At 37.0% G+C, this 49,822-nt stretch carries 60 protein-coding genes, 1 rRNA gene and 2 other annotated features; all 61 genes read left to right on the top strand.

Annotation, left to right across the window (positions count from 1 at the left end):
* Positions 1 to 91, top strand: a 5S ribosomal RNA gene (rrf, locus tag J2S19_RS20350); the annotation flags it as partial.
* A gap of 341 nt (positions 92 to 432) precedes the next feature.
* Positions 433 to 1,113 (top strand): MgtC/SapB family protein, encoded by a 681-nt coding sequence (locus J2S19_RS20345; protein WP_307345751.1) that lies wholly within the window; start codon positions 433 to 435, stop codon positions 1,111 to 1,113.
* 124 nt (positions 1,114 to 1,237) lie between these two features.
* On the top strand, positions 1,238 to 1,699 hold the full coding sequence (locus J2S19_RS20340) for a CtsR family transcriptional regulator (RefSeq protein WP_307345746.1): 462 nt from the start codon (positions 1,238 to 1,240) through the stop codon (positions 1,697 to 1,699).
* A gap of 15 nt (positions 1,700 to 1,714) precedes the next feature.
* Positions 1,715 to 2,263, top strand: coding sequence for a protein-arginine kinase activator protein McsA (mcsA, locus tag J2S19_RS20335; RefSeq protein ID WP_307345743.1), 549 nt, complete (start codon positions 1,715 to 1,717; stop codon positions 2,261 to 2,263).
* A gap of 1 nt (position 2,264) precedes the next feature.
* Entirely contained in the window at positions 2,265 to 3,359 is a 1,095-nt protein-coding gene (gene mcsB, locus J2S19_RS20330) for a protein-arginine kinase McsB (RefSeq protein ID WP_307345740.1), read from the top strand.
* Entirely contained in the window at positions 3,356 to 5,797 is a 2,442-nt protein-coding gene (gene clpC / locus J2S19_RS20325) for an ATP-dependent protease ATP-binding subunit ClpC (RefSeq protein ID WP_307345737.1), read from the top strand. Before mcsB ends, clpC begins: the two co-directional genes overlap by 4 nt.
* A gap of 192 nt (positions 5,798 to 5,989) precedes the next feature.
* A complete protein-coding gene (radA, locus tag J2S19_RS20320; RefSeq protein ID WP_307345734.1) occupies positions 5,990 to 7,363 on the top strand; it encodes a DNA repair protein RadA in 1,374 nt (457 codons plus the stop codon).
* Positions 7,364 to 7,366: 3 nt separating this feature from the next.
* The gene (disA, locus tag J2S19_RS20315; protein WP_307345731.1) at positions 7,367 to 8,443 is read left to right on the top strand and encodes a DNA integrity scanning diadenylate cyclase DisA; all 1,077 of its coding nucleotides are present in this window, start codon (positions 7,367 to 7,369) and stop codon (positions 8,441 to 8,443) included.
* Between the two features lie 569 nt (positions 8,444 to 9,012).
* Positions 9,013 to 10,110 carry a PIN/TRAM domain-containing protein gene (locus J2S19_RS20310; RefSeq protein ID WP_307345728.1) on the top strand — a complete coding sequence of 366 codons (1,098 nt, stop codon included), beginning with the start codon at positions 9,013 to 9,015 and terminating at the stop codon, positions 10,108 to 10,110.
* 130 nt (positions 10,111 to 10,240) lie between these two features.
* Positions 10,241 to 10,933 carry a 2-C-methyl-D-erythritol 4-phosphate cytidylyltransferase gene (ispD, locus tag J2S19_RS20305; RefSeq protein WP_307345725.1) on the top strand — a complete coding sequence of 231 codons (693 nt, stop codon included), beginning with the start codon at positions 10,241 to 10,243 and terminating at the stop codon, positions 10,931 to 10,933.
* A gap of 95 nt (positions 10,934 to 11,028) precedes the next feature.
* Positions 11,029 to 11,508: a 2-C-methyl-D-erythritol 2,4-cyclodiphosphate synthase gene (gene ispF / locus J2S19_RS20300; RefSeq protein WP_307345722.1), complete on the top strand. Its 480-nt coding sequence runs from the start codon at positions 11,029 to 11,031 to the stop codon at positions 11,506 to 11,508.
* A 150-nt stretch (positions 11,509 to 11,658) separates the two neighbouring features.
* Entirely contained in the window at positions 11,659 to 13,116 is a 1,458-nt protein-coding gene (gene gltX / locus J2S19_RS20295) for a glutamate--tRNA ligase (protein WP_307345718.1), read from the top strand.
* Between the two features lie 40 nt (positions 13,117 to 13,156).
* Positions 13,157 to 13,407, top strand: a binding site (T-box leader).
* Between the two features lie 379 nt (positions 13,408 to 13,786).
* Entirely contained in the window at positions 13,787 to 14,470 is a 684-nt protein-coding gene (cysE, locus tag J2S19_RS20290; protein WP_370875184.1) for a serine O-acetyltransferase, read from the top strand.
* Positions 14,421 to 15,818, top strand: coding sequence for a cysteine--tRNA ligase (gene cysS, locus J2S19_RS20285; RefSeq protein WP_307345713.1), 1,398 nt, complete (start codon positions 14,421 to 14,423; stop codon positions 15,816 to 15,818). The genes cysE and cysS overlap by 50 nt, the downstream gene beginning before the upstream one ends.
* Positions 15,819 to 16,255: 437 nt before the next feature.
* A complete protein-coding gene (locus tag J2S19_RS20280; RefSeq protein ID WP_307345710.1) occupies positions 16,256 to 16,663 on the top strand; it encodes a Mini-ribonuclease 3 in 408 nt (135 codons plus the stop codon).
* Between the two features lie 18 nt (positions 16,664 to 16,681).
* Positions 16,682 to 17,425 (top strand): 23S rRNA (guanosine(2251)-2'-O)-methyltransferase RlmB, encoded by a 744-nt coding sequence (rlmB, locus tag J2S19_RS20275; protein ID WP_307345707.1) that lies wholly within the window; start codon positions 16,682 to 16,684, stop codon positions 17,423 to 17,425.
* A gap of 4 nt (positions 17,426 to 17,429) precedes the next feature.
* A complete protein-coding gene (locus J2S19_RS20270) occupies positions 17,430 to 17,939 on the top strand; it encodes an NYN domain-containing protein (protein ID WP_307345705.1) in 510 nt (169 codons plus the stop codon).
* A 67-nt stretch (positions 17,940 to 18,006) separates the two neighbouring features.
* A complete protein-coding gene (sigH, locus tag J2S19_RS20265) occupies positions 18,007 to 18,663 on the top strand; it encodes an RNA polymerase sporulation sigma factor SigH (RefSeq protein WP_307345703.1) in 657 nt (218 codons plus the stop codon).
* Between the two features lie 132 nt (positions 18,664 to 18,795).
* Positions 18,796 to 18,942 (top strand): 50S ribosomal protein L33, encoded by a 147-nt coding sequence (gene rpmG / locus J2S19_RS20260; protein ID WP_307345701.1) that lies wholly within the window; start codon positions 18,796 to 18,798, stop codon positions 18,940 to 18,942.
* Between the two features lie 145 nt (positions 18,943 to 19,087).
* On the top strand, positions 19,088 to 19,270 hold the full coding sequence (secE, locus tag J2S19_RS20255) for a preprotein translocase subunit SecE (protein WP_307345699.1): 183 nt from the start codon (positions 19,088 to 19,090) through the stop codon (positions 19,268 to 19,270).
* 240 nt (positions 19,271 to 19,510) lie between these two features.
* Complete coding sequence (gene nusG, locus J2S19_RS20250; RefSeq protein ID WP_307345697.1) at positions 19,511 to 20,044, top strand: transcription termination/antitermination protein NusG; 534 nt, start codon at positions 19,511 to 19,513, stop codon at positions 20,042 to 20,044.
* Between the two features lie 235 nt (positions 20,045 to 20,279).
* A complete protein-coding gene (gene rplK / locus J2S19_RS20245) occupies positions 20,280 to 20,705 on the top strand; it encodes a 50S ribosomal protein L11 (protein WP_026561207.1) in 426 nt (141 codons plus the stop codon).
* Positions 20,706 to 20,815: 110 nt separating this feature from the next.
* Positions 20,816 to 21,517: a 50S ribosomal protein L1 gene (gene rplA, locus J2S19_RS20240; RefSeq protein WP_307345695.1), complete on the top strand. Its 702-nt coding sequence runs from the start codon at positions 20,816 to 20,818 to the stop codon at positions 21,515 to 21,517.
* A gap of 50 nt (positions 21,518 to 21,567) precedes the next feature.
* Positions 21,568 to 21,712: a sequence feature (ribosomal protein L10 leader region), on the top strand.
* A gap of 52 nt (positions 21,713 to 21,764) precedes the next feature.
* A complete protein-coding gene (rplJ, locus tag J2S19_RS20235; RefSeq protein ID WP_307345748.1) occupies positions 21,765 to 22,265 on the top strand; it encodes a 50S ribosomal protein L10 in 501 nt (166 codons plus the stop codon).
* Between the two features lie 64 nt (positions 22,266 to 22,329).
* Positions 22,330 to 22,689 carry a 50S ribosomal protein L7/L12 gene (gene rplL, locus J2S19_RS20230; RefSeq protein WP_307345693.1) on the top strand — a complete coding sequence of 120 codons (360 nt, stop codon included), beginning with the start codon at positions 22,330 to 22,332 and terminating at the stop codon, positions 22,687 to 22,689.
* 117 nt (positions 22,690 to 22,806) lie between these two features.
* Positions 22,807 to 23,406: a class I SAM-dependent methyltransferase gene (locus J2S19_RS20225; RefSeq protein WP_307345691.1), complete on the top strand. Its 600-nt coding sequence runs from the start codon at positions 22,807 to 22,809 to the stop codon at positions 23,404 to 23,406.
* A gap of 356 nt (positions 23,407 to 23,762) precedes the next feature.
* Complete coding sequence (gene rpoB / locus J2S19_RS20220) at positions 23,763 to 27,335, top strand: DNA-directed RNA polymerase subunit beta (protein ID WP_307345689.1); 3,573 nt, start codon at positions 23,763 to 23,765, stop codon at positions 27,333 to 27,335.
* Positions 27,336 to 27,460: 125 nt separating this feature from the next.
* A complete protein-coding gene (gene rpoC, locus J2S19_RS20215) occupies positions 27,461 to 31,060 on the top strand; it encodes a DNA-directed RNA polymerase subunit beta' (RefSeq protein WP_307345687.1) in 3,600 nt (1,199 codons plus the stop codon).
* Between the two features lie 126 nt (positions 31,061 to 31,186).
* Positions 31,187 to 31,435, top strand: coding sequence for a 50S ribosomal protein L7ae-like protein (locus J2S19_RS20210; RefSeq protein WP_307345685.1), 249 nt, complete (start codon positions 31,187 to 31,189; stop codon positions 31,433 to 31,435).
* 104 nt (positions 31,436 to 31,539) lie between these two features.
* Positions 31,540 to 31,962 carry a 30S ribosomal protein S12 gene (rpsL, locus tag J2S19_RS20205; protein ID WP_307345683.1) on the top strand — a complete coding sequence of 141 codons (423 nt, stop codon included), beginning with the start codon at positions 31,540 to 31,542 and terminating at the stop codon, positions 31,960 to 31,962.
* Between the two features lie 39 nt (positions 31,963 to 32,001).
* Positions 32,002 to 32,472, top strand: coding sequence for a 30S ribosomal protein S7 (gene rpsG / locus J2S19_RS20200; RefSeq protein WP_307345680.1), 471 nt, complete (start codon positions 32,002 to 32,004; stop codon positions 32,470 to 32,472).
* Between the two features lie 54 nt (positions 32,473 to 32,526).
* Positions 32,527 to 34,605, top strand: coding sequence for an elongation factor G (fusA, locus tag J2S19_RS20195; protein ID WP_307345677.1), 2,079 nt, complete (start codon positions 32,527 to 32,529; stop codon positions 34,603 to 34,605).
* Positions 34,606 to 34,721: 116 nt separating this feature from the next.
* Complete coding sequence (gene tuf / locus J2S19_RS20190; RefSeq protein ID WP_307345673.1) at positions 34,722 to 35,909, top strand: elongation factor Tu; 1,188 nt, start codon at positions 34,722 to 34,724, stop codon at positions 35,907 to 35,909.
* 363 nt (positions 35,910 to 36,272) lie between these two features.
* On the top strand, positions 36,273 to 36,581 hold the full coding sequence (rpsJ, locus tag J2S19_RS20185; protein ID WP_066330427.1) for a 30S ribosomal protein S10: 309 nt from the start codon (positions 36,273 to 36,275) through the stop codon (positions 36,579 to 36,581).
* A 43-nt stretch (positions 36,582 to 36,624) separates the two neighbouring features.
* Positions 36,625 to 37,254 carry a 50S ribosomal protein L3 gene (gene rplC / locus J2S19_RS20180; RefSeq protein ID WP_307345669.1) on the top strand — a complete coding sequence of 210 codons (630 nt, stop codon included), beginning with the start codon at positions 36,625 to 36,627 and terminating at the stop codon, positions 37,252 to 37,254.
* A gap of 27 nt (positions 37,255 to 37,281) precedes the next feature.
* Positions 37,282 to 37,905, top strand: coding sequence for a 50S ribosomal protein L4 (gene rplD / locus J2S19_RS20175; RefSeq protein ID WP_307345666.1), 624 nt, complete (start codon positions 37,282 to 37,284; stop codon positions 37,903 to 37,905).
* Positions 37,905 to 38,192, top strand: a complete 288-nt coding sequence (rplW, locus tag J2S19_RS20170) for a 50S ribosomal protein L23 (protein WP_307345663.1) — start codon at positions 37,905 to 37,907, stop codon at positions 38,190 to 38,192. Before rplD ends, rplW begins: the two co-directional genes overlap by 1 nt.
* Before the next feature lie 27 nt (positions 38,193 to 38,219).
* Entirely contained in the window at positions 38,220 to 39,050 is an 831-nt protein-coding gene (gene rplB, locus J2S19_RS20165; RefSeq protein WP_307345660.1) for a 50S ribosomal protein L2, read from the top strand.
* 57 nt (positions 39,051 to 39,107) lie between these two features.
* Positions 39,108 to 39,386: a 30S ribosomal protein S19 gene (gene rpsS, locus J2S19_RS20160; RefSeq protein WP_307345656.1), complete on the top strand. Its 279-nt coding sequence runs from the start codon at positions 39,108 to 39,110 to the stop codon at positions 39,384 to 39,386.
* Between the two features lie 17 nt (positions 39,387 to 39,403).
* Positions 39,404 to 39,748, top strand: a complete 345-nt coding sequence (gene rplV, locus J2S19_RS20155) for a 50S ribosomal protein L22 (protein ID WP_307345655.1) — start codon at positions 39,404 to 39,406, stop codon at positions 39,746 to 39,748.
* 3 nt (positions 39,749 to 39,751) lie between these two features.
* Complete coding sequence (gene rpsC, locus J2S19_RS20150) at positions 39,752 to 40,408, top strand: 30S ribosomal protein S3 (protein ID WP_095301362.1); 657 nt, start codon at positions 39,752 to 39,754, stop codon at positions 40,406 to 40,408.
* 1 nt (position 40,409) lies between these two features.
* The gene (rplP, locus tag J2S19_RS20145) at positions 40,410 to 40,844 is read left to right on the top strand and encodes a 50S ribosomal protein L16 (RefSeq protein WP_307345652.1); all 435 of its coding nucleotides are present in this window, start codon (positions 40,410 to 40,412) and stop codon (positions 40,842 to 40,844) included.
* Positions 40,834 to 41,037, top strand: coding sequence for a 50S ribosomal protein L29 (gene rpmC / locus J2S19_RS20140; protein ID WP_095301363.1), 204 nt, complete (start codon positions 40,834 to 40,836; stop codon positions 41,035 to 41,037). The genes rplP and rpmC overlap by 11 nt, the downstream gene beginning before the upstream one ends.
* Positions 41,038 to 41,058: 21 nt before the next feature.
* Entirely contained in the window at positions 41,059 to 41,322 is a 264-nt protein-coding gene (rpsQ, locus tag J2S19_RS20135; protein ID WP_307345649.1) for a 30S ribosomal protein S17, read from the top strand.
* 37 nt (positions 41,323 to 41,359) lie between these two features.
* Positions 41,360 to 41,728: a 50S ribosomal protein L14 gene (gene rplN / locus J2S19_RS20130; RefSeq protein ID WP_095301365.1), complete on the top strand. Its 369-nt coding sequence runs from the start codon at positions 41,360 to 41,362 to the stop codon at positions 41,726 to 41,728.
* Positions 41,729 to 41,764: 36 nt separating this feature from the next.
* Positions 41,765 to 42,076 (top strand): 50S ribosomal protein L24, encoded by a 312-nt coding sequence (gene rplX / locus J2S19_RS20125; RefSeq protein ID WP_307345647.1) that lies wholly within the window; start codon positions 41,765 to 41,767, stop codon positions 42,074 to 42,076.
* A gap of 25 nt (positions 42,077 to 42,101) precedes the next feature.
* Positions 42,102 to 42,641: a 50S ribosomal protein L5 gene (gene rplE / locus J2S19_RS20120; RefSeq protein WP_307345644.1), complete on the top strand. Its 540-nt coding sequence runs from the start codon at positions 42,102 to 42,104 to the stop codon at positions 42,639 to 42,641.
* Positions 42,642 to 42,666: 25 nt separating this feature from the next.
* Positions 42,667 to 42,852 carry a type Z 30S ribosomal protein S14 gene (locus J2S19_RS20115; RefSeq protein ID WP_307345641.1) on the top strand — a complete coding sequence of 62 codons (186 nt, stop codon included), beginning with the start codon at positions 42,667 to 42,669 and terminating at the stop codon, positions 42,850 to 42,852.
* A gap of 30 nt (positions 42,853 to 42,882) precedes the next feature.
* Positions 42,883 to 43,281: a 30S ribosomal protein S8 gene (gene rpsH / locus J2S19_RS20110; RefSeq protein ID WP_307345639.1), complete on the top strand. Its 399-nt coding sequence runs from the start codon at positions 42,883 to 42,885 to the stop codon at positions 43,279 to 43,281.
* A 29-nt stretch (positions 43,282 to 43,310) separates the two neighbouring features.
* On the top strand, positions 43,311 to 43,850 hold the full coding sequence (gene rplF, locus J2S19_RS20105; protein WP_307345636.1) for a 50S ribosomal protein L6: 540 nt from the start codon (positions 43,311 to 43,313) through the stop codon (positions 43,848 to 43,850).
* Positions 43,851 to 43,883: 33 nt separating this feature from the next.
* A complete protein-coding gene (rplR, locus tag J2S19_RS20100) occupies positions 43,884 to 44,246 on the top strand; it encodes a 50S ribosomal protein L18 (RefSeq protein WP_307345633.1) in 363 nt (120 codons plus the stop codon).
* A 24-nt stretch (positions 44,247 to 44,270) separates the two neighbouring features.
* A complete protein-coding gene (gene rpsE, locus J2S19_RS20095) occupies positions 44,271 to 44,771 on the top strand; it encodes a 30S ribosomal protein S5 (protein WP_307345629.1) in 501 nt (166 codons plus the stop codon).
* A 13-nt stretch (positions 44,772 to 44,784) separates the two neighbouring features.
* Positions 44,785 to 44,967 carry a 50S ribosomal protein L30 gene (rpmD, locus tag J2S19_RS20090; RefSeq protein WP_307345627.1) on the top strand — a complete coding sequence of 61 codons (183 nt, stop codon included), beginning with the start codon at positions 44,785 to 44,787 and terminating at the stop codon, positions 44,965 to 44,967.
* 31 nt (positions 44,968 to 44,998) lie between these two features.
* Positions 44,999 to 45,439, top strand: a complete 441-nt coding sequence (gene rplO, locus J2S19_RS20085; protein WP_307345625.1) for a 50S ribosomal protein L15 — start codon at positions 44,999 to 45,001, stop codon at positions 45,437 to 45,439.
* Positions 45,439 to 46,728, top strand: coding sequence for a preprotein translocase subunit SecY (gene secY / locus J2S19_RS20080; protein WP_307345623.1), 1,290 nt, complete (start codon positions 45,439 to 45,441; stop codon positions 46,726 to 46,728). The genes rplO and secY overlap by 1 nt, the downstream gene beginning before the upstream one ends.
* Positions 46,729 to 46,787: 59 nt before the next feature.
* Entirely contained in the window at positions 46,788 to 47,450 is a 663-nt protein-coding gene (locus tag J2S19_RS20075; RefSeq protein WP_307345621.1) for an adenylate kinase, read from the top strand.
* A complete protein-coding gene (map, locus tag J2S19_RS20070; RefSeq protein WP_307345619.1) occupies positions 47,437 to 48,183 on the top strand; it encodes a type I methionyl aminopeptidase in 747 nt (248 codons plus the stop codon). Before J2S19_RS20075 ends, map begins: the two co-directional genes overlap by 14 nt.
* 258 nt (positions 48,184 to 48,441) lie before the next feature.
* Positions 48,442 to 48,660: a translation initiation factor IF-1 gene (infA, locus tag J2S19_RS20065; RefSeq protein ID WP_003348578.1), complete on the top strand. Its 219-nt coding sequence runs from the start codon at positions 48,442 to 48,444 to the stop codon at positions 48,658 to 48,660.
* Positions 48,661 to 48,695: 35 nt separating this feature from the next.
* On the top strand, positions 48,696 to 48,809 hold the full coding sequence (gene rpmJ, locus J2S19_RS20060; RefSeq protein ID WP_003156543.1) for a 50S ribosomal protein L36: 114 nt from the start codon (positions 48,696 to 48,698) through the stop codon (positions 48,807 to 48,809).
* A 22-nt stretch (positions 48,810 to 48,831) separates the two neighbouring features.
* Complete coding sequence (rpsM, locus tag J2S19_RS20055; protein WP_026561242.1) at positions 48,832 to 49,197, top strand: 30S ribosomal protein S13; 366 nt, start codon at positions 48,832 to 48,834, stop codon at positions 49,195 to 49,197.
* A 22-nt stretch (positions 49,198 to 49,219) separates the two neighbouring features.
* Entirely contained in the window at positions 49,220 to 49,609 is a 390-nt protein-coding gene (rpsK, locus tag J2S19_RS20050) for a 30S ribosomal protein S11 (protein ID WP_046586377.1), read from the top strand.
* Positions 49,610 to 49,822: the final 213 nt, after the last annotated feature.

The raw sequence follows: 49,822 nt of genomic DNA, 5'->3' as shown, positions 1-49,822 counted from the left end.
CACCCGTTCCCATGCCGAACACGGAAGTTAAGCTCTTCAGCGCCGATGGTAGTTAGGGGCTTCCCCTTGTGAGAGTAGGACGTTGCCAGGTACCTTGAGAAAAAGATCAGTAGAGATACTGGTCTTTTTTGTTTATTCTACTATTTATTGATAACAAGAATTGTTTAGTTTCCACATTCACTGGTCTATTTTTAAATACTTCGCCATAAAAATAATAAAAGAATAAATAATTTTATCCCTTCGTTGAGTGCTGAATTTTAAATGAATCTATAAATTTAATGATAGTGCTCGAGATTTCTGCGAAAAAATGAGAGACAACATAAGAGAAAAACTAAATAATTCTACTTCATAAAATATACAATTTAATCACTTACTCTTTTTAATACTAAATACTTGAATAGGAGACAAATATCGGTGAATATCGTTGAATTTATGCAAGATGATACAATCATGATTTTTTTACGAATATTTGTGGCGACAATCTTATGTGGACTAATTGGATTAGAGCGTGAAATAAATAATCATCCAGCAGGATTCCGAACGCATCTATTAGTCGGAATTGGAGCTTGTTTAATGATGATATTATCTCTTTATGGGTTTAAGGAGTATATTAATGAGAATGGGAATATACGATTTGATCCGGCAAGGATACCTTCTTATGTAATTAGTGGAATTGGTTTCTTAGGAGGAGGGACAATTCTAGTTAAAGGTGCAACAGTAAGGGGATTGACCACTGCGGCGTCAATTTGGATTGTAGCAGGATTGGGACTAGTTATTGGTGCCGGAATGTATATAGTTGCAATATTTACAACGATCCTAGTTTTAATGTGCTTAATATTTTTGAACAGACTAGAGAAAATAATGAATAGAAGGAAATTAGCTAAGAAGGTAAAATTAATTACTCATTCAAATGATTTATCAGTTGAACAGATAATAGATAAATTGCATACATATGATGTGAAAGTAACGAAGTTCTCCTTTATAGAATGTTACAGAAATGAGAGTGCTATTATTTCATATAGGTATTTATTGGATATTAATTTCAAAGCTGACTATAAGAAAAAAATTGAATCTATAATGTGTGAAATCCCCCATATAGAAAAAATTTATTAAGATGTTTTATATCAGTAGATTTTGGCAATATTTAAAATGGAACAGAAAAGTTGAAAATTTTTTCTGATCCATTTATAGTAAAGTTAAAGTCAAATATAGTCAAAGTCAGTAAGGGGGAGGTTAAGTGAGAAATATTTCAGACATTATTGAACAATACTTGAAAAGTGTATTGGACAATAGTGGAAAGGAAATAGTTGAAATCAAACGTAGTGAAATTGCAGATAAGTTTCAATGTGTACCTTCGCAAATTAATTATGTTATAAATACTAGGTTCACAATTGAAAGAGGCTATGTTGTTGAGAGTAAACGTGGTGGTGGCGGTTATATACGGATTATTAAGGTTCGTGCGAATAACCAGGCACATCTCCTTGATCAAATTCTTCACTTGATAAACCATCGCCTATCACAAGCTGCAGCAGAAGATATTATTGGTCGCCTAGTCACGGAAAAAGTGATTTCAGCCCGTGAAGCAAAATTAATGTTAAGTGTAATTGACCGTTCAGTGCTATATATAGACCTCCCACATCGGGATGAATTGAGGGCTAGAATGGTAAAAGCGATGTTAACTTCTTTGAAATATAAGTAAAGGTAGGGGAGACGGATGATTTGCCAGGAATGCAAAGAAAGACCGGCAACGTTTCACTTTACAAAAGTGATAAACGGTGAGAAAACTCAAGTTCATATGTGTGAGCATTGTGCAAAAGGGAATAGTGATCTTTTCATGTTTAGTGGAAATTCAGGATTTTCCTTAAACAATTTACTCACTGGGTTGTTAAATATGGAATCAAACATTGCAAAAACGGAAGGACATAATAAAGTTTTTCAGGCAAATGACACACCTCAGTGCAGCCAATGTCATATGACTCTCCAACAGTTTAAGAAAGTTGGTAGATTTGGTTGTTCAAATTGTTATCATACATTTAAAGAGTATATATCTCCAATATTAAGACGAGTGCATGGCGGTAATACAGTTCATGCTGGGAAAATCCCTAAACGTATTGGGGGAGATATCCACATAAGAAAGCAATTAGAAAATTTAAAAAGTAAAATTAATGAATATATTATCCAAGAGGAATTTGAAAAAGCCGCAGAGATTAGAGATGAAATCAAATCACTTGAGAAGAAGTTAAGTAATAAGGAGGGATCATAAAATGTCACTCCAACGTTTTATAAGTAATGCAATAAGTGCTTGGATGAAGGATGGTCCTGATTCTGATATTGTGTTGAGTAGTCGCATCCGACTTGCAAGGAATATCGACCAATATAAATTCCCGACTATATCTTCAAACGAAGAGTCACAAACGGTTCTTAATTTGTTCGAGTCAGCTTATGCAAGTAGAGAATTTAACAATATTGGTAAATTAGAATTGATTAAAATGAGTGAGATGCAGCCAATTCAAAAGCGAGTACTCGTAGAAAAACATTTAATAAGTCCAAATTTAACCGAGAATGCACCATATGGAGGATGTTTAATTTCTGAAAATGAAGAAGTTAGCATTATGATTAATGAAGAGGATCATGTTCGTATTCAGTGTCTATTTCCTGGATTTCAACTAAAAGAGGCCCTTGAGGTGGCGAATCAATTAGATGATTGGATCGAACAGGATGTTGATTATGCATTTGATGAGCAGCGCGGCTATTTAACAAGCTGCCCAACAAATGTTGGTACAGGTCTTAGGGCTTCCGTTATGATGCATTTACCAGCACTTGTATTAACACAAAAAATCAATCGAATTATCCCAGCAATAAATCAACTTGGTCTAGTTGTGCGTGGTATTTATGGCGAGGGTTCTGAGGCAATTGGTAACCTCTTTCAAATCTCAAATCAGATAACATTAGGTAAATCAGAGAAAGACATCATTGAAGATCTTGTTAGTGTCGTGCAACAATTGATTACACAAGAAAGAAATACAAGAGAAGAATTGTATGAGGTTTCTAAAACTCAACTAGAGGATAGAGTATACCGTTCTTTTGGAACATTAGCCTATAGCAGAATAATTGAGTCAAATGAAACAGCGAAATGCTTATCAGATGTAAGACTCGGAATAGATTTAGGCATTATAACTGATATTTCTCGTAATATACTTAACGAACTGATGATATTAACACAGCCAGGCTTCTTACAACAGTATTATGGAGGGCCGTTACGACCTGAGGAAAGGGACATTCGTAGAGCTGCTTTAATAAGAGAAAGACTTGAACTAGAAATGAGACGAAACAAACCGATGGAGGATGATGAAGCATGATGTTTGGAAGATTTACAGAGCGTGCACAAAAGGTACTTGCATTAGCACAAGAAGAAGCAGTACGTCTGGGTCATAATAACATTGGTACAGAGCATATTTTACTAGGTTTAGTGAGTGAAGGTGAAGGTATTGCTGCAAAAGCATTAATTGCCTTAGGACTTGGACCTGAAAAAATTCAAAAAGAGGTAGAAGGATTAATCGGCAAGGGACAAGATGCTTCACAGACGATTCATTATACACCTAGAGCGAAAAAGGTTATTGAATTATCGATGGATGAGGCAAGAAAATTAGGACATTCATATGTTGGCACTGAACATATCTTATTAGGTTTAATTCGTGAGGGAGAGGGAGTTGCTGCACGAGTTCTAAATAATTTAGGTGTCAGCCTAAACAAGGCAAGACAACAAGTCCTTCAGTTATTGGGTAGTAATGAAACTTCATCTAATCACCAAAGTGGTAGTATGACGAATGCTAACACACCTACTCTTGATAGCTTGGCAAGAGATTTAACTGCTATAGCAAGGGAAGGAAGTTTAGACCCTGTTATTGGACGTAGCAAGGAAATACAGCGTGTTATTGAAGTACTCAGCCGCCGAACAAAAAACAACCCTGTTCTAATTGGTGAACCTGGGGTCGGGAAAACTGCTATTGCTGAAGGATTAGCCCAACAAATCGTTCAAAATGAAGTTCCAGAAATATTAAGGGATAAGCGAGTAATGACGCTTGATATGGGAACGGTTGTTGCTGGAACGAAATACCGTGGTGAATTCGAAGACCGTTTAAAAAAGGTAATGGATGAAATACGTCAAGCAGGTAATATTATCTTATTTATTGATGAATTGCACACATTAATTGGTGCGGGTGGTGCAGAAGGTGCTATCGATGCATCTAACATCTTAAAGCCATCACTAGCAAGAGGTGAACTTCAATGTATAGGTGCAACGACTCTTGATGAATATAGAAAGTATATTGAAAAGGATGCAGCACTTGAACGGAGATTCCAACCGATTCAAGTTGATGAACCAACGATGGAAGAAAGTATCATGATATTAAAAGGTTTGCGTGACCGTTATGAAGCACATCATAGAGTTTCTATTACTGACGAAGCTATTGATGCTGCTGTTAAATTATCTGATAGATACATCTCAGATCGCTTTTTGCCAGATAAAGCAATAGACTTGATTGATGAAGCAGGGTCAAAAGTAAGATTACGTTCGTTTACTACACCACCAAATCTAAAAGAACTTGAACAAAAGCTTGAAGAAATACGTAAAGAAAAGGATGCTTCCGTACAAAGTCAGGAATTTGAGAAAGCTGCTTCATTACGAGATACAGAGCAACGTTTACGTGAGCAATTAGAGGAAACGAAAAAGACATGGAAAGAAAAACAAGGACAAGAGAATACAGAGGTGACTGTTGAAGATATTGCAATGGTTGTTTCAAGTTGGACGGGAGTGCCTGTATCTAGATTAGCACAAACTGAAACAGATAAATTATTGAACATGGAACAATTACTCCATTCAAGAGTAATTGGTCAAGATGAAGCTGTTGTTGCGGTAGCTAAGGCTGTTCGACGTGCAAGAGCGGGATTAAAAGATCCTAAGCGTCCAATCGGTTCATTTATTTTCCTCGGGCCAACTGGAGTAGGTAAAACAGAACTAGCTAGAGCATTGGCAGAGTCAATATTTGGTGATGAAGATGCTATGATCCGTATCGATATGTCAGAGTATATGGAAAAGCATTCAACATCAAGATTAGTTGGGTCACCTCCTGGTTATGTTGGATACGATGAAGGTGGTCAATTAACTGAGAAAGTTAGAAGAAAGCCATACTCGGTTGTATTATTAGATGAGATTGAGAAGGCACACCCTGATGTGTTTAATATTTTACTACAAGTACTAGAGGATGGTAGATTGACTGATTCAAAAGGGCGTACTGTAGATTTTAGAAATACGATATTAATTATGACATCTAATGTTGGAGCCAGTGAATTAAAGCGAAATAAATATGTCGGTTTTAATGTTCAAGATGAGTCACAGAATTATAAAGACATGAAAGGCAAAGTAATGAATGAACTGAAAAGAGCATTCAGACCTGAATTCATTAACCGTATTGATGAAATTATTGTGTTCCACTCCCTTGAGAAGAAGCATCTTAAAGAGATTGTGTTACTCATGTCTAACCAACTAACAAAACGCTTAAAAGAGCAAGATTTATCAATCGAGCTGAGCGATGCAGCAATAGAGAAAATTGCGGATGAGGGTATTGACCTTGAGTATGGTGCAAGACCACTTCGCCGTTCAATACAAAGAAATGTTGAAGATAGACTGTCAGAGGAGTTATTAAAAGGAACAATTAATAAAGGTCAAAAGATTGTACTTGATGTTGATAATGGTGAGTTTATCGTTAAGACTACTGAAAAAGAAGAAGTGAATTAATGAAAAAGGGAAATGAGGCATACTGTAATAGTGTGCCTCATTCCTATATATACAAATTTAACTACGTAGACAAAATGCATAACCACCCTATAAGACTTATTAAGAATTGACATTATTCATTATATAATCATGAAGTAAGTATCATAATTTGCATGTCTACCTGCTAATCTAATAAAGAGAGGTTTTAAAGTAATGGCTAAAACAAAAGTTAAATATATTTGTCAGTCCTGTGGATATGAATCAGCCAAGTGGATGGGAAAGTGCCCAGGTTGTCAAGAATGGAACACTATGACTGAAGAGCTACTAAAACCAGTTTCACCCCGAAAGGCTGTATTTACACACTCGACACAAACCGTTCAAAAACCTTCCCCTATAACGAATATAGAAACAGCACAAGAGCCAAGGATTTTTACAAATCTAAAGGAATTTAATCGTGTCTTAGGAAGCGGGATTGTCAAAGGATCTCTCGTACTTATTGGCGGGGACCCAGGCATTGGGAAATCAACTTTACTTTTGCAAGTCTCTTCACAATTAGCTGAAAATGGGAATGATGTTTTATATATATCCGGCGAGGAGTCTGTAAAGCAGACGAAACTAAGAGCAGATCGCCTTGGAGTAAAGTCTAATAAATTATTTGTTTTATCAGAGACAGATTTAAGCTTTATTTCGAAAGCGATTGAAGATATGAACCCAGCGTTTGTTGTTGTTGATTCTATTCAGACTGTTTTTCATAGTGAAATAAGTTCTGCGCCAGGTAGTGTTTCTCAAGTTAGAGAGTCAACAGCAGAACTAATGAGAATTGCGAAAACTAAAGGAATTGCGATATTTATTGTCGGTCATGTTACGAAAGAGGGTTCAATAGCGGGACCAAGATTGTTGGAACATATGGTAGATACTGTTCTCTATTTTGAAGGCGAAAGACATCATACTTATCGGATACTTCGAGCGGTAAAGAATCGATTTGGGTCTACAAATGAGATGGGCATTTTTGAAATGAAGGAAACTGGTTTAGATGAGGTGCAAAATCCATCAGAAATATTCCTTGAAGAGCGCTCAAAGGGTGCTGCTGGCTCAACAGTTGTAGCATCAATGGAAGGAACTAGACCAGTGTTGGTGGAAATACAAGCGTTAATTTCTCCGACCAGCTTTGGAAACCCTAGGAGGATGGCGACTGGAATCGACCATAATCGAGTTCCGTTGCTAATGGCTGTATTAGAAAAGAGAGTTGGGTTATTACTCCAAAATCAAGATGCTTATTTAAAAGTAGCTGGTGGTGTAAAACTAGATGAACCTGCAATTGATTTAGCAGTAGCTGTCAGTATTGCATCAAGCTTTAAAGATATTCCTCCTAAACCAACAGATGTCATTATTGGTGAGGTTGGACTTACTGGGGAAGTACGTAGAGTATCTAGGATAGAACAACGAGTCATCGAAGCAGCAAAACTAGGTTTCAAGAGAGCGATTATTCCAGTTGCAAATATAGGTGGGTGGACCCCTCCAGAAGATATAGAAATTATTGGTGTACAAAACGTGGCCGATGCTCTCCAAAACACATTAGGGGGATAATGAATGGAAAAAGAGAGTAAATCAGGTGATAAGACGTTAAATGATATTTTACAGTTTGTAGCTCCTGGTACTCCGATAAGAGAAGGAATTGAGAATGTATTAAGGGCGAAAACAGGTGGCCTAATCGTTGTAGGACATAATGACAAGGTAAAGGAAGTAATAGATGGGGGATTTTCAATTCATTGTTCCTTTTCTTCGGCACACCTTTATGAATTAGCTAAGATGGATGGAGCAATTATCTTAAGTGACTCGGGAACCAAAATCGTATATGCCAATGCTCAATTAGTACCGGATCCTAAAATTTATTCCTCAGAAACTGGTATGAGGCATCGGACAGCGGAGCGGGTCGCTAAGCAAACAGGTAATCTCGTTATAGCTATTTCACAAAGACGTAATGTTATAACTCTTTACCATGGAGAGCTACGATATGCGCTTAGGGATATAGGAGTTATATTAACGAAAGCCAATCAGGCTATTCAAACAATGGAAAAGTATAAAAATGTTTTAGATGAGGCAATTACTACGTTAGGAGCCTTAGAATTAGAGGAATTAGTAACATTTAAGGATGTCTTACAAGTATTGCACCGTTTTGAGATGGTCTTACGCATTAAAGATGAGATCAATGACTATATCAATGAACTGGGTGCTGAAGGTCACTTAATCCGGTTGCAAATGGCAGAGCTTGTATCCGGTATTGAAGACGAGGCAGCTTTAATGATACGGGATTACGCAAATGAAAAAATTGTTGAGCCATATAAAGTAATAAAACAAATTCAAAGCTTGTCAAGTTTTGAACTTTTAGAAGATGCAGTGTTATTGAAAATGTTAGGATATTCCTCCTATTCAACTATTGATAGTATCGTTATGCCAAGAGGGTATCGAATATTGAGTAAAATACCTAGACTCCCGACAATAATTATTGAAAATTTAGTGACAACATTTAAAAACTTGAAACTTATTATGCATGCAACCGTAGAACAACTAGATGAGGTAGAAGGCATTGGTGAGGTTCGTGCAAGAAAGATAGTCGAAGGAATAAGAAGATTGCAAGAACAGTTACTAGTTGACCGAAAAATGTAAGAATTTTTCATGAAACATGCAACATTTTTGATTTAAATACGTCAAATTAGGGTATATTAGAATTGTTTTCTAAATGGTTTTATACCCAAGGTTTGCAAGCTTGTTATTGCATGAAGTAAATATAACTAATGAATGTATGGTTTTTTATTAACTTTGAAGATTTTGTATGAGTTATTAGCTCATTAACGGCAGTCTAAAGGGCAAATTCCTTATTTGGGCTACCTCGATGTTTTGCTTTTTTAGGGTTTGCTAAAATCTACATAGTTTTTGAAAATATTTAATCTATTTTTAAATTTAAAAGTTTCACTTATAGAAAGGGAGAGAATTGATAAAAATATGGATGGAGTCTTTAAGGAATTGATTCTAGAGGTAAACGGATATTGTATGAGTTCCTTTTTTAGTTAAAGGAAGCACGAATAAGAACGATTGTTTAGTAGTAAATCACCTAAAAAGGGTCTAAACCCAGTAAGATTACAAGCTTGTATCAATCTATTTACATTTTTGATTTTTTATATCGTAAATATCGTAATTAGGATAAAGTAAATATATCGTAAAAAGGAGGTGAAGGTATGTTAATAAAACGCATAATACAACTATTATTTTTGTGTGTAGGAGGAATGTTAGGGATTCTCTTCATGCCTAAATTACTTGAGCTTCTATCTATGCAAGACATACCTTTTATAGATACGCCATATACCTTAGCAGTATTAGGTGCAATTATCTTTTTTATTGCAACTTTTTGGTTAGTTGATTACGTCGTAAATTGGATTAAGGTTCTAGAAGAGGCTGTAGTAAAAGCTCCTGTTACGGATGTATTATTTGGTAGTTTAGGTTTAATATTTGGTCTTATAATCGCATTTCTTATTGGAATTCCATTAAATGAAATTCAATATCAATTATTTAATACAATTATTCCTATCTTTTTAACACTTTTACTTGGATATTTAGGCTTTCAAATTGGGTTTAAGAAACGGGATGAGCTAATTAGCTTATTTTCAATGCCAAACCGGATGAATAAGAAAAAGGGTGTGGCTGATGATGAAATAGACCCGGAGGAAAAGAAATTAAAAATATTAGATACTAGTGTCATAATTGATGGTAGAATCGCAGATATATGTCAAACAGGCTTTTTAGAGGGGACAATCGTAATACCACAATTTGTATTAGAAGAACTTCAACATATAGCTGATTCATCAGATGTACTGAAACGTAACAGAGGACGCAGAGGGCTTGATATTTTAAATCGGATTCAAAAAGAGCTTTCGATAAACGTTGAGATTTATGAGGGCGATTTTGAAGAGATTCAAGAAGTTGACAGCAAATTAGTGAAATTAGCAAAATTAACTTCAGGTGTAGTGGTGACAAATGATTTTAATTTAAATAAGGTTTGTGAACTTCAGAAAGTTCATGTCCTAAACATTAATGATTTAGCAAATGCAGTCAAACCTGTAGTATTACCAGGGGAAGAAATGAATGTTCAAGTCATAAAAGATGGTAAGGAACATAATCAAGGCATTGCCTATTTAGATGACGGTACGATGATAGTAGTAGAAGATGGCCGCAATTATATTGGTAAACATATCGATGTCCTTGTGACAAGTGTCCTGCAAACGTCGGCAGGGAGAATGATATTTGCTAAGCCAAAAATGTTGGAAAAGGCTTTGTAAATAAAAAATTTAATTAATACAATAAGAATAGCTCATGGGACATAATGCTAAAATGTTTCATGGGCTATTTTACATATAAGTTCGAATATTTTATGATGATGGTATACTGAATAATTGAAGGAGTCATTATATGAATTACCAAGTCATTGTTCCTGCAGCAGGATCGGGTAAAAGAATGGGTGCAGGGATGAACAAACAGTTTATTGAGCTTAATGAAATTCCTGTCATCATTCATACATTAAAAGTATTTGAGTCACATCAATTGTGTACTGGAATTATTTTAGTCATTAATGAACAAGAACGAGAAATATTTAATGGACTCATAACAGCCTATCAGTTATCAAAAGTTGTTGCACTGGTTTCAGGTGGTGTTGAGAGGCAAATGAGTGTTTATAATGGGTTACTAGCTGTAAAAGGAAGTGAATATGTCCTTGTTCATGATGGGGCAAGACCGTTTATTACACATAGTCAAATTAATAACCTGTTAAATGAAGCGATCATATCTGGAGCTGCTACCCTTGCTGTGCCAGTGAAGGATACTATAAAGCGCGTAAAGAATAATCAAGTAGTCGATACAATTGAGCGGGAATCTGTATGGTCAATTCAAACACCTCAGGCATTTTTAATTAGCAACATCATACAGGCACATAAACTTGCAATTGAAGGCAATTATTTAGGTACAGATGATGCAAGCTTACTTGAACGTATTGGTAAACCTGTAAAAATTGTCATGGGTGATTATAGAAATATCAAATTAACAACACCTGAAGATTTATTAGTGGCTAAAGCATTTATAGAAAGTGCGAGCTTTCAAGAAGATTGAGTATTTAATAAATCAACTCGGACAATGAATAATGAGCAAAAACCTTAAAAAGTGATTTAAAATAAAGTGTTGAAATAACAGAGAAGAGGGTAATAATGATTAGAATTGGACAAGGCTTTGATGTACATCAGTTAGTCGAAGGAAGACCTTTAATTATTGGTGGAATCGATATCCCATATGAACAAGGATTATTAGGTCACTCAGATGCTGACGTTTTATTACATACAGTTGCAGATGCTTGCTTAGGTGCAATAGCAGAAGGTGATATCGGTAAACATTTCCCAGATACTGATCCAAATTTTAAAGATGCTGATTCCGCTAAGCTATTGGCACATGTATGGCAGTTAGTGAAGGAGAAGGGTTACGAATTAGGGAATATTGATTGTACCATTATTGCTCAAAAGCCTAAAATGGCACCCCACATTGAAAAAATTCGTGCACGTATTGCTGAGCTGCTTGAAGCGGATATTTCCCAGGTAAATGTGAAAGCAACGACGACAGAGAAACTGGGTTTCACCGGTAGAGGAGAAGGTATAGCCTCCCAAGCTACAGTCCTAATACAAAAACGATCATAAAACTATTTGGTATAAGCAATCGTTTGGTGATAAAATGAATTTTGTTTATTACATATAACCGTAAGTTTAATAATCTAAGATATAAAAGATGAGGTAAAAATAGAAATATCATGATGGTGAACCATCTATAAAATCATATGGAGGTACAAAATGACAAATGAAGTAAGAGTACGGTATGCCCCTAGTCCAACGGGTCATTTACATATTGGAAACGCAAGAACTGCATTATTTAATTATTTGTTTGCGAAAAGTCAAAACGGAAAATTTATCGTTCGGATAGAAGATACTGATAAAAAGCGTAATATCGAAGGTGGCGAACAAAGTCAATTAAAGTATTTAAAATGGCTTGGGATTGAATGGGATGAAAGTGTTGATACTGGTGGGGAATATGGCCCGTATCGCCAATCAGAAAGAAATGATATATATAAGAAATATTATGAGGAATTATTAGCAAAAAACTTAGCCTATAAATGCTATTGTACTGAAGAAGAGCTTGAAAAAGAAAGAGAAGAACAAATGTCCAGAGGTGAAACACCGCAATATTCAGGGAAACATGCTAATTTATCAGAGGAAGAACAGAAAGAGCTTGAAGCAAAGGGATTAACATACAGCATACGTTTCAGAGTGCCTAAGGACAAAGAATATCGCTTCAACGACATGGTAAAAGGTGATATTTCATTTGAAGCTGAGGGAATGGGTGATTTTGTAATAGTTAAAAAGGATGGAACTCCTACATATAACTTTGCAGTTGCAGTGGATGACCATCTTATGAAGATATCCCATGTATTACGTGGTGAAGACCATATCTCTAATACACCAAAGCAAATTATGATTTATGAAGCCTTTGGTTGGGATATACCAGTATTTGGGCATATGACATTAATCGTAAACGAGAACAGGAAGAAGCTTAGTAAGAGAGATGAGTCTATTATTCAATTTATTGAACAATATGAAGAGCTGGGTTATTTGCCTGAAGCACTATTTAACTTCATTGCTTTATTAGGATGGTCACCGGGTGGAGAAGAGGAGTTATTTACACAAGAGGAACTCATTGAACATTTTGATACTGCACGCTTATCTAAATCACCTGCAGTATTTGACAAGCAAAAACTAGCATGGATGAATAATCAATATATTAAAGAATTAGACTTAGACACACTTGTAAAATTAACGTTACCGCATTTAGTTGAAGCGGGTAAGGTATCTGCTGAGCTTCATGAAGAGGAAAAGGAACGGGTAAATCAATTAGTAGCTTTATATCAAGACCAAATGAGCTATGGTGCTGAAATCGTTAGTCTAACTGAGTTATTCTTTAAGGAAGAGGTATCATACAACAGAGAGGCTGAGACTGTTCTGGAAGGAGAAAGTGTACCAGATGTATTGAATGCTTTTCTTAATGAAATAGAGGATCTGGAAATACTTACAGATGAACATGTTAAGGCTGCAATAAAATCTGTACAAAAGTCAACTGGTCAAAAAGGGAAAAATCTATTTATGCCTATACGTGTAGCGATAACAGGGCAAACACATGGCCCGGACTTGCCTAAGTCTATTGCAATCTTAGGAAAAGATACAGTGATATCGAGACTAAAAAACGTTATTAGTTAACTTTTTATAAAAAATGTAATATAGTATTAATAATTAGATAGTTAAAACGTTGATAAGGAGAGTAAAGCTATAGTTCCTTTCTAGAGAGAACCTTCGTTAGGCTGGAAGAGGTTTAAGTGAAGTATTGCTTGAAATGCACCTTTGAGTCTTTTCCTAAACATTTGCTTTTGACAGATAAGTAAGGAAAAGCGTAGCGCTCTACGTTACAGGGCAAGAGTTGGGTTGAGTTTTAGAATGAATCTCTAAAGTTCTTCCTAAACAGAGTGGAACCGCGCCGCAAGCGCCTCTGTATATATTACAGAGGCGCTTTTTGTATTGGCTTAATAATAAAGGTCAAGTTATCAGAAGGTTCTTATCTAAAAAAAATTGTTTTTTTGCACAAGACTTGTTAAGAGTTTGTTGGAGATGATAGCGAGAATCTATGGACTGCGTAAAGAGGGGTAAACTCATATAGGTGTATATGCAGAGACGGTAAAGCGAAGGAGGCTTGCTGGCGTGGCGTACCTATTGACTAATATTTAGAATCTTGATGAGTATTTGTGGGTGAATTCTAAAGCACAATTTTTAAGTATAAGATTGTACAATATGTTTTAATGAAAACTATGAATCATTTTAATTTTTATAAATATGACAACAGATTGGATTGGAGGGATGATTGTTGCTGAAGCTAATGAAGGAAGATGTTGATGTTGTCTTTGACCAGGACCCGGCGGCAAGAAGTTACTTTGAAGTAGTTTTAACTTATTCAGGTTTACATGCCATTTGGGCTCACAGAGTTGCCCATGCACTTTATAAAAGAAAGCTATTTTTTCTCGCAAGACTTATATCGCAAATCAGCCGTTTTTTTACTGGAGTAGAAATACATCCAGCAGCAAAAATAGGTAGGCGGTTTTTTATCGACCATGGTATGGGTGTCGTAATAGGAGAAACATGCGAAATTGGAAATGATGTTATAGTCTTTCAAGGAGTAACACTAGGCGGGACTGGTAAGGAAAAAGGGAAAAGACATCCAACAATAAAGGACCATGCATTAATTGCTACAGGTGCGAAAGTATTAGGGTCGATAACGGTTGGTGAGTATTCAAAAATTGGTGCTGGTTCAGTTGTTTTAAAGGATGTTCCTGACCATTCAACAGTCGTAGGTATACCTGGACGAGTGAAAATCCAGAATGGACGCAAAGTTGACCAAGATTTAAATCATTGTGACTTACCGGATCCGGTGGCGGATCGATTCCGAGATTTAGAAGCTGAAATCTTGAGATTAAAATCCGAAGTACAACAGTTAAAGAAAGGAATGAGTGAAAATGACGATAAAGTTGTACAATACACTAACGAGGCAAAAAGAAACATTTGAACCACTTGAAGAAGGAAAAGTAAAAATGTATGTATGTGGTCCGACTGTTTATAACTATATCCATATAGGAAATGCAAGACCGGCAATCGTATATGATACAGTACGTCGATATTTGGAATATCGGGGATATGAAGTAAATTATGTATCTAATTTCACGGATGTTGATGATAAATTAATTAAAGCTGCCAATCAATTGGGCGAGGATGTCCCAACGATTGCAGAGCGGTTTATAGATGCCTATTTCGAAGACGTGACAGCTTTAGGATGCAAAAAGGCAACAGTTCATCCACGTGTAACTGAAAGTATTGATATTATTATAGATTTTATTCAAGCACTTATTGATAAAGGCTATGCCTACGAAGCTAATGGTGATGTTTATTATAAAACGAGAGAATTTACAGGTTACGGAAAGTTGTCACATCAGTCAATCGATGAGCTAAGATTAGGCAATCGTATAGAAGTTGGAGAAAAGAAACAAGATGCACTAGACTTTGTTCTCTGGAAAGCGGCAAAGGAAGGAGAAATATCTTGGGAAAGTCCTTGGGGGTATGGACGACCTGGTTGGCATATTGAATGCTCAGCTATGGCGAAGAAATATCTAGGTGACACAATAGATATTCATGCAGGCGGTCAGGACTTAACGTTTCCACATCATGAAAACGAGATTGCACAATCAGAAGCATTAAATGAAAAACCATTTGCGAAATACTGGATGCATAACGGTTATATTAATATAAATAATGAAAAAATGTCAAAATCACTAGGTAACTTTGTGCTTGTTCACGATATTATTAAAGAAATTGACCCTCAAGTAGTAAGGTTCTTTATGTTATCGGTTCATTACAGGCACCCAATTAATTTTTCACAAGAATTATTGGAAAGCACGAAAAATGCATTTGACCGCTTGAAGACTTCTTATGCAAATTTACAGCATCGGGTTAACAGTAGTACGAATTTAACTGAAGATGATGATAATTGGTTCCAAACAATCGCAAACTTTAAAAAGCAATTTCAAATTGAGATGGATGATGACTTTAATACTGCAAATGCAATTTCAGTCCTTTTTGACTTAGCCAAACAAGCAAATTATTACTTAGAACAATTAAATACCTCAGAAAAAGTGATCAATGAATTTTTACATGTATTCGATCAATTAAGTGGTGTTCTAGGAGTGAAATTCTCTTCGAGTGAATTATTAGATCAAGAGATTGATGACCTTATTAAGCAACGAAATCAAGCAAGAAAGGATCGGAAATTTGCTCTTGCTGATGAGATTCGTGATAAATTAAAAGACCTTAATATCATTTTAGAGGATACACCACAAGGAACAAGGTGGAAAAGACAGTAAGTAAATTGATTACTTATTGTTTACATTGGGAATAAAAGTAATAGCATTTTAATGAGAAACAACAATTGGTATTACTACTGGATAGTCACTAAACAGCGTTGCCTTTTACTACGTTTTTAGTAAGTTGATTTCCGTGCGTGCAGTACTCGCATATAATGAGATGTAAGTAAAATAGCTTATTACCTTTTGAGTTATTCCACTTGAGCCATTTGCGAAGAGTGTATGTGTACGTAGCGGAAATTAACTATTAATTCTTCTATACATGATGGATGAAATGACCTGAAATCTACACACGTTACTTAATCTGTAAACCTAGATTAAGTGTCATGGTATGGTAAGATAGAAGTGAATAGAATTTATCTAAGCTTGTATTGCATTTTAATCAAAGAATATACAGTGTAACTGTCGTGAAGTGTTAACAAGAAAAGAGGACTTAAATGTTTTTGGAATTAAATCAAATAAAAGATACTAGGTTGTTAAATAGTCTAGCACTAGCCTATATTGGTGATGCTATTTATGAAATATATGTAAGACATCATTTGCTTGCAAGTGGAAATATCCGGCCTAATCAGTTACATAATAAGGCAAAGAGATATGTGTCAGCGAAGGCTCAGGCGAATATCTTACATCATCTATTTTCATTAGAGATTCTTTCAGAGGAAGAGGAAGCTGTAATTAGACGTGGTCGCAATGCGAAGTCTGGAACAATCCCTAAAAATACAGATGTGCAAACATATCGGTATAGTACTGCATTCGAGGCTCTTATTGGTCACCTATACTTAGAAAATAAGCATGACCGATTAGATGAAATAATAAACAAGTCACTTGAGTTTATTAAGTTATAGATGAAAGGAGGAGAGTTAATGGATCAAGATTATATAATTGGACGTAACCCTGTTATTGAAGTATTAAAGTCGTCAAGAGACATTAATAAAATATGGGTTGCCGAAAATTCTTTAAAGGGACAAGCACAACAAATTACAAAACTTGCAAAAGAGCGTGGAGTAACAATTAACTTTGTACCAAAGAAAAAAATCGACCAAATGGTGGAAGGAAACCATCAAGGTGTTATTGCACAAGTTGCTGCTTATGAATATGTGCATGTAGAAGACATTCTAGAAACAGCTGAGAAAAGAAATGAAGCTCCTTTTATCTTGCTACTTGACGAAATCGAGGACCCTCATAATTTAGGGTCAATTATGAGAACAGCAGATGCGGTAGGTGCACATGGAATTGTTATACCGAAGCGGAGAGCGGTGGGATTAACAGCAACAGTTGCAAAATCATCAACAGGTGCAATTGAACATATCCCAGTTGCAAGAGTAACAAATATGGCTAGAACGATTGAAGACCTAAAAGAAAAGGGCGTATGGATAGTTGGTACAGACGCAAAAGGTGCAGATGATTATCGTCATCTTGATGGGAAAATGCCGTTAGCACTCGTCATTGGTAGTGAAGGGAAGGGGATTGGCAGATTAATAAAAGAAAAATGCGATTTTTTAATTAAAATGCCGATGGTCGGTCATGTAACCTCTCTTAATGCATCAGTAGCTGCTAGTTTATTAATGTATGAGGTATACCGAAAGAGATACCCACTAGGGGAGTAGAGAAATGGATATCCTACTAGTAGATGGATATAACATTATTGGAGCGTGGCCTGAGTTACAAAAGCTAAAGAAAGCGAACTTGTCTGAGGCAAGAGAACGTTTAGTTGAAAAAATGGCAGAGTACCAGGCCTATACGGGATACCGTGTTATTGTAGTTTTCGACGCACATCTAGTTAAAGGGATTGAAAAAAAGCTAAAGAACTACCGAGTTGAAGTAATCTATACACGTGAAAATGAAACCGCTGATGAGAGAATTGAAAAATTGGCGATATCTTTGAATAATATTAGAACACAAGTACATGTCGCAACATCGGATTTTACTGAACAATGGGCAATATTTGGCCAAGGAGCATTACGAAAGTCAGCTCGTGAGCTTTTAAATGAGATGGAAACAATAGAGGGGAGAATAAAGCATAAAGTCAACAAAATTGAACAAAAAAGGCCTTCATCTAAAATCTTATTACCAGACGATGTAGTTGAAAAGCTTGAGAAATGGCGTAGAGGTAATTTATAGTTAGTTGACGCTTACAAAATGTATACTGTATAATATTGTTATCTTGTGTGCGCTCGGGGGGATCGGCTTGGAATCACCATTCAACAAGGGCAAGGTCAGCAAGGAAGAGTTTATATTATTGGAAGACGAACAAGTAGTAGAACTCGTTCATAGTGGACAAAGTGAAGCTCTTGATTATCTTATTACAAAGTATCGTAATTTTGTTCGTGCTAAAGCTAGGTCATATTTTTTAATCGGTGCTGATCGAGAAGATATTATTCAAGAAGGTATGATTGGTTTATATAAGGCTATACGTGATTTTAGAGAGGACAAGCTTACGTCTTTTAAAGCGTTTGCAGAGTTGTGTATTACAAGGCAAATTATTACGGCAATTAAAACTGCAACGCGGCAAAAGCATATACCACTTAATTCATATGTTTCTCTTGATAAGCCTATTTATGATGAAGAATCTGATCGAACATTAATGGATGTAATCTCTGGTGCGAAAGTGATGGACCCTGAGGAATTAATCATTAATCAAGAGGAATTTGATGATATAGAAGTGAAAATGGGCGAATTGTTAAGTGATTTAGAACGAAAGGTATTAGTGCTTTACCTGGATGGTCGCTCATATCATGAGATATCTGAAGAACTTAATAGACATGTTAAGTCAATTGATAATGCGCTACAGCGTGTGAAAAGGAAGCTTGAAAGATATTTAGAATTAAGAGAAATAAGTTTATAAATAGATTCTGTAAAAAGGTGATTTATTAATGGTAATGTAAATCCTACGTAAATGATTTATCTTGCATTGACGAGGGATAAGACACTATGTTACATTTTTAGAAGAATCTATGTGTAATTAGTAGGTGAAAAAATGCGTAAGAAAGTCATATTGGCTTGTACTACTTGTGGAAGTCGAAATTATAGTACGATGAAAAGTAATTCTAGTGCAGATAGGCTTGATGTAAATAAATTTTGTAAGCTCTGTAACGCGCATACAAATCACCGTGAAACAAAGTAGTCTTTATATTTTATTATTATTTTCTTATTAACAGATTTTCCGTTGAAGTACATTCATATTTATATATGTTTGATAGTCATCAATTATCACTATAATTATGAATTGGAATTGCAAAGTTTCCCTATTATTCCTGGAGGTAACATTCATGCAACGTTTAGTGAATTTCTTTCGAGATGTATCTCGTGAAATGAAAAAAGTTAGTTGGCCTAAAGGTAAAGAACTAACGAAATATACAATTACAGTTATTTCGACTGTAGCATTTGTCACTGTTTTTTTTGCGGTAATTGATTTAGGAATTTCCTCTTTAATTCGTTTAATTCTTGAATAAATAATGGTAAAACATGCTATAATAGAGATAATAATATTTTTCTGTAAAACCCGTTAAACGGGTTTTTTCATTGTTTTTAAAACTTCTATATAGATAGTTGCTTGCATGAATAATAGGATTAACATTTGCTTCAACTAAGAAGAAAATGTTAACTAAACGAAAATAAATTGGGTTTGTTGCTGTTATAGAGAACTTTTAACAATTTAATATGGGGAGGGAAGGACAAGTTGTCCTAATGATATGGAAAAGAATTGGTATGTAGTGCACACATATTCTGGTTATGAGAATAAAGTGAAGGCGAATCTTGAAAAAAGAGTAGAGTCTATGGGAATGGAAGATAAAATATTCCGAGTTGTAGTTCCCGAAGAAGAGGAAACCGATTATAAAGATGGTAAGAAGAAAGTAGTCAAAAAGAAAGTTTTTCCTGGATATGTGTTAGTTGAAATTGTCATGACGGATGACTCTTGGTATGTAGTTCGTAATACTCCTGGTGTAACAGGGTTTGTTGGTTCAGCGGGACATGGCTCTAAGCCTACACCATTGTTACCAGATGAAGTGAGCTTTATTTTAAAACGTATGGGAATGGATGAACGACGTGTTGAGGTTGATTTTGAATTGAACGAAACTGTAAAAGTAATAGAAGGTCCATTCGCTAACTTTACAGGGTCAATCGAAGAGATTGATGAAGATAAGAGTAAATTAAAAGTATTGGTTAATATGTTTGGAAGAGAAACACCTGTAGAGCTAGACTTTGACCAAGTTACTAAATTGTAATCAAAAAAACTTGAAATCAATTGTTAAAAGTGGTAATATTTCATAGGTCAGTATGTCTTGAGAAATCGAGATATAAATATATGTTAATACTGATCAGAAATTTAACTATTTCTGTATCGATAAGGATATTCTACTGAATATCTGAATATGACCATTTGTATTACAAATGGCTTAGATGAGTGGGAGGGTTTATAAAACCCAATTACCACATCACGGACTTAAGGAGGTGTGTCTCGTGGCTAAAAAAGTAATTAAAATTGTAAAATTACAAATTCCTGCAGCGAAAGCTAATCCAGCACCACCAGTTGGTCCTGCATTAGGTCAAGCTGGTGTTAATATTATGGGATTCTGTAAAGAGTTTAACGCTCGTACAGCTGATCAAGCTGGCTTAATCATTCCGGTTGAAATCACAGTATTCGAGGATCGTTCATTCACTTTTATTACTAAAACTCCGCCTGCTGCAGTACTTCTTAAAAAAGCAGCTGGGATTGAGTCTGGTTCTGGTGAACCAAACCGTAATAAAGTAGCAACAGTTAAACGTGACAAGGTACGTGAAATCGCTGAAACAAAAATGCCTGATTTAAACGCAGCAAGCGTTGAATCTGCAATGCGCATGGTTGAAGGTACTGCACGTAGTATGGGTATTGTTATTGAAGACTAATGAATTGTTAGTCTAGAATGTTTTGGGGTTGCGAGTTTGCTTAACAACAAGTTCGCAACCTTTATTCGTGGGAGGTTATTCCGCTAAAACCACTAAGGAGGAAAAATAAAATGGCTAAAAAAGGTAAAAAGTTAGTAGAAGCTGCTAAACTTGTAGACCGTTCTAAATTTTATTCTGTACAAGAAGCAATCGAGCTTGTGAAAAAAACTAGCACAGTGAAATTTGATGCAACAGTAGAAGTAGCTTTCCGTTTGGGAGTTGACCCTAAGAAAGCTGACCAACAAATCCGTGGTGCAGTTGTATTACCGAACGGTACTGGTAAAACACAACGTGTATTAGTATTTGCTAAAGGTGATAAAGCTAAAGAAGCTGAAGCTGCAGGTGCTGATTATGTAGGAGATTCTGATTATATCAACAAAATCCAACAAGGTTGGTTCGAATTTGATGTAATCGTAGCTACACCTGATATGATGGGTGAAGTTGGTAAACTTGGACGTGTTTTAGGACCTAAAGGTTTAATGCCAAACCCTAAAACTGGTACTGTTACATTTGATGTAACAAAAGCTGTAAACGAGATCAAAGCTGGTAAAGTTGAGTATCGTTTAGATAAAGCTGGTATTATCCATGTTCCTATTGGAAAGGTATCATTTGATGATAATAAACTAGCTGAAAACTTCACAACAGTTTATGATACGTTATTAAAAGCGAAACCTGCTGCAGCTAAAGGTACTTATATGAAGAGTATTAATGCTACTTCAACAATGGGACCTGGTGTGAAGGTTGACGCTTCAACTTTTGTTGCTGTAAAATAATAACTATTGACTTCGAATAGAAGTTTATATATAATAATCAATGTTGTTTAACAAATTAAATCGCTATACCGTAGACAGTAGGTGCTCTATAAGCTTAATTTCCTACCGAGGTGTATTTACGAATAAAGCATAATGCTTATTGTTGTATATACTAACCTCCATGTCTAACTACCATGGAGGTTTTCTCGTGCAGCTATCGCCGAACGGTATTAGTGTCACACATGAAACTACAGGAGGTGTAACAATAATGAGCGCAATTATCGAACAAAAGAAACAAATCGTTGATGATATTGCAGCGAAATTCCGTGAAAGTAAATCAACGATTGTTGTAGATTATCGTGGATTAACTGTTGGTGAAGTAACTGAACTTCGTAAACAACTACGTGATGCGGGAATCGAATTCAAAGTATATAAAAATACGATGACTCGACGTGCTGTTGAACAAGTTGAATTAACAGGTCTTAATGACGCGTTAACAGGTCCAAATGCAATTGCATTCAGTAATGATGATGTTGTAGCTCCAGCTAAAATTCTAAATGACTTCGCTAAACAACACGAAGCACTTGAAATTAAAGCAGGAGTAATCGAAGGTAATGTTGCTAGTGTTGAAGAAGTTAAGGCTCTTGCTGAACTTCCATCACGCGAAGGTTTACTTTCAATGTTGCTTAGTGTTCTTCAAGCTCCAATTCGCAACCTTGCACTTGCTACTAAAGCAGTTGCAGACCAAAAAGAAGAGCAAGGCGCATAATCTAGTACTGATACTAATCTAATGCACTTCAAATTATAAAAGGAAAAACAAGGAGGAAATAATAATGACTCAAGAACAAATCATTGAAGCAGTTAAAAATATGACTGTTTTAGAATTAAACGACTTAGTTAAAGCAATCGAAGAAGAGTTTGGTGTAACTGCTGCAGCTCCTGTAGCTGTTGCTGCTGCTGGTGGAGAAGCTGCTGCAGAGAAAACTGAATTTGACGTAGTACTTGCAAGTGCTGGCGGACAAAAAATTAAAGTTATCAAAGTTGTACGTGAAGCAACTGGCCTTGGCTTAAAAGAAGCTAAAGAATTAGTAGATAACGCTCCTAAAGCTCTTAAAGAAGGCGTTTCTAAAGAAGAAGCTGAAGAATTAAAAGCTAAACTTGAAGAAGTAGGCGCTTCTGTAGAAGTTAAGTAATATATGTTTTGTAATGAAGCTCGCTTAATAGCGGGCTTTTTACGTATATACATAATTATTGTGAATAAAAAAATCAAAATTGTATATCCTAAACTCCTGAATGAGGAGGAAAGCTAAGTGACAAACCACTATTATTCTAATAAACCGACGGTACAATCTAATAGAAAGAAGTGGGAGTATAAACTGAAGGGGAAAACGTATACGTTCCAGAGCGACAATGGTGTTTTCTCAAAGAATGAAATTGATTTTGGTTCAAGACTATTAATTGAAACATTTGAAATTCCAGAAGTGGAAGGCGATATACTAGATGTTGGCTGCGGTTATGGTCCAATTGGGTTAACGATAGCAGATAACTTTAAAAGACATGTAGATATGATCGATATCAATGAACGAGCTGTAGAGTTAGCGATGGACAATGCAAAATTAAACAAAATAGAAAATGTTAATATTTTTCAAAGTGATCTACTCGATAAGGTTGATAAGAACAAGAAGTATTGTGCGATTGTCACAAATCCCCCTATACGTGCTGGAAAAGACGTAGTATTTCAAATATTCGAAGCTAGCTATAATCAGTTAAAGACTTCTGGTGAGTTATGGATTGTTATCCAAAAAAAACAAGGGGCACCCTCGGCAATAAACAAATTAGAAGAATTATTTACCTCTGTTGAAACAGTTGAAAAAAAGAAGGGCTATTTTATCATTAAATCTATCAAATAAGTCCTTGACCTAGATTAGCTGTTGTGATAACATTATAAAATGCCAATATATAATTTCCATTACTGTCTAAATTTTTAGTAATATTATGAATAAAAATTAGATTAATGGAAATAATTATAAAATCAATAGTACGATTAAAATGTGGTTTTCTAGTAAGAAACCCTTTTTATTTTTTGTTTTTTCCTTGTGGATGTACTCTGTTTACTTTATTTTTTTGCAGGTTTATTAAGTTATTTCAGATATAGATTTTAAGAGAATGATCTTATGTGAGTTCTCTTATTCGTCTGTCTAAAAAATAAGGCATACATAATGGTACATTGCAAGATCTATTACGCTTGATTTGAGGGGTGAATGAGTTGACGCATCAACTAGTTCAGTATGGACGACACCGCCAACGTAGAAGTTACGCGCGCATTAGTGAAGTGTTAGAATTACCAAATCTTATTGAAATTCAAACCTCTTCCTATCAGTGGTTTCTTGATGAGGGCTTGAGAGAAATGTTTCAAGATATTTCTCCAATTGAGGATTTCACTGGTAACCTTTCGCTGGAGTTTATTGATTATAGCTTAGGAGACCCGAAATACTCTGTTGAAGAATCTAAGGAGCGCGATGTTACTTATTCAGCACCTTTGCGTGTAAAGGTGCGTTTAATTAACAAGGAAACCGGTGAAGTGAAGGACCAAGATGTCTTTATGGGTGATTTTCCACTAATGACTGAAACAGGTACATTCGTGATTAATGGGGCAGAACGTGTAATCGTATCCCAGTTAGTCCGTTCGCCGAGTGTTTACTACAGTGCCAAGGTCGATAAAAATGGTAAAAAGGGCTTTACAGCGACTGTTATACCAAACCGCGGAGCTTGGTTAGAATACGAAACAGATGCAAAAGATGTAGTTTATGTTCGTATTGACCGAACACGTAAGTTACCAGTAACGGTACTTTTACGTGCGCTAGGGTTTGGCTCTGATCAAGAAATCATCGACTTATTGGGTGAAAATGAGTACTTACGTAATACTCTGGACAAAGATAATACGGAAAGTACTGAAAAAGCACTATTAGAAATTTATGAACGACTTCGCCCAGGTGAACCACCAACAGTTGATAACGCAAAGAGTCTATTAGATTCTCGATTCTTTGATCCTAAGCGTTATGACTTAGCGAATGTTGGACGTTATAAAATTAATAAAAAACTTCATATTAAAAATCGTCTTTTCAATCAGCGATTAGCAGAGACATTAGTTGACCCTGAAACTGGAGAAATTATCGCTGAAAAGGGTACGATGATTGATAGAAGAACGCTTGATAAAATTCTGCCAAACTTAGAAAGTGGTATTGGCTTTAAAGTAGAACAGCCATCAGGCGGAGTAATTGAAGATGAAGTAACTATTCAATCAATTAAAATCTTTGCACCTAACGATCCGGATGGTGAAAAGGTAATAAATGTACTAGGAAATGCTTATGTTGAAGAAGCGATAAAAAATATCACAATTTCTGACATATTAGCTTCTATTAGTTATTTCTTTAATTTATTACATGGTGTTGGAGATACGGATGATATCGACCATTTAGGTAATCGACGTCTACGTTCAGTTGGTGAACTATTACAAAACCAATTTAGAATTGGATTGTCAAGAATGGAACGTGTTGTTCGTGAACGGATGTCAATTCAAGACACAAACACAATAACACCACAACAACTTATCAACATTCGACCAGTTATAGCGTCTATAAAAGAGTTCTTTGGTAGCTCGCAGTTATCACAGTTCATGGACCAAACAAATCCATTAGCTGAGTTGACACATAAACGACGTCTATCAGCATTAGGACCTGGTGGATTGACACGTGAACGTGCTGGTTTCGAAGTCCGTGACGTTCACTATTCACATTATGGCCGTATGTGTCCGATTGAAACTCCTGAGGGACCGAACATCGGATTAATTAACTCTTTATCTTCTTACGCAAAAGTAAATAGATTTGGCTTTATTGAAACGCCATACCGTAGAGTTGACCCTGAAACAGGAAAAGTCACTTCGCGGATTGATTACTTAACAGCTGATGAAGAAGATAATTATGTTGTTGCCCAGGCGAATGCAAGATTAGCTGAAGATGGATCATTTATTGACACAGATATTGTCGCTCGTTTCCGTGGTGAGAATACGGTTATACATAGAGATCGTATTGATTATATGGATGTATCACCTAAGCAGGTTGTATCTGCTGCAACAGCTTGTATCCCGTTCTTAGAGAATGATGACTCAAACCGTGCTTTAATGGGAGCGAACATGCAACGTCAAGCTGTACCGCTAATGAATCCTGAATCTCCAATCGTTGGAACTGGTATGGAATATGTATCAGGAAAAGATTCTGGTGCTGCAGTCATTTGTAAGCATCCGGGAATTGTTGAACGTGTTGAGGCGAAAAATGTTTGGGTTCGTCGTTATGAAGAAGTGAATGGACAAAAAGTAAAAGGTAACTTAGATAAATATAGTTTATTGAAATTCATTCGTTCAAACCAAGGTACATGTTATAACCAACGTCCGATTGTAAGTGAGGGTGACGAGGTAGTTAAAGGTGAAATCCTTGCTGATGGACCTTCAATGGAATTAGGTGAGCTTGCGCTTGGTAGAAACGTAATGGTAGCCTTCATGACATGGGATGGCTATAACTATGAAGATGCCATTATCATGAGCGAAAGATTAGTCAAGGACGATGTCTACACATCTATTCATATAGAAGAGTATGAATCTGAATCCCGCGATACAAAATTGGGACCAGAGGAAATCACAAGAGATATTCCTAACGTCGGTGAAGATGCATTAAGAAACCTTGATGATCGTGGAATTATCCGTGTAGGTGCTGAAGTAAAAGACGGAGACCTTCTAGTTGGAAAGGTAACACCAAAAGGAGTTACTGAGTTAACTGCAGAAGAACGCTTATTACATGCTATCTTCGGAGAAAAAGCTCGTGAAGTACGTGATACATCATTACGTGTCCCTCACGGTGGAGAAGGTATCGTATTAGATGTAAAAGTATTTAATCGTGAAGATGGCGATGAATTACCTCCAGGTGTAAATCAATTAGTTCGTGTATTTATCGTTCAAAAGCGTAAAATTCACGAAGGTGATAAAATGGCTGGACGTCATGGTAATAAAGGGGTTATCTCTCGTATTCTTCCAGAGGAAGATATGCCTTATTTACCTGATGGAACTCCAGTTGATATCATGTTAAACCCTCTTGGGGTGCCATCTCGTATGAACATCGGTCAAGTACTTGAGTTGCACTTAGGTATGGCTGCTCGTAAAATGGGTATCCACGTTGCTTCACCAGTATTTGATGGAGCAACTGAGGAAGATGTATGGTCAACATTAGAAGAAGCAGGTATGGCGCGAGATGCTAAAACTGTTTTATACGATGGCCGTACAGGAGAACCATTTGATAACCGCGTATCAGTAGGTATCATGTACATGATTAAGCTCGCACATATGGTTGATGATAAGTTACATGCTCGTTCAACTGGACCTTACTCATTAGTTACGCAACAACCACTTGGTGGTAAAGCCCAATTTGGTGGACAGCGTTTTGGTGAGATGGAGGTTTGGGCACTCGAAGCTTATGGTGCTGCTTATACTCTACAAGAAATATTAACTGTTAAATCAGATGACGTTGTTGGACGTGTTAAAACGTATGAAGCAATCGTCAAGGGTGAAAATGTCCCTGAACCTGGTGTACCTGAATCATTCAAAGTATTAATTAAAGAGCTTCAAAGTTTAGGTATGGATGTAAAAATGCTCTCAAGTGATGAACAGGAAATTGAAATGAGAGATCTTGATGATGAAGATGATTCTCAACAGGCAGAAGGACTATCCATTAATGAACCAGAAGAAGTAGAAACTGAAGAGTTAGAAAAAGATACAGTAACGAAGGAATAATAAAGTAACGTTATAGCGTCTAGATTTGTGTGTCTAGGCGCTATAACTAACAACAAGTGTAATGATATACGATTATACATTTTAAATACGGGTAAAACCTGAGGATAAAAAGGGAGGTAGGCCCCTTGTTAGATGTAAATAACTTTGAATATATGAGCATCGGCTTAGCTTCACCGGATAAAATCCGTTCTTGGTCTTTTGGTGAAGTAAAAAAACCAGAAACAATTAACTATCGTACGCTAAAGCCTGAAAAAGATGGGCTCTTTTGTGAACGCATATTCGGTCCAACGAAAGATTGGGAATGTCATTGCGGTAAATATAAAAGAGTACGTTATAAAGGTGTTGTCTGTGATCGCTGTGGTGTTGAGGTAACTCGTGCTAAAGTTCGTCGTGAAAGAATGGGACATATTGAATTAGCAGCGCCTGTTTCACATATTTGGTATTTTAAAGGGATCCCTAGTCGTATGGGATTAGTACTAGATATGTCTCCAAGAGCACTTGAAGAAGTTATTTACTTTGCTTCATATGTAACAACAGACACTGGTGATACTCCTCTAGAGAAAAAACAACTATTATCTGAAAAAGAATACCGTGCATATCGTGAGAAGTACGGCAATACATTCCAAGCGTCTATGGGTGCAGAAGCTATTAAAAAGTTATTATCTGATATCGATTTAGATAAAGAGGTTGATGCATTAAAAGAGGAGCTAAAAACAGCTCAAGGTCAGCGTAGAACACGCGCGATAAAACGCTTAGAAGTGTTAGAAGCATTCCGTAACTCTGGTAATGAACCATCTTGGATGATATTAGATGTTCTTCCTGTTATCCCACCTGAATTACGCCCGATGGTTCAATTAGATGGTGGTCGCTTTGCAACTTCAGACTTAAATGATTTGTATAGACGTGTTATTAACCGTAATAATCGACTTAAGCGTTTATTAGATTTAGGTGCACCTAGTATTATTGTGCAAAATGAAAAACGTATGCTTCAAGAGGCTGTTGATGCCTTAATTGATAACGGTCGTCGTGGTCGTCCTGTTACAGGACCAGGAAATAGACCTTTAAAGTCTTTATCACACATGTTAAAGGGTAAACAAGGACGTTTCCGTCAAAACCTTTTAGGGAAACGTGTTGACTATTCAGGTCGTTCTGTAATTGTTGTAGGACCGAATCTAAAAATGTATCAATGTGGCCTTCCTAAGGAAATGGCTCTTGAGTTATTCAAGCCATTTGTTATGAAGGAGTTAGTTGAAAAAGGTTTAGCCCATAATATTAAGAGTGCGAAAAGAAAAATTGAAAGAGTACAGCCAGAAGTATGGGATGTCCTTGAGTCTGTAATTAAAGAACACCCTGTATTACTTAACCGGGCCCCTACTTTGCATAGATTAGGAATTCAAGCATTTGAGCCAACATTAGTTGAAGGTCGTGCAATTCGCTTGCATCCATTAGTATGTACTGCGTACAATGCAGACTTTGATGGTGACCAAATGGCTGTTCACGTGCCACTATCAGCTGAAGCGCAGGCTGAAGCACGTATATTAATGCTCGCTGCTCAAAATATCCTAAACCCTAAAGACGGTAAACCAGTTGTTACACCTTCACAGGATATGGTATTAGGAAACTATTACTTAACTCTTGAACGTGCCGGTGCAATCGGTGAAGGTATGGTATTTAATGATACAAATGAGGCATTAATTGCTTATCAAAACGGATATGTGCATTTACATACTCGTGTAGCAGTAAATGCAAGAGTACTAAACAAGCAATCCTTTACAGAAGAGCAAAATAAAATGCTCCTCATTACAACTGTAGGGAAGTTAATATTCAATGAAATACTTCCAGAATCATTCCCATACATGAATGAGCCAACGAAGGAAAATATCGAAGAAAAGACTCCTGAAAAATACTTTATTCCAACAACAGCTAATGTAAAAGAACACATTGCTGCTCAGGAAGAAATTGCACCTTTCAAAAAGGGTATTTTAGGGAAAATCATTGCGGAAATCTTTAAGAAGTTCCATATCACTGAAACTTCAAAAATGCTTGACCGCATGAAAAATCTAGGATTTAGATATTCAACAAAGGCAGGAATAACTGTTGGTGTATCTGACATTATCGTATTAAAAGAAAAACAAGAGATTATTACTGAAGCACAATCAAAAGTTGATAACGTTCTTAAACAGTTTAGAAGAGGTTTAATCACTGAAGATGAACGATATGAACGTGTTATTTCAATCTGGAGTGCGGCAAAAGATACGATTCAAGGTAAATTGATGGCCTCTCTTGATAAGCGCAATCCTATCTTTATGATGAGTGATTCAGGTGCCCGTGGTAACGCATCTAACTTCACACAGCTCGCGGGTATGCGTGGTCTAATGGCCAACCCGGCTGGTAGAATCATTGAGTTACCGATTAAATCTAGTTTCCGAGAAGGCTTAACGGTGTTGGAATACTTTATTTCGACACATGGTGCTCGTAAAGGACTTGCGGATACAGCTCTTAAGACTGCTGACTCAGGTTACTTAACACGTCGGTTAGTAGATGTTGCACAAGATGTTATTATTCGTGATGACGATTGTGGAACTGACAGAGGTATACGTGCAGAAGCAATTAGAGAAGGTACAGAAATAATTGAAAAACTAGATGAGCGCTTAATCGGCAGATATTGCCGTAAAGTTGTTAAACACCCTGAAACTGGTAAGATTATTGTAAATGAAAATGAATTGATTACCGAAGATATTGCAGTTGAAATTATTGAGGCTGGTATCGATGCTGTTTGGATTCGTTCTGCATTTACATGTAATACAAGACATGGCGTATGTAAAAAATGTTATGGACGTAACCTCGCTACTGGTAGTGAAGTTGAAGTTGGTGAAGCAGTTGGTATCATTGCAGCACAATCAATTGGAGAACCTGGAACTCAATTAACAATGCGTACATTCCATACTGGTGGTGTAGCCGGGGACGATATTACACAAGGTTTACCTCGTATTCAAGAACTATTTGAAGCAAGAAACCCTAAAGGTCAGGCGATTATTTCTGAGATTGATGGTGTTGTTGCTGAAATTAATGAGGTTCGAGATAAACAACAAGAAATCGTTATTCAAGGTGAAGTGGAAACACGTTCATATACAGCTCCATATAACGCAAGGTTAAAAGTTGTTGAAGGCGATAAAATTGAAAGTGGTCAAGTATTAACCGAAGGCTCAATTGATCCTAAGGAATTACTAAAAGTGAAAGACCTTCAAGCTGTTCAACAATATCTCTTACGGGAAGTACAAAAAGTATACCGTATGCAAGGGGTAGAAATTGGTGACAAACACGTAGAGGTTATGGTTAGACAAATGTTACGTAAAGTACGTGTGATGGATGCGGGAGATACTGATGTATTACCAGGAACACTATTAGATGTACATCAATTTACTGATGCAAACAAACAAGTGTTACTGGATGGTAAGCGTCCTGCAACGGGTAGACCAGTACTGCTTGGTATCACGAAGGCATCACTTGAGACTGATTCATTCTTGTCTGCAGCTTCTTTCCAAGAAACAACAAGAGTCCTAACGGATGCAGCGATAAAAGGCAAACGTGATGAATTATTAGGACTAAAAGAAAATGTAATCATTGGTAAGCTTGTTCCAGCTGTTACAGGAATGCCAAGATACCGCCAAGCTGAGCCAATTTCTAAAGTAGAACAGACAGAAGAAATTGTTTCAGTAGACTAACTAAATATCAATTTGATAGATGGATGTTGATTTTTATAGAATCTAATATTGACATCCATCTTATCAAATGATAATATATTTTAGGTGCGTAGCTCACAAACCTGTTGCTTTGGAGGATATGTAAAAATGTCTTATGAAAAAGTATCACAGGCAAATAAAATTATTGTTGGTACGAAGCAATCAGTTAAGGCTCTATTAAATGAGAAAGTCAAAGAGGTCATTGTTGCAGAAGATGCAGATACAAAAGTTATCATGAAAGTGATAAGTACTGCAGAAGAGAAACATGTCCCTTTAACGAAAGTTCCTTCTATGATAAAGCTTGGAAAGGCTTGTGGGATAGAAGTTGGAGCTGCAGCTGTAGCTATAATCCAGTAAAACTGTTTTTGCACTTTGTAAATCAATTTGCAGGAACTTTGTTTTTGCTTAAATATGAACCACCTGGATGTGTGGTATTAAAAAATGAGAGGAGGAAACTTAAAATGCCTACTATTAATCAATTAGTTCGTAAAGGACGCGTAAGTAAAATTGATAAATCAGATTCACCTGCTTTGAATAAAGGCTATAACAGCTTCAAAAAAGAGCAAACGAATGTATCATCACCTCAAAAACGTGGTGTATGTACTCGTGTAGGTACAATGACACCTAAAAAACCTAACTCAGCACTTCGTAAATATGCTCGTGTACGTTTAACAAACGGAATTGAAGTAACTGCTTATATTCCTGGTATCGGTCATAATCTACAAGAACACAGTGTTGTGTTAATCCGTGGAGGTCGTGTAAAAGACTTACCAGGGGTACGTTATCACATCGTTCGTGGTGCTCTAGATACTGCTGGAGTTGATGGACGTATGCAAGGACGTTCTAAATATGGTACAAAACGTCCAAAAGCTGCAAAAAAATAAATATAAACCTTGAAACTAGATGAAGGGAGGAAACATAACATGCCACGTAAAGGTCCTGTAACAAAAAGAGATGTATTACCAGATCCACTTTACAATTCAAAGCTTGTTACACGTTTAGTAAACAGAATTATGATCGACGGAAAAAGAGGTAAAGCACAAACTGTACTTTACAATGCGTTCGATTTAATTAAAGAGCGTTCTGGAAAAGAACCTATGGAAGTATTTGAACAAGCTCTAAAAAACATCATGCCTGTTTTAGAGGTTAAAGCACGCCGTGTTGGTGGTGCAAACTACCAAGTACCTGTAGAAGTACGTCCAGACCGTCGTACTACATTAGGTTTACGTTGGTTAGTTAACTACGCTCGTCTTCGTGGAGAAAAAACGATGGAAGAGCGTTTAGCTAATGAAATTTTAGATGCGGCAAACAATACTGGTGCTGCAGTTAAAAAGCGTGAAGATACACATAAAATGGCTGAAGCAAACAAAGCGTTTGCTCACTATCGTTGGTAATTTATATACTTTAATAAAACTAAATTTCCTAAATAGGAAGGAGAAATTTACCCAATGGCAAGAGAGTTCTCCTTAGAAAATACTCGTAATATTGGTATCATGGCTCACATTGATGCTGGTAAAACAACAACAACAGAGCGTGTACTTTATTACACTGGTCGTATTCATAAGATTGGTGAAACTCACGAAGGTGCATCACAAATGGACTGGATGGAGCAAGAACAAGAACGTGGAATTACGATCACATCTGCTGCGACAACTGCACAGTGGAAAGGACACCGCGTTAATATCATTGATACTCCAGGACACGTAGACTTCACAGTTGAAGTTGAACGTTCTTTACGTGTATTAGATGGTGCGGTAGCAGTACTTGATGCACAATCAGGTGTTGAACCACAAACTGAAACAGTATGGCGTCAAGCGACAACATATGGAGTACCACGTGTTGTATTCGTAAATAAAATGGATAAAATCGGTGCTGACTTCTTATATTCAGTAGGCACACTGCATGATCGCTTACAAGCAAATGCACATCCAATTCAATTACCAATTGGTGCTGAAGACCAATTCGAAGGCATCATTGATTTAGTTGAAATGAAAGCTACATTCTATGGTAATGATTTAGGAACTGATATCGAAGATAGAGAAATTCCTGAAGAATACCAAGACCAAGCAAATGAATACCGCGAAAAGCTTGTTGAAGCAGTAGCAGAATTAGATGAAGAATTAATGGAAAAATATCTTGGTGGTGAAGAAATCACTAACGAAGAGCTAAAAGCAGCAATTCGTAAAGGTACTGTTAATGTTGAATTCTACCCTGTAATCTGTGGATCAGCTTTCAAAAACAAAGGTGTTCAAAAAATGTTAGATGCAGTAATCGACTATTTACCATCACCATTAGATGTACCTGCAATTAAAGGTACAGTACCTGATACTGATGAAGAAGTAAGTCGTGAATCTAGCGATGATGCTCCATTCTCTGCATTGGCATTTAAAGTTATGACAGACCCATATGTAGGTAAACTTACATTCTTCCGTGTTTATTCTGGTAAGTTAAGTTCTGGGTCTTATGTCCAAAACTCAACAAAAGGTAAACGTGAACGTGTAGGACGTATTCTACAAATGCACGCAAACAGCCGTGAAGAAATCACAGAAGTACATGCTGGTGATATCGCAGCAGCTGTTGGTTTGAAAGATACAACTACTGGAGATACTCTATGCGATGATAAAAACCTTGTTATCCTAGAGTCAATGGTGTTCCCAGAACCGGTTATTGAATTATCTGTAGAACCAAAATCAAAAGCAGATCAAGATAAAATGACAACTGCTTTACAAAAACTACAAGAAGAAGATCCAACGTTCAGAGCTCATACTGACCAAGAAACTGGTCAAACAATCATTGCTGGTATGGGTGAGCTTCACTTAGATATTCTTGTTGACCGTATGAAACGTGAATTCAAGGTAGAAGCTAACGTAGGTGCACCTCAAGTAGCTTATCGTGAAACGTTCCGTCAAGGTGCTCGAGTAGAAGGTAAATTCGCTCGTCAATCTGGTGGTCGTGGACAATTCGGACATGTTTGGATTGAATTCGAACCTAACGAAGAAGGTAAAGGCTTTGAATTTGAAAACAAAATTGTCGGTGGGGTAGTTCCACGTGAATATGTTCCAGCTGTTCAAGCAGGACTTGAAGATGCAATGCAAAACGGTGTATTAGCGGGTTATCCACTAGTAGACGTTAAAGCAGCATTAGTAGATGGTTCATATCATGATGTTGACTCAAGTGAAATGGCATTTAAAGTAGCTGCTTCTTTAGCTCTTAAAAATGCAATCTCTAAATGTGCTCCTGTAATTCTTGAACCTGTTATGAAGGTTGAGGTCGTAGTACCTGAGGAATACATGGGAGATATCATGGGTCAAGTAACTGCTCGTCGTGGACGTGTAGAAGGTATGGAAGCACGCGGTAACGCTCAAGTTGTTCGTGCGATGATCCCACTTTCTGAAATGTTTGGTTATGCAACAGCATTACGTTCTAGTACTCAAGGTCGCGGAGTATTTACAATGCACTTTGACCACTACGAAGAAGTTCCTAAATCAGTATCTGAAGAAATTATTAAAAAAAATAAAGGTGAATAATTGATTTTATACCTTTGTTGAGATATAACTACTTATGTGAGAACAGAAAGTGTTTACATCACTTTCTGTTACATAAAATCTTAAAAAAATTATAAACTCTAAGGAGGATTTTTAGAATGGCTAAAGAAAAATTCGACCGTTCCAAAACGCATGCTAATATCGGTACAATTGGTCACGTTGACCATGGTAAAACTACATTAACTGCTGCTATTACAACTGTTCTTGCGAAAGCAGGCGGCGGTGAAGCAAGAGGATATGATCAAATCGACGCAGCTCCAGAAGAGCGTGAGCGTGGAATTACAATCAATACATCACACGTTGAATATGAAACAGCTACTCGTCACTATGCGCACGTAGACTGCCCAGGACATGCTGACTATGTTAAAAACATGATCACTGGTGCTGCACAAATGGACGGCGGTATCCTAGTTGTTTCTGCTGCAGATGGCCCAATGCCACAAACACGTGAGCATATCTTATTATCACGTCAAGTTGGTGTTCCTTACCTAGTAGTATTCTTAAACAAATGTGATATGGTTGATGATGAAGAGTTATTAGAACTTGTTGAAATGGAAGTTCGTGACCTTCTTTCTGAATATGAATTCCCTGGTGACGATGTACCTGTAATCAAAGGTTCAGCTCTTAAAGCACTTGAGGGTGAAGCTGAGTGGGAAGAAAAAATCATCGAACTAATGAACGCTGTTGATGAGTATATTCCAACTCCAGAACGTGATACTGACAAACCATTCATGATGCCAGTTGAGGATGTATTCTCAATCACTGGTCGTGGAACAGTTGCAACAGGACGTGTTGAGCGTGGACAAGTTAAAGTTGGTGACGTAATCGACATCATTGGTTTAACTGAAGAGCCAAAATCAACTACTGTTACTGGTGTTGAAATGTTCCGTAAACTTCTTGATTATGCTGAAGCTGGAGATAACATTGGAGCTCTTCTTCGTGGGGTTGCTCGTGAAGAAATCCAACGTGGACAAGTACTTGCTAAACCAGGTTCAATCACTCCACATACAAAATTTAAAGCGGAAGTTTATGTATTATCTAAAGAAGAAGGTGGACGTCACACTCCATTCTTCTCAAACTACCGCCCACAGTTCTACTTCCGTACAACTGACGTAACTGGTATCTGCCAATTACCTGAAGGTGTAGAAATGGTAATGCCTGGCGATAACGTTGAAATGGCTGTTGAACTAATCGCTCCTATCGCGATTGAAGAAGGTACTAAATTCTCAATCCGTGAAGGTGGACGTACAGTAGGCGCTGGCGTTGTAGCATCTATCCAAGAATAATATTTTCAAAAAAGAATGAGTATTTATATACTCATTCTTTTTTTTATCATATTTTAGGCTTACATAAATGAAACACATTTTTTCTAACAACTATTAAGGGTATTAACAAATTAAACCAAACTTGTAGAACTTGATATTATATGTATATCTATGTATAATATGAAAAGTGCCCAAGGATACAATGTTTTTATTAAAATATTCTTGCATGTAAGATATTTTTTCTGTATAATAGAGAATGTTGGTCTTTGACTGCGATGAAGCAGGAGGTTACCGATACACACGGCCGCTTTGCCATGGCATGTGTAGGAAAATTTCTGCGGAGAAAATGTCTATTTTGAAAATAGGCGAAAAGGAGGGAAAATAATGGCAAAACAAAAGATTCGTATTCGTTTGAAAGCATATGATCATAGAATTCTTGATCAATCTGCAGAGAAAATTGTTGAAACTGCAAAACGTTCAGGTGCAAACGTTTCTGGTCCAATTCCGTTACCAACTGAAAGATCAGTATACACAATCCTACGTGCGGTTCATAAATATAAAGATTCTCGTGAGCAGTTCGAAATGCGTACACATAAACGTTTAATTGATATCATCAACCCAACACCACAAACAGTTGATGCATTAATGCGTCTTGACTTACCATCAGGTGTTGATATTGAAATCAAATTATAAAACACTAAAATATAAACTGTTAAAATAATAGGAGGTGTGACTCATGACCAAAGGAATCTTAGGTAGAAAAATTGGTATGACGCAAGTATTCGCTGAAAATGGTGATTTAATCCCTGTAACTGTAATTGAAGCTACACCGAACATCGTACTTCAAAAGAAATCAGCAGATACTGATGGATATACAGCTGTACAATTAGGATTTGAAGACAAACGTGAAAAATTGTCTAATAAACCTGAAAAAGGACACGTTGCTAAAGCAAATACTGCACCTAAGCGCTTCGTTAAAGAACTTCGTGAAGCTAGCTTAGATGAGTACGAGGTTGGTCAAGAAGTCAAAGTAGATATATTTGCTGCAGGTGAAACTGTAGATGTAACAGGAATTTCAAAGGGTAAAGGTTTCCAAGGTGCTATTAAACGCCACAACCAATCTCGTGGGCCAATGTCTCACGGTTCTCGTTATCACCGTCGCCCTGGTTCAATGGGACCTGTTGCTCCTAACCGTGTATTCAAGAACAAATTATTACCTGGACGTATGGGTGGCGAACGTATAACTGTTCAAAACTTAGAAATTGTTAAAGTAGATGCAGAACGCAACCTACTATTAATCAAAGGTAATGTTCCTGGTCCTAAAAAAGCATTAATCACTGTGAAAAGCGCAGTTAAATCAAAATAATCAAATTAAGAAAGGAGGAATTGGATAATGCCTAAAGTAGCATTATTAAACCAATCTGGATCAAACGTTGGTGAAATCGAGTTAAATGATTCAGTATTTGGTATCGAACCTAATCAACACGTATTATTTGAAGCGGTAATTATGCAAAGAGCTTCCCAACGTCAAGGAACTCACAAAGTAAAAAACCGTTCTGAAGTTGCAGGCGGAGGACGTAAACCATGGCGTCAAAAGGGTACTGGACGTGCTCGTCAAGGATCTATTCGCTCGCCACAATGGCGCGGTGGTGGTACTGTATTTGGTCCAACTCCACGTTCATATTCTTATAAATTACCTAAAAAAGTTCGCCGTTTAGCTATCAAATCAGCTTTATCATCAAAAGTAATTGACAACAGCATTGTAGTGTTAGAAGATTTAACATTTAACGCACCAAAAACGAAAGAAATGACTTCTGTATTAAAAGGTCTTTCAGTCGATAGAAAAGCGTTAATCGTTACTGCTGACATCAATGAAAATGTTGCGTTATCTGCACGTAATATTCCAGGAGTAACAGTAGTTACTGCTAATGGAGTAAACGTACTAGATGTACTTAATCATGATAAGCTTATTATAACGAAAGCTGCGGTGCAAAAAGTAGAGGAGGTGCTTGCATAATGAAAGATCCTCGTGATATTATTAAGCGCCCCGTAATCACTGAACGTTCAACTGATTTAATGACCGAGAAAAAATACACTTTTGAAGTTGATGTTAGAGCTAACAAAACTGAAGTTAAAGATGCTATTGAGTCTATCTTTGATGTTAAAGTTGAGAAAGTAAACATCATGAACTACAAAGGGAAATTAAAACGCGTAGGTCGCTATACTGGCTTAACTAATCGTCGTCGCAAGGCTATTATTAAACTAGCTGCTGATAGCAAAGAAATCGAATTATTTGAAGTATAATTTTAATAGAAAAGGAGGGATATCGATATGGCGATAAAAAAATATAAACCAACCTCAAATGGTCGTCGTAATATGACAGTATCAGATTTTGCTGAAATTACTACAGACCAACCAGAAAAGTCATTACTAGCACCTCTTCATAGAAAAGGTGGACGTAATAACCAAGGTAAATTAACAGTTCGTCACCAAGGGGGCGGACATAAACGCCAATATCGTGTGATTGATTTTAAACGCGACAAAGATGGAATACCAGGACGCGTTGCTACAATCGAATACGATCCAAATCGTTCAGCAAATATCGCACTAATCAACTATGTTGATGGTGAAAAAAGATATATTCTTGCACCTAAGAACTTAAAAGTAGGATTAGAAATCATGTCTGGCCCTGAGGCAGATATTAAAGTGGGTAACGCATTACCATTGATTAACATTCCTGTAGGTACTGTAATCCACAATATCGAATTAAAACCTGGTAAAGGTGGCCAATTAGTACGTTCTGCTGGTACTTCTGCACAAGTTCTTGGTAAAGAAGGAAAGTACGTTCTAGTACGCCTAAATTCAGGAGAAGTTCGTATGATTCTTGCTACTTGTCGCGCAACAATTGGTCAAGTAGGAAATGAACAACACGAATTAATTAACATTGGTAAAGCAGGTCGTTCTCGTTGGTTAGGTAAACGTCCAACTGTTCGTGGATCTGTTATGAACCCTAACGACCATCCACACGGTGGTGGTGAAGGACGCGCTCCAATCGGACGTAAATCACCAATGTCACCATGGGGTAAACCAACTCTTGGTGCTAAAACACGTAAGAAATCAAACAAGTCAGATAAATTTATCGTACGTCGTCGTAAAAAATAACGTGGTTGAACTACGGTTCGATAGAACCGTAGCACGATCGCGAAGGGAGGTACAAACATGGGCCGTAGCTTAAAAAAAGGACCATTCGTGGATGAACATTTAATGAGCAAAGTTGAGAAATTAAATGAATCGGAGAAAAAACAAGTAATTAAAACTTGGTCACGCCGTTCTACAATTTTCCCACAATTTATTGGTCATACAATCGCTGTCTATGATGGACGTAAACATGTTCCTGTATATGTTTCTGAGGACATGGTAGGTCACAAACTTGGTGAGTTCGCACCTACACGTACTTACAAAGGTCATGCAAGTGATGACAAGAAAACAAGACGTTAATGAGAGGAGGCATTTACATGCAACAATCTAAAGCTGTCGCAAAAACAGTTCGCATTGCTCCTCGTAAAGCTCGTTTAGTTCTAGATCTTATTCGAGGTAAGCAAGTAGGCGAAGCAGTAGCAATTCTAACACACACACCAAAAGCTGCTTCTCCAATCATTGAAAAAGTATTAAAATCAGCAGTTGCTAATGCTGAGCATAACTACGAAATGGACATTAACAATCTAGTTGTATCAGAAGCATACGCTAATGAAGGACCAACTCTAAAACGTTTCCGTCCACGTGCTCAAGGCCGTGCAAGTGCTATTAATAAACGTACTAGTCACATCACAATCATCTTAACAGAAAAGAAGGAGGGATAATCTGTGGGTCAAAAGGTAAATCCAGTCGGTCTTCGTATTGGAGTTATTCGTGATTGGGAGTCTAAATGGTTCGCTGGAAAAGACTACTCAACTCTTTTACATGAAGATATCAAAATTCGTGAATACATTAGTAAACGTCTAAATGATGCGTCAGTTTCTAAAATTGAGATTGAACGTGCTGCTAACCGTGTTAATATTACAATCCACACTGCTAAACCTGGTATGGTTATTGGTAAAGGTGGTACAGAGGTTGAAGCTTTACGTAAAGCACTTAACCAATTAACTGGCAAACGTGTCCATATCAACATTTTAGAAATTAAAAAAGCTGATTTAGATGCTAAATTAGTTGCTGAAAACATCGCACGTCAACTTGAGAACCGTATTTCTTTCCGCCGTGCACAAAAACAAACAATCCAACGTGCTATGCGTGCAGGTGCTCAAGGTATTAAAACTCAAGTATCTGGCCGTTTAGGTGGCGCTGATATCGCACGTGCTGAGCATTATAGCGAAGGAACAGTTCCACTTCACACTCTTCGTGCTGACATCGATTACGGTACAGCAGAAGCAGATACTACTTATGGAAAATTAGGTGTAAAAGTTTGGATCTATCGTGGAGAGGTTCTTCCTACTAAGAAGAAAACTGAGGAAGGAGGAAAATAATATGTTATTGCCAAAACGCGTAAAATATCGCAGAGAACATCGTGGGAAAATGCGTGGCCGTGCAAAGGGCGGTACTGAAGTACATTTCGGAGAGTTCGGAATCCAAGCTTTAGAAGCTTCTTGGATTACAAACCGTCAAATTGAAGCAGCTCGTATTGCGATGACACGTTACATGAAACGTGGCGGTAAAGTTTGGATTAAAATCTTCCCTTCTAAACCATATACTGCAAAACCTCTTGAGGTTCGTATGGGATCTGGTAAAGGTGCTCCAGAAGGTTGGGTAGCTGTAGTTAAACCAGGTAAAGTTTTATTCGAAATTTCTGGGGTTTCTGAAGAAATTGCTCGCGAAGCACTTCGCTTAGCTTCTCATAAATTACCGATTAAAACGAAATTTGTAAAACGAGAAGAAATTGGTGGTGAATCTAATGAAAGCTAATGAAATTCGTGACCTTACCACTGCTGAAATTGAACAAAAAGTAAAGTCTCTTAAAGAAGAGTTATTTAACCTTCGCTTTCAACTAGCGACAGGACAATTAGAAAATACTGCTCGCATCCGTGAAGTACGTAAATCGATCGCTCGTATGAAAACTGTAATCCGTGAAAGAGAGATCGCAGCTAATAATCGTTAATAAGAGAGGAGGTTTACGCAAATGAGTGAACGTAACCAACGTAAAGTTTATACTGGTCGTGTTGTTTCTGACAAAATGGATAAAACTGTTACTGTACTTGTTGAAACATACAAAAAACACTCGCTTTACGGTAAACGAGTGAAATATTCAAAAAAATTCAAAGCACACGATGAAAATAATCAAGCTAAAATCGGTGATATCGTAAAAATTATGGAAACTCGTCCATTATCAGCTACTAAACGTTTCCGTCTAGTAGAAATAGTAGAAGAAGCTATTATTATTTAATTTGTTCGGGTAGTTATACCGAAGGGAGGTAACATAAGTGATTCAACAAGAATCTCGTTTAAAAGTTGCTGACAACTCTGGTGCTCGTGAAGTTCTTACAATCAAGGTATTAGGTGGTTCTGGTCGTAAAACTGCTAATATCGGTGATGTGATTGTCTGTACGGTAAAACAAGCAACACCAGGTGGCGTTGTCAAAAAAGGTGAAGTTGTTAAAGCTGTTATTGTTCGTACAAAGAGTGGTGCACGTCGTTCTGACGGTTCATATATCAAATTTGATGAAAATGCATGTGTTATCATCCGTGATGACAAAAGTCCACGTGGAACACGTATTTTTGGACCAGTTGCACGTGAATTACGTGAAAACAACTTTATGAAAATTGTCTCATTAGCTCCAGAAGTTTTATAATAAATATGATTGCCTTACTAAGGAGGTGCAACTAGGATGCATGTTAAAAAAGGTGACAAAGTAATGGTTATCTCTGGTAAGGATAAAGGTAAACAAGGCGTAGTACTTGCAGCTTATCCTAAGAAAGATCGCGTACTTGTAGAAGGTATTAATGTTGTTAAGAAACACTCTAAACCTTCACAAGTAAACCCACAAGGTGGAATCTTAAACCAAGAGGCACCTATCCATGTATCAAATGTTATGCCACTTGATCCTAAATCTGGTGAACCAACTCGTGTTGGTTATAAAGTGGTAGACGGCAAAAAGGTACGTGTAGCAAAAAAATCTGGTGAAACTTTAGATAAATAGTAAATAAGGAAGGGAGGTCTATCGTATGAACCGCCTTAAAGAAAAGTATCAAAAAGAAATTACACCTGCATTAATGAATAAGTTTTCTTATAAATCAGTAATGCAAGCTCCAAAGTTAGAAAAAATCGTTATCAACATGGGTGTTGGTGATGCTGTATCAAATTCAAAAGCATTAGATGTAGCAGTTGAAGAATTAGCTCAAATTACTGGTCAAAAACCAGTTATTACAAAAGCTAAGAAATCAATCGCTGGTTTCCGTCTTCGTGAAGGTATGCCAATCGGTGCTAAAGTTACATTACGTGGAGAGCGTATGTACCAATTCTTAGATAAATTAATCTCTGTTTCTTTACCACGTGTACGTGACTTCCGTGGGGTTTCTAAGAAATCATTTGACGGTCGTGGAAACTACACTCTAGGTGTAAAAGAACAATTAATTTTCCCTGAGATTGATTATGATAAAGTTAACAAAGTTCGTGGTATGGATATCGTTATCGTTACAACTGCGAATACTGATGAAGAAGCACGCGAACTATTAACACAGTTCGGAATGCCGTTCCAAAAATAATCGCTAAGTAAAGGGAGGCGAAATTGTGGCTAAAAAATCAATGGTAGTTAAGCAAAAACGTGCTCAGAAGTTCAAAGTTCAAGAGTACACTCGTTGTGAGCGTTGCGGACGTCCACATTCTGTACTTCGTAAATTTAAGCTTTGCCGTATTTGTTTCCGTGAACTTGCTTATAAAGGTCAAATTCCAGGCGTGAAAAAAGCTAGCTGGTAAAACCGTAAAACGGGAAGGAGGTTATTTTAAATGGTTATGACAGATCCTATTGCAGATATGCTTACTCGCATTCGTAATGCGAATATGGTACGTCACGAGAAGCTTGAGTTCCCTGCTTCTAAAATCAAAAAGGAAATTGCTGAGATTTTAAAGCGTGAAGGATTCGTGCGTGATGTAGAATATGTAGAAGATAATAAACAAGGTATCATTCGTATTTTTCTAAAATACGGTTCAAACAATGAGCGTGTTATTACTGGTCTAAAAAGAATCAGTAAACCAGGCTTACGTGTATATGCAAAAGCTGGTGAAGTACCACGTGTACTTAACGGATTAGGTATTGCAATTGTTTCAACTTCTCAAGGTGTTTTGACTGACAAAGAAGCTCGTGCAAAACAAGCTGGTGGAGAAGTATTAGCATACGTTTGGTAATTAGTTCAAATAGAATGGAGGTGTATTGAATGTCTCGTATTGGTAAAAAACCACTTGAAATCCCTGCTGGCGTAACTGTAACTATCGCTGATGATAATACGGTAACTGTTAAGGGACCTAAAGGTGAATTAACTCGTACATTCAACTCTGATATAAAAATCAATGTAGAAGAAAACGTCTTAACTGTAAGTCGTCCTTCTGATGCGAAAGAACACCGTGCACTTCACGGTACAACACGTAGTCTACTAGGCAATATGGTAGAAGGTGTTTCTAAAGGATTCGAAAGAGGATTAGAATTAATCGGTGTCGGTTACCGTGCTTCTAAATCTGGGAATAAATTAGTTCTTAACGTTGGTTACTCACACCCTGTGGAAATCACACCTGAGACTGGTATTGAGATCGAAGTACCTTCTCAGACAAAAGTTCTTGTTAAAGGAACTGATAAAGAGCGTGTAGGTGCTATAGCAGCTAATATTCGTGACGTTCGTCCACCAGAGCCTTATAAAGGTAAAGGTATTCGTTATGAAGGCGAACATGTACGTCGTAAAGAAGGTAAAACTGCGAAGTAATATCGCCTAGATGATAAGAAAGGAGTGACCTAAATGATTACTAAAGCTGATAAAAATGTTGTACGTAAAAAAAGACATGCTCGTGTACGCGCAAAGTTAACGGGTACTGCAACTCGTCCACGTCTTAACGTATATCGTTCTAATCAACATATCTATGCACAAGTAATTGATGATACTAACTCACAAACTTTAGTAAGTGCTTCTACTCTTGATAAGGAATTCAATCTTGACTCAAAGAGCAATACTGAAGCTGCACAAAAAGTTGGCGAATTAGTTGCAAAACGTGCTATTGAAAAAGGTGTAAAATCTGTAGTATTTGATCGTGGAGGATATTTATATCATGGTCGCATTAAAGCTCTAGCTGATGCAGCACGCGAAGCTGGACTAGAATTTTAATCGGAAAAGGAGGGACATAATAGAATGCGTCGTATTGATCCAAACAAATTAGAGCTTGAAGAACGCGTAGTTACCGTTAACCGTGTAGCTAAAGTTGTAAAAGGTGGTCGTCGTTTCCGTTTTGCTGCACTTGTAGTTGTTGGTGACAAAAACGGTCATGTTGGTTTCGGAACTGGTAAAGCACAAGAAGTACCAGAAGCGATCCGTAAAGCAATTGAAGATGCGAAAAAGAACTTAATTGAAGTACCGATGGTAGGTACAACAATTCCTCACCAAGTTATCGGTCAATTTGGAGCAGGAAACGTATTGTTAATTCCTGCATCTGAAGGTACTGGGGTTATCGCTGGTGGACCTGTTCGTGCGGTATTAGAATTAGCAGGTGTCGGTGATATCCTTTCAAAATCTTTAGGTTCTAACACTCCAATTAATATGATCCGTGCAACACTTGCTGGATTAAAAGACTTAAAGAGTGCGGAAGAAGTTGCGAAGTTACGTGGAAAATCGGTAGAAGAACTGTTAGGATAAGGAGGGAACTAAAATGGCAAATAAGTTAGAAATTACCCTCACTCGCAGTGTAATTGGTCGTCCTGAAGACCAACGTGTAACTGTTAGAACACTTGGACTAAAAAAGTTACATCAAACTGTAGTACAAGATGATAATCCTGCGATTCGCGGTATGATTAATAAAGTAGCTCACTTAGTTACAGTTAAAGAGCAATAAAAGATACAACAATAAATAAGGAGGTGTCCCAATGAAACTTCATGAGTTGAAACCAGCAGCAGGTTCACGTAAAACGCGTAATCGTGTAGGACGTGGTATTGGTTCTGGTAACGGTAAAACAGCTGGTAAAGGTCACAAAGGACAAAATGCTCGTTCTGGTGGTGGAGTACGTCCAGGATTTGAAGGTGGTCAAACTCCTTTATTCCAACGCTTACCAAAACGTGGATTTACAAACATAAACCGTAAGGATTATGCAATTGTAAACCTTGAGACTCTAAATCGCTTTGAAGAAGGTACTGAGGTAACTCCAGAATTATTGCTTGAAACAGGTGTTGTAAGCAATGTGAAATCTGGTGTTAAAATACTTGGTAATGGACAGTTAGAGAAAAAACTTACTGTTAAAGCTAACAAATTCTCTGCTTCTGCTAAAGAAGCGATTGAATCTGCTGGCGGTACAGTTGAGGTGATCTAATGTTTAAAACAATCTCCAATTTTATGCGCGTGGGTGATATTAGAAATAAAATTATATTCACCCTTTTAATGTTAATAGTATTTCGTCTTGGTACGTTCATTCCAGTGCCAAATGTTAATGCAGATGTATTACGGGCACAGGATGAGCTAAATGTTTTCGGAATCTTAAACACATTTGGTGGCGGTGCATTATTTAATTTCTCTATTTTAGCAATGGGGATAATGCCATATATCACTGCATCAATTATTGTACAACTTCTTCAAATGGATGTTGTACCGAAATTCACTGAATGGTCAAAACAAGGTGATGTTGGGCGAAGAAAACTTGCCCAATTTACAAGATATTTTACGATAATATTAGGTTTTATCCAGGCGTTAGGTATGTCTTATGGGTTTAATGCCCAATCAGGTGGAATGTTAATTGAGAATCCTGGCATTGGAACATACTTATTAATTGCGATTGTATTAACAGCTGGTACTGCATTTTTAATGTGGTTGGGCGAACAAATCACCTCTAAAGGTGTTGGGAATGGTATATCTGTTCTTATCTTTGCAGGGATTGTTGCCGGTATTCCATCTACATTAAATCAAATATATGCACAACAATTTGAAGATGCAGGAGATCAATTATTCATTCGAATTGTAACAGTTGTCATCCTATTATTAGCGATCTTAGCAGTTATAGTAGGTGTAATCTTTATTCAACAAGCACTTCGGAAAATCCCGATTCAATATGCAAAACGCTCTGGAAACAATATGGCTGGTGGTCAAACGACACATCTACCATTAAAGGTTAATCCAGCTGGTGTTATACCTGTAATCTTTGCAGTATCGTTTGTTATTACGCCTCCAACGATTGCAGCGTTTTTTGGTCCTAATGATGTGACTGAATGGATTCGGAAAATTTTCGATTATACTGAGCCTATCGGTATGATAATATATGTTGTGCTCATTATTGCATTCACATACTTCTATACATTTGTTCAAGTCAATCCTGAGCAAATGGCTGAAAACTTGAAGAAACAAGGTGGCTATATCCCTGGTATTCGTCCGGGAAAAAGCACGCAAGAATATGTTACAAAGGTATTATATCGTCTCACTTTTGTTGGTTCTCTTTTCTTAGCAGCTATAGCTATTCTTCCTGTTTTCTTTATTAAATTTGCTAACTTGCCTGACTCTGCTCAAATCGGTGGAACTAGCTTGCTAATCATTGTTGGTGTTGCACTTGAAACGATGAAACAGCTAGAAAGTCAGTTAGTAAAGCGTCATTATAAAGGCTTCATTAAATAGCAGGGATATGGGATATTTCATCCCATGCCCTTAATATAGAGACTGAGGGGGAAATACAAATGAATTTAGTGTTGATGGGCCTTCCAGGTGCTGGAAAGGGTACTCAGGCTGAACGAATTGTCGAACAGTACAATATCCCTCATATCTCAACGGGAGATATGTTCAGAGCTGCTATGAAAGAAGAAACAGAACTAGGCTTGCAAGCAAAGTCATTTATCGATAAAGGCGAATTAGTTCCAGACGAAGTAACAATTGGTATTGTTCGTGAAAGATTAGGAAAGAATGATTGCCAAAAAGGCTTTCTGTTAGATGGTTTTCCTAGAACTGTTGCTCAAGCTGATGCACTAGAAGGTATTTTAGCAGATCTAAACAAACAGATTGATTTCGTTATAAACATTGATGTAAACAAAGATATCTTAATGGAAAGATTAACTGGTCGTCGAATTTGTAAGTCATGTGGAGCTACTTACCACCTTGTTTTTAACCCTCCTACGGAAGCTGGGAAATGTGACAAATGTGGCGGAGAGCTTTATCAGCGTGCAGATGATAACGAAGAAACGGTTGCGAATCGTTTAGAGGTTAATCTTAAACAAACAGAACCACTATTAAGCTTCTATAACGAAAAAGGTTATTTAAGAAATATTAATGGGGAACAAGATATTGATAAGGTGTTTGTTGACGTTAATCAGCTGCTTGGAGGATTAGTGAATGATCATCTGTAAGACCCAGCGTGAGCTTGAAATAATGCGTGAAGCTGGTCGTATTGTTGCTCTGACACATCAAGAGCTACAAAAATCCATACAACCTGGTATCACTACTAAAGAATTGGATAGCATTGCCGAAAAGTTTATACTCGGATTTGATGCAATTCCATCCTTTAAAGGGTATAATGGATTCCGCGGAAGTATTTGTACATCCGTTAATGAAGAACTCGTTCATGGAATACCCGGTGATCGTGTATTGCATGAAGGAGATATTATTAGCATTGATATTGGTGCAAAATATAATGGTTATCATGGTGATTCTGCATGGACATATGCAGTAGGCAATATCTCTGAAGAGACCAGAAGACTTCTAGACGTTACCGAAGAGTCTTTATATCAAGGCCTCAAAGAAGCAAAGCCTGGTGACAGACTTTCAAATATATCTCATGCAATCCAGAAATTTGTTGAAGAACAGCATTTTTCTGTGGTAAGAGAGTATGTAGGTCATGGCGTAGGTCAAGAATTACATGAAGATCCGCAAATTCCTCATTATGGTCCACCTAATAAAGGCCCAAGGCTAAAGCCCGGTATGGTATTAGCGATTGAACCTATGGTTAATGCGGGTACCCGTTATGTTAAAACATTGGCTGATGAATGGACGGTCGTTACTGTCGATGGGAAAATGTGTGCTCATTTTGAACATACAATTGCCATTACGGAAACTGGCTATGAAATTTTAACGAAGGCCTAAACGAAGGTGACATTGCTTGAACGAACCTAATTCGATTCCATATTGATTGGTAATTCGGATGACATTTCGTTTAAATACTAATGGAGAAGGGCATTCATTAATCTCCGGTAAGAAAATGTTCATCATCTAGAATTCTAAATCTAAGTATCTCCGGAAGTTCAGAACAGTATAATGGAAACAGGTCGTGTGACAAAACAAGATGAAATTTCTTAATTGTCAATGAGCAAGTTACTGATTTTGAGAAGGGAGAACAGTTCAATGGCGAAAGACGATGTAATTGAAGTTGAAGGAACTGTCGTTGAAACATTGCCAAATGCAATGTTTAAGGTAGAACTTGAGAACGGTCATACGGTTTTGGCGCATGTATCTGGAAAGATTCGCATGCATTTCATTCGTATTTTACCTGGAGACAAAGTAACGGTAGAATTATCTCCATACGATTTAACTCGTGGAAGAATTACTTACCGTTTTAAATAATTAGCACTCCGTACTACTAAGGAGGTATTAAAATCATGAAAGTCAGACCATCTGTTAAACCGATTTGTGAGAAATGTAAAGTCATTCGCAGAAAAGGCAAAGTCATGGTTATTTGTGAGAATCCTAAACATAAGCAAAAACAAGGTTAATTATTAAGGAGGTGCAAGCTTAATGGCTCGTATTGCAGGTGTAGATATTCCTCGTGACAAACGTGTTGTAATTTCTTTAACATATATTTTTGGTATCGGACGTTCAACTGCACAAAAAGTATTAGCAGAGGCAGGCGTTTCTGAAGATACTCGTGTACGCGACTTAACTGAAGAAGAACTTGGAAAAATCCGTGATGTAATCGATAAACTTAAAGTTGAGGGTGACCTTCGTCGTGAAGTATCACTTAATATCAAACGTCTAATCGAAATCGGTTCTTTCCGTGGTATTCGTCACCGTCGTGGCTTACCAGTTCGTGGACAAAATACGAAAAATAATGCTCGTACACGTAAAGGACCACGTCGTACTGTAGCAAACAAGAAAAAATAAAGTAAAAGGAGGTTAACCAATAATGGCACGTAAAACTAATACACGTAAGCGTCGTGTGAAAAAGAATATTGAGAGTGGAGTTGCTCATATTCGTTCAACTTTTAACAACACGATTGTAACTATTACTGACACACATGGTAATGCATTATCATGGTCAAGTGCTGGTGCGTTAGGCTTTAGAGGTTCTCGTAAATCTACTCCTTTCGCTGCACAAATGGCTGCTGAAACAGCTGCTAAAGCATCTATGGAACATGGTTTAAAAACTCTTGAAGTTACAGTAAAAGGACCAGGTGCAGGACGTGAAGCTGCTATCCGTTCACTACAAGCTGCAGGTCTAGAAGTAACAGCTATCAGAGACGTTACACCAGTACCACATAATGGATGCCGTCCACCAAAACGTCGTCGTGTGTAAATTTTCTGTATAGATTTTGTATCCCTGTCAATAATGGGTTATGATACAGTATATAAGTTCTATCAGAATTACTTTGTTGTTGTGCACATTCGGGAACTTTTGAATGGGGAATTTCGGTTAGACGGTTTAAACGTTTTTGTCTAGCCGGGGTTTCGACGTTTTGAAGGAGGGTTTATAGATGATAGAAATTGAAAAACCAAAAATCGAAACGGT

The organism is Metabacillus malikii, from assembly GCF_030813355.1.
GTDB lineage: Bacteria > Bacillota > Bacilli > Bacillales > Bacillaceae > Metabacillus > Metabacillus malikii.
Note: the sequence above shows the minus strand (reverse complement) of the source record. Positions and strands in the feature narration are given on the sequence as shown.

Excerpts from the sequence above, each read along its gene's own strand:
- rpsS (WP_307345656.1), top strand. The coding sequence starts at position 39,108 with ATGGGCCGTAGCTTAAAAAAAGGACCATTCGTGGATGAACATTTAATG.
- rpsL (WP_307345683.1), top strand. The coding sequence starts at position 31,540 with ATGCCTACTATTAATCAATTAGTTCGTAAAGGACGCGTAAGTAAAATT.
- rplE (WP_307345644.1), top strand. The coding sequence starts at position 42,102 with ATGAACCGCCTTAAAGAAAAGTATCAAAAAGAAATTACACCTGCATTA.
- J2S19_RS20075 (WP_307345621.1), top strand. The coding sequence starts at position 46,788 with ATGAATTTAGTGTTGATGGGCCTTCCAGGTGCTGGAAAGGGTACTCAG.
- J2S19_RS20270 (WP_307345705.1), top strand. The coding sequence starts at position 17,430 with ATGGATATCCTACTAGTAGATGGATATAACATTATTGGAGCGTGGCCT.
- rplD (WP_307345666.1), top strand. The coding sequence starts at position 37,282 with ATGCCTAAAGTAGCATTATTAAACCAATCTGGATCAAACGTTGGTGAA.
- gltX (WP_307345718.1), top strand. The coding sequence starts at position 11,659 with ATGACAAATGAAGTAAGAGTACGGTATGCCCCTAGTCCAACGGGTCAT.
- rplR (WP_307345633.1), top strand. The coding sequence starts at position 43,884 with ATGATTACTAAAGCTGATAAAAATGTTGTACGTAAAAAAAGACATGCT.
- rlmB (WP_307345707.1), top strand. The coding sequence starts at position 16,682 with ATGGATCAAGATTATATAATTGGACGTAACCCTGTTATTGAAGTATTA.
- mcsA (WP_307345743.1), top strand. The coding sequence starts at position 1,715 with ATGATTTGCCAGGAATGCAAAGAAAGACCGGCAACGTTTCACTTTACA.
- rpmG (WP_307345701.1), top strand. The coding sequence starts at position 18,796 with ATGCGTAAGAAAGTCATATTGGCTTGTACTACTTGTGGAAGTCGAAAT.
- rpsG (WP_307345680.1), top strand. The coding sequence starts at position 32,002 with ATGCCACGTAAAGGTCCTGTAACAAAAAGAGATGTATTACCAGATCCA.
- secY (WP_307345623.1), top strand. The coding sequence starts at position 45,439 with ATGTTTAAAACAATCTCCAATTTTATGCGCGTGGGTGATATTAGAAAT.
- map (WP_307345619.1), top strand. The coding sequence starts at position 47,437 with ATGATCATCTGTAAGACCCAGCGTGAGCTTGAAATAATGCGTGAAGCT.
- mcsB (WP_307345740.1), top strand. The coding sequence starts at position 2,265 with ATGTCACTCCAACGTTTTATAAGTAATGCAATAAGTGCTTGGATGAAG.
- ispD (WP_307345725.1), top strand. The coding sequence starts at position 10,241 with ATGAATTACCAAGTCATTGTTCCTGCAGCAGGATCGGGTAAAAGAATG.
- disA (WP_307345731.1), top strand. The coding sequence starts at position 7,367 with ATGGAAAAAGAGAGTAAATCAGGTGATAAGACGTTAAATGATATTTTA.
- clpC (WP_307345737.1), top strand. The coding sequence starts at position 3,356 with ATGATGTTTGGAAGATTTACAGAGCGTGCACAAAAGGTACTTGCATTA.
- rplP (WP_307345652.1), top strand. The coding sequence starts at position 40,410 with ATGTTATTGCCAAAACGCGTAAAATATCGCAGAGAACATCGTGGGAAA.
- nusG (WP_307345697.1), top strand. The coding sequence starts at position 19,511 with ATGGAAAAGAATTGGTATGTAGTGCACACATATTCTGGTTATGAGAAT.
- J2S19_RS20345 (WP_307345751.1), top strand. The coding sequence starts at position 433 with ATGCAAGATGATACAATCATGATTTTTTTACGAATATTTGTGGCGACA.
- rplW (WP_307345663.1), top strand. The coding sequence starts at position 37,905 with ATGAAAGATCCTCGTGATATTATTAAGCGCCCCGTAATCACTGAACGT.
- rpsE (WP_307345629.1), top strand. The coding sequence starts at position 44,271 with ATGCGTCGTATTGATCCAAACAAATTAGAGCTTGAAGAACGCGTAGTT.
- rpsQ (WP_307345649.1), top strand. The coding sequence starts at position 41,059 with ATGAGTGAACGTAACCAACGTAAAGTTTATACTGGTCGTGTTGTTTCT.
- cysE (WP_370875184.1), top strand. The coding sequence starts at position 13,787 with ATGAAGGAAGATGTTGATGTTGTCTTTGACCAGGACCCGGCGGCAAGA.
- tuf (WP_307345673.1), top strand. The coding sequence starts at position 34,722 with ATGGCTAAAGAAAAATTCGACCGTTCCAAAACGCATGCTAATATCGGT.
- rpsM (WP_026561242.1), top strand. The coding sequence starts at position 48,832 with ATGGCTCGTATTGCAGGTGTAGATATTCCTCGTGACAAACGTGTTGTA.
- J2S19_RS20280 (WP_307345710.1), top strand. The coding sequence starts at position 16,256 with ATGTTTTTGGAATTAAATCAAATAAAAGATACTAGGTTGTTAAATAGT.
- rplJ (WP_307345748.1), top strand. The coding sequence starts at position 21,765 with ATGAGCGCAATTATCGAACAAAAGAAACAAATCGTTGATGATATTGCA.
- rplB (WP_307345660.1), top strand. The coding sequence starts at position 38,220 with ATGGCGATAAAAAAATATAAACCAACCTCAAATGGTCGTCGTAATATG.
- infA (WP_003348578.1), top strand. The coding sequence starts at position 48,442 with ATGGCGAAAGACGATGTAATTGAAGTTGAAGGAACTGTCGTTGAAACA.
- rpsH (WP_307345639.1), top strand. The coding sequence starts at position 42,883 with ATGGTTATGACAGATCCTATTGCAGATATGCTTACTCGCATTCGTAAT.
- rpsJ (WP_066330427.1), top strand. The coding sequence starts at position 36,273 with ATGGCAAAACAAAAGATTCGTATTCGTTTGAAAGCATATGATCATAGA.
- fusA (WP_307345677.1), top strand. The coding sequence starts at position 32,527 with ATGGCAAGAGAGTTCTCCTTAGAAAATACTCGTAATATTGGTATCATG.
- rpmC (WP_095301363.1), top strand. The coding sequence starts at position 40,834 with ATGAAAGCTAATGAAATTCGTGACCTTACCACTGCTGAAATTGAACAA.
- rplV (WP_307345655.1), top strand. The coding sequence starts at position 39,404 with ATGCAACAATCTAAAGCTGTCGCAAAAACAGTTCGCATTGCTCCTCGT.
- rplF (WP_307345636.1), top strand. The coding sequence starts at position 43,311 with ATGTCTCGTATTGGTAAAAAACCACTTGAAATCCCTGCTGGCGTAACT.
- rpmJ (WP_003156543.1), top strand. The coding sequence starts at position 48,696 with ATGAAAGTCAGACCATCTGTTAAACCGATTTGTGAGAAATGTAAAGTC.
- rpsK (WP_046586377.1), top strand. The coding sequence starts at position 49,220 with ATGGCACGTAAAACTAATACACGTAAGCGTCGTGTGAAAAAGAATATT.
- J2S19_RS20210 (WP_307345685.1), top strand. The coding sequence starts at position 31,187 with ATGTCTTATGAAAAAGTATCACAGGCAAATAAAATTATTGTTGGTACG.
- ispF (WP_307345722.1), top strand. The coding sequence starts at position 11,029 with ATGATTAGAATTGGACAAGGCTTTGATGTACATCAGTTAGTCGAAGGA.
- rplA (WP_307345695.1), top strand. The coding sequence starts at position 20,816 with ATGGCTAAAAAAGGTAAAAAGTTAGTAGAAGCTGCTAAACTTGTAGAC.
- secE (WP_307345699.1), top strand. The coding sequence starts at position 19,088 with ATGCAACGTTTAGTGAATTTCTTTCGAGATGTATCTCGTGAAATGAAA.
- rplL (WP_307345693.1), top strand. The coding sequence starts at position 22,330 with ATGACTCAAGAACAAATCATTGAAGCAGTTAAAAATATGACTGTTTTA.
- rplO (WP_307345625.1), top strand. The coding sequence starts at position 44,999 with ATGAAACTTCATGAGTTGAAACCAGCAGCAGGTTCACGTAAAACGCGT.
- rplC (WP_307345669.1), top strand. The coding sequence starts at position 36,625 with ATGACCAAAGGAATCTTAGGTAGAAAAATTGGTATGACGCAAGTATTC.
- rplX (WP_307345647.1), top strand. The coding sequence starts at position 41,765 with ATGCATGTTAAAAAAGGTGACAAAGTAATGGTTATCTCTGGTAAGGAT.
- rpmD (WP_307345627.1), top strand. The coding sequence starts at position 44,785 with ATGGCAAATAAGTTAGAAATTACCCTCACTCGCAGTGTAATTGGTCGT.
- J2S19_RS20310 (WP_307345728.1), top strand. The coding sequence starts at position 9,013 with ATGTTAATAAAACGCATAATACAACTATTATTTTTGTGTGTAGGAGGA.
- cysS (WP_307345713.1), top strand. The coding sequence starts at position 14,421 with ATGACGATAAAGTTGTACAATACACTAACGAGGCAAAAAGAAACATTT.
- radA (WP_307345734.1), top strand. The coding sequence starts at position 5,990 with ATGGCTAAAACAAAAGTTAAATATATTTGTCAGTCCTGTGGATATGAA.